Origin of the sequence: Sphingobacterium sp. UBA3549, from assembly GCF_002376635.1 — a bacterium.
Classification (GTDB): Bacteria; Bacteroidota; Bacteroidia; order Sphingobacteriales; family Sphingobacteriaceae; genus Sphingobacterium.
Genome location: NZ_DFOE01000032.1, coordinates 1 through 57,671, shown reverse-complemented (window position 1 = coordinate 57,671; position 57,671 = coordinate 1). Strand labels below are relative to the sequence as shown.

Annotated in this window: 48 protein-coding genes and 1 pseudogene (1 of these 49 running past the window's edge); 24 read left to right on the top strand and 25 right to left on the bottom strand. The window is 36.7% G+C overall.

Translation table 11 applies throughout. The features are described 5' to 3' along the window. From B2W36_RS15865 to B2W36_RS15850, 4 genes are all read right to left on the bottom strand, one after another. Window positions 1-732 carry the 5' portion of a helix-turn-helix domain-containing protein gene (locus B2W36_RS15865; RefSeq protein ID WP_293888647.1) on the bottom strand. 141 nt of this gene lie to the left of the window's left edge, so 732 of the gene's 873 nt are visible here — the first part of the coding sequence; its start codon is at window positions 730-732; its stop codon lies off the left edge, out of view. A gap of 103 nt (window positions 733-835) precedes the next feature. Continuing rightward, window positions 836-2,425 carry an MFS transporter gene (locus tag B2W36_RS15860; RefSeq protein ID WP_293888645.1) on the bottom strand — a complete coding sequence of 530 codons (1,590 nt, stop codon included), beginning with the start codon at window positions 2,423-2,425 and terminating at the stop codon, window positions 836-838. Next, a complete protein-coding gene (locus B2W36_RS15855; protein WP_293888643.1) occupies window positions 2,422-3,471 on the bottom strand; it encodes an HlyD family secretion protein in 1,050 nt (349 codons plus the stop codon). Before B2W36_RS15855 ends, B2W36_RS15860 begins: the two co-directional genes overlap by 4 nt. A gap of 9 nt (window positions 3,472-3,480) precedes the next feature. Continuing rightward, window positions 3,481-4,974, bottom strand: coding sequence for a TolC family protein (locus tag B2W36_RS15850; RefSeq protein ID WP_293888641.1), 1,494 nt, complete (start codon window positions 4,972-4,974; stop codon window positions 3,481-3,483). 92 nt (window positions 4,975-5,066) lie between these two features. On the opposite strand from B2W36_RS15850, the gene B2W36_RS15845 reads away from it, so the two are divergent. Continuing rightward, window positions 5,067-5,852 carry an AraC family transcriptional regulator gene (locus tag B2W36_RS15845; RefSeq protein WP_293888640.1) on the top strand — a complete coding sequence of 262 codons (786 nt, stop codon included), beginning with the start codon at window positions 5,067-5,069 and terminating at the stop codon, window positions 5,850-5,852. A gap of 254 nt (window positions 5,853-6,106) precedes the next feature. Here B2W36_RS15845 and B2W36_RS15840 read toward each other — a convergent pair whose 3' ends face one another. Both B2W36_RS15840 and B2W36_RS15835 read right to left on the bottom strand, forming a co-directional pair. Then, on the bottom strand, window positions 6,107-6,421 hold the full coding sequence (locus tag B2W36_RS15840) for a MerR family transcriptional regulator (protein ID WP_293888638.1): 315 nt from the start codon (window positions 6,419-6,421) through the stop codon (window positions 6,107-6,109). Window positions 6,422-6,467: 46 nt separating this feature from the next. After that, entirely contained in the window at window positions 6,468-7,163 is a 696-nt protein-coding gene (locus B2W36_RS15835; RefSeq protein ID WP_293888767.1) for a LytR/AlgR family response regulator transcription factor, read from the bottom strand. 653 nt (window positions 7,164-7,816) lie between these two features. Between B2W36_RS15835 and B2W36_RS15830 the strand changes: the two genes are divergently transcribed. Next, a complete protein-coding gene (locus B2W36_RS15830) occupies window positions 7,817-8,362 on the top strand; it encodes a hypothetical protein (RefSeq protein WP_293888636.1) in 546 nt (181 codons plus the stop codon). A gap of 203 nt (window positions 8,363-8,565) precedes the next feature. Here B2W36_RS15830 and B2W36_RS15825 read toward each other — a convergent pair whose 3' ends face one another. Beyond that, a complete protein-coding gene (locus B2W36_RS15825; protein ID WP_293888634.1) occupies window positions 8,566-10,203 on the bottom strand; it encodes an MAC/perforin domain-containing protein in 1,638 nt (545 codons plus the stop codon). 176 nt (window positions 10,204-10,379) lie between these two features. On the opposite strand from B2W36_RS15825, the gene B2W36_RS15820 reads away from it, so the two are divergent. Continuing rightward, window positions 10,380-10,685 (top strand): hypothetical protein, encoded by a 306-nt coding sequence (locus B2W36_RS15820; RefSeq protein ID WP_293888632.1) that lies wholly within the window; start codon window positions 10,380-10,382, stop codon window positions 10,683-10,685. 88 nt (window positions 10,686-10,773) lie between these two features. Here the strand turns inward: B2W36_RS15820 and B2W36_RS15815 are convergent, their stop codons facing one another. After that, window positions 10,774-12,132: a hypothetical protein gene (locus B2W36_RS15815; protein WP_293888630.1), complete on the bottom strand. Its 1,359-nt coding sequence runs from the start codon at window positions 12,130-12,132 to the stop codon at window positions 10,774-10,776. Between the two features lie 489 nt (window positions 12,133-12,621). Between B2W36_RS15815 and B2W36_RS15810 the strand changes: the two genes are divergently transcribed. Beyond that, complete coding sequence (locus tag B2W36_RS15810; RefSeq protein ID WP_293888628.1) at window positions 12,622-13,137, top strand: MauE/DoxX family redox-associated membrane protein; 516 nt, start codon at window positions 12,622-12,624, stop codon at window positions 13,135-13,137. 4 nt (window positions 13,138-13,141) lie between these two features. After that, window positions 13,142-13,510: a hypothetical protein gene (locus B2W36_RS15805; protein ID WP_293888626.1), complete on the top strand. Its 369-nt coding sequence runs from the start codon at window positions 13,142-13,144 to the stop codon at window positions 13,508-13,510. Window positions 13,511-13,560: 50 nt separating this feature from the next. Here B2W36_RS15805 and B2W36_RS15800 read toward each other — a convergent pair whose 3' ends face one another. Genes B2W36_RS15800 through B2W36_RS15785 form a run of 4 tightly spaced genes read right to left on the bottom strand, consistent with a single transcriptional unit; the run spans window position 13,561 to window position 20,231 of the window. Further along, on the bottom strand, window positions 13,561-15,060 hold the full coding sequence (locus B2W36_RS15800; RefSeq protein WP_293888624.1) for a TlpA family protein disulfide reductase: 1,500 nt from the start codon (window positions 15,058-15,060) through the stop codon (window positions 13,561-13,563). Between the two features lie 2 nt (window positions 15,061-15,062). Next, complete coding sequence (locus tag B2W36_RS15795) at window positions 15,063-16,454, bottom strand: RagB/SusD family nutrient uptake outer membrane protein (protein ID WP_293888622.1); 1,392 nt, start codon at window positions 16,452-16,454, stop codon at window positions 15,063-15,065. 4 nt (window positions 16,455-16,458) lie between these two features. Continuing rightward, complete coding sequence (locus B2W36_RS15790; protein ID WP_293888620.1) at window positions 16,459-19,839, bottom strand: SusC/RagA family TonB-linked outer membrane protein; 3,381 nt, start codon at window positions 19,837-19,839, stop codon at window positions 16,459-16,461. Window positions 19,840-19,856: 17 nt separating this feature from the next. Continuing rightward, window positions 19,857-20,231, bottom strand: a complete 375-nt coding sequence (locus tag B2W36_RS15785; protein ID WP_293888618.1) for a hypothetical protein — start codon at window positions 20,229-20,231, stop codon at window positions 19,857-19,859. A gap of 963 nt (window positions 20,232-21,194) precedes the next feature. Between B2W36_RS15785 and B2W36_RS15780 the strand changes: the two genes are divergently transcribed. The 7 genes from B2W36_RS15780 to B2W36_RS15750 all read left to right on the top strand — a co-directional run bounded on the left by B2W36_RS15780 (window position 21,195) and on the right by B2W36_RS15750 (window position 28,102). Continuing rightward, entirely contained in the window at window positions 21,195-21,824 is a 630-nt protein-coding gene (locus B2W36_RS15780) for a hypothetical protein (protein WP_293888616.1), read from the top strand. A 12-nt stretch (window positions 21,825-21,836) separates the two neighbouring features. Next, complete coding sequence (locus B2W36_RS15775; protein WP_293888614.1) at window positions 21,837-22,355, top strand: hypothetical protein; 519 nt, start codon at window positions 21,837-21,839, stop codon at window positions 22,353-22,355. A 41-nt stretch (window positions 22,356-22,396) separates the two neighbouring features. After that, a complete protein-coding gene (locus B2W36_RS15770; RefSeq protein WP_293888613.1) occupies window positions 22,397-22,612 on the top strand; it encodes a hypothetical protein in 216 nt (71 codons plus the stop codon). A gap of 109 nt (window positions 22,613-22,721) precedes the next feature. After that, the gene (locus B2W36_RS15765) at window positions 22,722-23,453 is read left to right on the top strand and encodes a hypothetical protein (protein ID WP_293888611.1); all 732 of its coding nucleotides are present in this window, start codon (window positions 22,722-22,724) and stop codon (window positions 23,451-23,453) included. 126 nt (window positions 23,454-23,579) lie between these two features. Next, the gene (locus B2W36_RS15760; protein WP_293888609.1) at window positions 23,580-24,800 is read left to right on the top strand and encodes an HNH endonuclease; all 1,221 of its coding nucleotides are present in this window, start codon (window positions 23,580-23,582) and stop codon (window positions 24,798-24,800) included. A 1-nt stretch (window position 24,801) separates the two neighbouring features. After that, window positions 24,802-26,424 (top strand): TIGR02391 family protein, encoded by a 1,623-nt coding sequence (locus B2W36_RS15755; RefSeq protein ID WP_293888608.1) that lies wholly within the window; start codon window positions 24,802-24,804, stop codon window positions 26,422-26,424. 13 nt (window positions 26,425-26,437) lie between these two features. After that, entirely contained in the window at window positions 26,438-28,102 is a 1,665-nt protein-coding gene (locus B2W36_RS15750; RefSeq protein ID WP_293888607.1) for a hypothetical protein, read from the top strand. Between the two features lie 101 nt (window positions 28,103-28,203). On the opposite strand, the gene B2W36_RS15745 is transcribed toward B2W36_RS15750, so the two are convergent. Genes B2W36_RS15745 through B2W36_RS15735 form a run of 3 tightly spaced genes read right to left on the bottom strand, consistent with a single transcriptional unit; the run spans window position 28,204 to window position 33,764 of the window. Then, window positions 28,204-29,808, bottom strand: coding sequence for a response regulator receiver domain (locus tag B2W36_RS15745; protein WP_293888606.1), 1,605 nt, complete (start codon window positions 29,806-29,808; stop codon window positions 28,204-28,206). A 1-nt stretch (window position 29,809) separates the two neighbouring features. Beyond that, complete coding sequence (locus B2W36_RS15740; RefSeq protein ID WP_293888604.1) at window positions 29,810-32,707, bottom strand: ATP-binding protein; 2,898 nt, start codon at window positions 32,705-32,707, stop codon at window positions 29,810-29,812. Beyond that, window positions 32,685-33,764, bottom strand: coding sequence for a DNA cytosine methyltransferase (locus tag B2W36_RS15735; protein WP_293888603.1), 1,080 nt, complete (start codon window positions 33,762-33,764; stop codon window positions 32,685-32,687). The genes B2W36_RS15740 and B2W36_RS15735 overlap by 23 nt, the downstream gene beginning before the upstream one ends. Window positions 33,765-33,928: 164 nt before the next feature. On the opposite strand from B2W36_RS15735, the gene B2W36_RS15730 reads away from it, so the two are divergent. Then, complete coding sequence (locus tag B2W36_RS15730; protein ID WP_293888602.1) at window positions 33,929-34,411, top strand: very short patch repair endonuclease; 483 nt, start codon at window positions 33,929-33,931, stop codon at window positions 34,409-34,411. A gap of 5 nt (window positions 34,412-34,416) precedes the next feature. Here the strand turns inward: B2W36_RS15730 and B2W36_RS15725 are convergent, their stop codons facing one another. The 3 genes from B2W36_RS15725 to B2W36_RS15715 all read right to left on the bottom strand — a co-directional run bounded on the left by B2W36_RS15725 (window position 34,417) and on the right by B2W36_RS15715 (window position 36,252). Beyond that, window positions 34,417-35,376, bottom strand: coding sequence for an HNH endonuclease (locus B2W36_RS15725; RefSeq protein ID WP_293888600.1), 960 nt, complete (start codon window positions 35,374-35,376; stop codon window positions 34,417-34,419). A 38-nt stretch (window positions 35,377-35,414) separates the two neighbouring features. After that, entirely contained in the window at window positions 35,415-35,657 is a 243-nt protein-coding gene (locus B2W36_RS15720; protein ID WP_293888598.1) for a hypothetical protein, read from the bottom strand. 313 nt (window positions 35,658-35,970) lie between these two features. After that, on the bottom strand, window positions 35,971-36,252 hold the full coding sequence (locus B2W36_RS15715) for a hypothetical protein (RefSeq protein ID WP_293888597.1): 282 nt from the start codon (window positions 36,250-36,252) through the stop codon (window positions 35,971-35,973). A 389-nt stretch (window positions 36,253-36,641) separates the two neighbouring features. Here B2W36_RS15715 and B2W36_RS15710 point away from each other — a divergent pair, with 389 nt between their 5' ends. Genes B2W36_RS15710 through B2W36_RS15675 form a run of 9 tightly spaced genes read left to right on the top strand, consistent with a single transcriptional unit; the run spans window position 36,642 to window position 48,496 of the window. After that, window positions 36,642-36,959, top strand: coding sequence for an HTH domain-containing protein (locus tag B2W36_RS15710; protein WP_293888595.1), 318 nt, complete (start codon window positions 36,642-36,644; stop codon window positions 36,957-36,959). Next, entirely contained in the window at window positions 36,949-38,190 is a 1,242-nt protein-coding gene (locus B2W36_RS15705; RefSeq protein WP_293888594.1) for an erythromycin esterase family protein, read from the top strand. The genes B2W36_RS15710 and B2W36_RS15705 overlap by 11 nt, the downstream gene beginning before the upstream one ends. Window positions 38,191-38,193: 3 nt before the next feature. Continuing rightward, window positions 38,194-39,042: an ABC transporter ATP-binding protein gene (locus tag B2W36_RS15700; protein WP_293888592.1), complete on the top strand. Its 849-nt coding sequence runs from the start codon at window positions 38,194-38,196 to the stop codon at window positions 39,040-39,042. Between the two features lie 3 nt (window positions 39,043-39,045). Beyond that, window positions 39,046-39,813, top strand: coding sequence for an ABC transporter permease (locus tag B2W36_RS22695; RefSeq protein ID WP_409530105.1), 768 nt, complete (start codon window positions 39,046-39,048; stop codon window positions 39,811-39,813). After that, complete coding sequence (locus tag B2W36_RS15695; RefSeq protein ID WP_293888590.1) at window positions 39,801-40,985, top strand: lanthionine synthetase LanC family protein; 1,185 nt, start codon at window positions 39,801-39,803, stop codon at window positions 40,983-40,985. Before B2W36_RS22695 ends, B2W36_RS15695 begins: the two co-directional genes overlap by 13 nt. After that, window positions 40,958-43,954, top strand: a complete 2,997-nt coding sequence (locus B2W36_RS15690; RefSeq protein WP_293888588.1) for a lantibiotic dehydratase — start codon at window positions 40,958-40,960, stop codon at window positions 43,952-43,954. Before B2W36_RS15695 ends, B2W36_RS15690 begins: the two co-directional genes overlap by 28 nt. After that, window positions 43,932-45,077, top strand: a complete 1,146-nt coding sequence (locus B2W36_RS15685) for a glycosyltransferase family 4 protein (RefSeq protein ID WP_293888586.1) — start codon at window positions 43,932-43,934, stop codon at window positions 45,075-45,077. Before B2W36_RS15690 ends, B2W36_RS15685 begins: the two co-directional genes overlap by 23 nt. Continuing rightward, window positions 45,061-47,235 (top strand): peptidase domain-containing ABC transporter, encoded by a 2,175-nt coding sequence (locus B2W36_RS15680; protein ID WP_288807923.1) that lies wholly within the window; start codon window positions 45,061-45,063, stop codon window positions 47,233-47,235. Before B2W36_RS15685 ends, B2W36_RS15680 begins: the two co-directional genes overlap by 17 nt. Next, window positions 47,222-48,496, top strand: a complete 1,275-nt coding sequence (locus tag B2W36_RS15675) for a hypothetical protein (RefSeq protein WP_293888583.1) — start codon at window positions 47,222-47,224, stop codon at window positions 48,494-48,496. The genes B2W36_RS15680 and B2W36_RS15675 overlap by 14 nt, the downstream gene beginning before the upstream one ends. Before the next feature lie 68 nt (window positions 48,497-48,564). On the opposite strand, the gene B2W36_RS15670 is transcribed toward B2W36_RS15675, so the two are convergent. Together B2W36_RS15670 and B2W36_RS15665 are read right to left on the bottom strand one after the other, a co-directional pair. Then, a complete protein-coding gene (locus tag B2W36_RS15670) occupies window positions 48,565-49,353 on the bottom strand; it encodes a beta-1,6-N-acetylglucosaminyltransferase (protein WP_293888581.1) in 789 nt (262 codons plus the stop codon). A 213-nt stretch (window positions 49,354-49,566) separates the two neighbouring features. Then, a pseudogene (locus B2W36_RS15665) lies at window positions 49,567-49,668 on the bottom strand (integrase core domain-containing protein); the annotation flags it as partial. A 250-nt stretch (window positions 49,669-49,918) separates the two neighbouring features. Between B2W36_RS15665 and B2W36_RS15660 the strand changes: the two are divergent. Continuing rightward, window positions 49,919-50,152: a hypothetical protein gene (locus B2W36_RS15660; RefSeq protein ID WP_293888579.1), complete on the top strand. Its 234-nt coding sequence runs from the start codon at window positions 49,919-49,921 to the stop codon at window positions 50,150-50,152. 279 nt (window positions 50,153-50,431) lie between these two features. Here B2W36_RS15660 and B2W36_RS15655 read toward each other — a convergent pair whose 3' ends face one another. The 5 genes from B2W36_RS15655 to B2W36_RS15635 all read right to left on the bottom strand — a co-directional run bounded on the left by B2W36_RS15655 (window position 50,432) and on the right by B2W36_RS15635 (window position 55,070). Beyond that, window positions 50,432-51,229 (bottom strand): SOS response-associated peptidase, encoded by a 798-nt coding sequence (locus tag B2W36_RS15655; RefSeq protein WP_293888577.1) that lies wholly within the window; start codon window positions 51,227-51,229, stop codon window positions 50,432-50,434. Window positions 51,230-51,339: 110 nt separating this feature from the next. Then, a complete protein-coding gene (locus tag B2W36_RS15650) occupies window positions 51,340-51,813 on the bottom strand; it encodes a hypothetical protein (protein ID WP_293888575.1) in 474 nt (157 codons plus the stop codon). 132 nt (window positions 51,814-51,945) lie between these two features. Beyond that, window positions 51,946-53,013: a DNA polymerase beta superfamily protein gene (locus B2W36_RS15645; protein WP_293888574.1), complete on the bottom strand. Its 1,068-nt coding sequence runs from the start codon at window positions 53,011-53,013 to the stop codon at window positions 51,946-51,948. Next, a complete protein-coding gene (locus B2W36_RS15640; RefSeq protein WP_293888573.1) occupies window positions 53,010-53,756 on the bottom strand; it encodes a nucleotidyltransferase domain-containing protein in 747 nt (248 codons plus the stop codon). Before B2W36_RS15640 ends, B2W36_RS15645 begins: the two co-directional genes overlap by 4 nt. A 330-nt stretch (window positions 53,757-54,086) precedes the next feature. After that, complete coding sequence (locus B2W36_RS15635; RefSeq protein ID WP_293888571.1) at window positions 54,087-55,070, bottom strand: tetratricopeptide repeat protein; 984 nt, start codon at window positions 55,068-55,070, stop codon at window positions 54,087-54,089. Window positions 55,071-55,317: 247 nt separating this feature from the next. Here B2W36_RS15635 and B2W36_RS15630 point away from each other — a divergent pair, with 247 nt between their 5' ends. Then, a complete protein-coding gene (locus B2W36_RS15630; protein ID WP_293888570.1) occupies window positions 55,318-56,229 on the top strand; it encodes a hypothetical protein in 912 nt (303 codons plus the stop codon). Window positions 56,230-57,671 lie beyond the last annotated feature (1,442 nt).

The window sequence follows — 57,671 nt, the reverse complement described above, 5'->3', positions numbered from 1 at the left end:
ATCCACCAGCATCCGGCTGGCGTGGCCCAGCCGAATATCGTTTAAGGTATCGACAAAAGTTCTGCCGGTCCGTTGTTTTAGAAATCTACTTAAAGAAACAGCGGTCATCCCGATCAGATCGGCGGCTTCACCTAGCGACACTTCCTGCTGATAATTTTTGGAGAGGTAGCGTAATACTTTTTCAACACGTCGGCTATCGTGCTGCCCGATACTGCTGTGAAAAGAACGACTGCAGAGTTCGCGCATGTGTACATCTTGTGATAAAATAAACAGGATATCATACAAACGTACCACAGAATGGAAGCCATCTTTTTCATAGGCGAGCTTTTTGATCGATTCCTGTACCGCTCGAATGGTTTGCAGACTGAACGTCACACCATACACTGCCTTTTCTACCAACTGTTTGATGGAACGGAATTGATTTTTGTTGAGTAGCGTTTCACCCAATAAATCCGGCTGAAACTGTATGGTGATTTCGGAAATATGTGTGGACTGGCATTTATGGTCAAACCAACCGTGCTCGAGGTTGGCATTGGCGATCAGTGTAAGTTCGAGGTCTCCGATTTCCTCTATACTATCTCCTACGATACGTTGTGCGCCAGCAGCATTTTCAATGAAATTGAGCTCAAATTCTGAATGGACATGAATTGGAAAATCAAAACATGACTTCTCTCGGGCAAATACCATGAAACAGTCTTTATCAGAAAGTGGTGTAACTTCGCGTAATATCATTCGTCTACTTGTTAGTCTATAAGGTTATTGTCGTCAATTATAAATGTCGTTTATTTTTTCGAATAAAAAAATAGCCAGTGCCGTTGCGATTTTATAGGCCGCTTTAAGGCACATTTCCTTTTGTTAACCGCAACACAACACGTTGAATTCGTGGTAAAAGCAGCAAAATAACAATGACGATCAGTACGCCTGTTAGCATCCAATCGTAATAATCGCGGGTAGCACGGGCCAATATTTGATGCCCTATCAGTTGATTAAAATAGCCTGTAGCTACTGCTTTTGCGGTATACATATCGCTGCCAGCATGCATATATTGATTCTGAATATCCAACATCGTAAGCGGTAATTGCGGGTTGGTTTCTGTCAGTGCCTCCCGCACCTTCTCCCGAACCCCAGATTTTGCAACTAATTGTAGTTCGTTATTTAATGCCAGGCTTAGGGTAAAACCTGTAAACCTGGCCAATATCCCCACAAGCGATGCATTAATGGCAATTTTGGGCGGTGCTGATGAAGTGGTAAAGGAAACAATCGGTACAAATAATACCCCTGTGGCTACACCATAGATCAATAGGGGGAGCAGAAAATCGACCGTCTCTCCCTGTACCGACACAAATAGGATCATATAGGCATAATAAATCGCCATGATTCCAAATCCAACAACAATCAGACGGATCAGATTATACCCCATCAGCACAAATCGGGAAGTAACAAACATACTCAGCGTGGTCCCCACAATGACAGCTGTCCATATCGGAATGGTGCTCAATGGATCATTGCCTAAAATTACCTCCAGGTAGCCATAAGCAAGCCCAGTGCTTCCTTTGAACAGGTAGAATGTAACAAGTAGGAATATCCCCAACACAAAATTCTTGGCCTTAAAGATCTGTAAATTGATCAAGGGTCTTTTGAGTTTTGATGCTCTGACGATCAAGAGCGAAAGAATAAATAAATCACCGATACTAAGCATCAAAATGAGCGAACTATCCAACCATCCCAATTGGCGCCCATAGACCAGGATGTATCCCAACAGCAGAATGAAGGATACATAAAACAGATAGCCGATCCAATCCACCTGATAAAGTGGAATCTTTTTGCTAAACCGGGCTTTACTGTTCATGGTTAACACCACCGCCCCTGCCAGGATCATGAGCAGGATAATAAACCCGTAGAATAGCCAGTTAAAATCAAAGAAATAGAGTATCACACTGTTGTAGATGGCATAGAAGGGCACAGCAATTTGTATACAGCCGTAGAGAAGACTATAAGCAATCACCCGGGCGCGCACAGCATGTAATCTTGGAAAGATAAGCTGTAACACAATCCCCGACATCAATGCGCAGGTGATCCCCTGCAAAAACTGGCAGATAACAAAAACGGTCCAATCTTTAAAATGAAAGCAGACCACGGAACATAATGCATTCATGGCCAGGGCAATCAGCAAGTATTTTCTCGGCGCAAAATATTTGACTATCCGGAAGTCGAGTGCGAGGAATGCTACGGTAGAACCATAGATAACGACCATGCCATATTGTACATCGGTAGGCTGTATGCCGTAAAATCCCATTGCTGCAACGGGGCTACCGTAGAAAGCGAAACTAAATAAGCAGGTCATCAGAATGGCAAATATGACAGATCGCGCCCCCCACTCCGACACCCAGGATCTGAAAATCGGTAGGTTATGTGCTTGCATCATTTCGCTTTTAAAACATAGACATTGGCATTCATTCCGGCAGAGAGTTTTCCTAACTTTTCAGCCGTATCGGTTAATTTAATCCGAACAGGAATACGTTGCGTGATTTTCACAAAATTGCCGGTAGCGTTATCCGGTGGAAGCAGCGAGTAGCGTGAACCCGTTGTTGGCGAAAGCGACTCGATGGTCCCCTTGAAGCGCTCATTCGGAAAGGCATCCACCTCAATAGCTACGGCTTGTCCGATGGTGAATTTGCCGATCTGTGTTTCCTTAAAATTGGCCATCACCCACTTTTCCTCGGCCTTGTTCACCAAAAAAGCCAAGGTTTGCCCGGGCTGTATCAGTTGACCTTCCTGAATCGTCTTTTTACCGATCTGCCCGTCAAAAGGTGCCGTAATAACTGTATATCGAATATCGAGCTGCTGCCTTTGTAGCAGGGTTTGCTTGATTTTTATCTCTGCCTGTATCGCCTGCTGCTGTGCGCTAAAATCAGTCAATTTGGATTCGGCTACCTGCAAAGCTGCATTCGCCTGATCATAATCAGCTTGTGCAATGGATAAAGCGGTAGTGACATTGTCAAATTTTTGCTGTGTGGTCGATTCATCTGCCAGTAGATTTTTATAGCGCCCAAATTCTCTCTGCTGCTGCTGCAATCTGGCTTTAGCGCCGGCCAACTGCGCTTTGATCACCGCAATACTTTTACGTTGCGTCTCTTCGCTTGCGGCCAATATGGGTAATTTGGCCTGTGAACTCTGCAGTTCTGCCGATGCAGCATCTTTTTTCAGTCCGTACTCGTCCACTTCAATGACGACGAGCGTATCCCCTTTTTTAACCAGCTGGTTGTCTTTATACGCTATCCTGCTGATGTATCCGCCCACTTTGGCGTTTATGGGCGAGAGATAAGCATCTACCTGGGCATCGTTGGTCTGCTCATAGCGATACCCTTTTAAAAAATAGGTAGCTGCCCAAACCAGGATGCCTACGAATAATGCAATGCCCAATCCTTGGGTTAGGCTGACCACAATTTTGTCTGTTTTATTTTTGTTCATGATCGTTGATTAAAGAATTCCTACAATAGCCAATAGTCTGATATGGCTTACTTTTACGTCTGTCTGTGCGGTTGTGCGGTTAAATTTTGCTTCCAATAGCGCATTTTCAGCCTCCATAAGATCGCTCAGCAATGATTCCTGATTTAAATAACTGCTCCTGATCACACGGACGGTTTCCGTCGTTTGGATGATTTGCTGTTCGGCCGTTTTGACACGCTCCAAAGCCTGCTGCTGTTGCAAATAAGCATCTTTAACCTGCAGATAGATTTCATCTTTTTGAATGGCTGCTTTTTCTTGCGCCTCCCAACTAACCACCTGGGCATGCGCGATTGCATGTTTACTTTTGAACAGGTTGTCAATGGCGTACTGCACTTTGATCCCTGTCTGGCCAAATCCCCACAGGTCATTTGAATACGGATAAAAGGAAATCTGTGGATAGGTGTAATTATAGTTCGCGTACAAAGAAACTTTGGGCAATACCATCGCTTTCATCTGCTTGACGTTCAGTTCGCTCCATGTGATGTCACTATGGGCTATTTTGTATGCCGGGGATTGGTTAAACGCCAGGTCTACATACGCGGTGTAGCGATCATCTTCAAAGACATTTAATGCAGCACTGTCTGTATGGGTGATTGCCAATGCGGCGTCGTTTGCACGCCCCATCAGTATATTGAGCCGTTGTTTGGCGATTTCAATCTTTTTTGTCAGATCGGAAAGATTGAGTTCCAATTGCGACAATTTCACCGAGGTTCTCAGCACATCACTCTTAAGCACAGTACCGTTGTTGTGCAGACTTTCTATTAATCGCTTTTGCTTTTTCTCTGCTTGGATCTCTGCGTCAAGAAAATCGTAGAAATGCAAAAACTTGTAGAGATCGAAATAAGCAACAGCGACATCATATTTTACGTGATGCTTTTGCTGCTCTGCTTCATACTGCTTTCGCGTCGTCTCTTCCTTTTTCAGGGCGATATTCCTTTTATCCTTCCCGCCGTTGTACAGATTAAAATTCAGGTTGTAGCCCACCCCATAGCCGTAGCCTTTTACAGGCACATCCTGTGGCGCAGCGAACAATCCATCGTCATAGATCAGAAATTTAGAATTGAGTTTTACATCGGCACCAACCGATAGTTCGGGCAACAAACGGTCTTTAGCTTCCAAAATTGCTAGTTTACTTTGCTGCAGATCGAGGTCGGATAGTTTGAGCTGCCGGTTATTTTTCTCGGCCACGGTCCACATTTCTTCCAAACTTAAGGGTTTGATTTTTTCTGTCTGCTGCGCGTAAATAGCGGGCGCAACCAGCAGCAACAGTATGCCGAAAATAGGCTTGGCTTTTAAGCCGTGTTTGAGCGTCTTTTTCAATGCATCAAAAACGAATGTTAAATCGCATAGGGGCATCAGCGGACTGGCATAGGCGCAAGCCAGCCAATACCGATACGATTTGTCAGTTTCTTCCGATGGAAGCGGCGAGATTTGTTTATCGGGTTTTATGATTTTTTGTTCCATGTTGATTGTATGAAGATTAACACCGCAAAATTATCCAACACCGCAGACCAAGTTTTTATATAATTAGCCTATTATTTACTAAATTTGGCCACATGGATAGGCTTAGCGAATTAATCAACCGTGTGGATCAACATCCCGATTCCATCCTTGTCATGCGACAGCAGACCGAACAGCGCCTGCCTGCGCACCAGCACGACAAGGCGCAGTTGCTGATGGTGTATGGGGGCATTGCTTATCTGCAGACCGACGAAAAGGATTTCTATATTCCTTCCAATCATTATATCTGGATTCCAGCACACTATCCGCACAACCTGATGTTTAATACGCAGGATCTGTACATTATCAATATTTACTTTCCTGCACAGAAATCGAGTGCTTTTTATGACGAGCTGGGTATTTATCCGGTGAGTAAGCTGCTTGCAGAAATGCTCTTATTTAGCGAGCAATGGCAGGGTGATTATGGCGTTGGGTCATGGGAATTTGAGTTTTTGACCACACTTAAAGGCGTACTATCACAAGAAAACCTCAAAAAATTCTCCATCCAACTGCCGACTACAGATGATCAACGGCTCAATGCTATTACGGACAACATTAGAAATCGGTTACATGAAGATCTCAGCCTGGATACCATTGCGCAGCAATCGGGCATGAGTGTACGCAGCCTGACCCGATTATTCCAGACCAAGCTGCATATCACTTTTGTTCAGTATTTAAAAATGCTGCGGATTATTCGGGCCATGGAACTGATCAAAGATAGCGATTTGAACATGACCCAGATTGCCTATGCCATTGGTTATTCCAATATCGCTGCATTTAGCAACAACTTTCAGCAACTCACCAATATGAGGCCGACAGAATTTAGACTAAAAAAGCGCTAATTCTACTGTTAACTCCCTATTCACTCGTTACCAACTCCCAGCATTGATCGGAATTTTATCGGGTTCGCCTCGGGTCTTGTTCGAATTTGGGCCGAGGGGCACCCGATGCCCGTACGATGAAAATTGCTGTAAAGGCAGGAATTGGTTGGGAAAAGGTCGGGAGAAAGTGGCCAATTGCCTAAAAACGCCGCCCCAGGCGGGGCGGCGCTCCAATCAGCTCCATTTCAATAGGTAAACATGTAGGGAAGACCGTACTACAGGCCGCGGTAATGTTGGCGCAGTCGCTCCACATCCACATCGCGGTAGTAGCGTTTGTTGTGTACGCGCCTGGCAATGCAGATATGCCCATCGCGCTGCAGCCGATAGAGCGTTTCTGTGGAGATGCCGACATGCGATTTGACATATTCGGCATCCCGCAGCAGCACATTTTCCTGTTCCAGCTGCTCCCGTAGGTCGAGGTATGTTGCGAGCTGACGCTTGACGGCCAGGAGTTCCAGCAAGATTAATTTTTGGGCATAGGCCTGCCCTGGACTTAATAGTAAGCCCCTGAGGTACTGTTTTTTGGGCATTGTTATTAATTTAAGGTTTATGAAAAGTGTATAACCCATACACCTTTCAGGCGTATTGGCGTAATCTTAGCAGCCCCATCATACTCACGCGAATATCTAGATCGGTACGTTCAGGGAATAAAATCTTACGATTGACAACTTTCTTGGCAAAGTTGACACTCACAATAAAACCGCGGTGTACGCGCACGAAAGTACTTTTTGGTAGCATCGTTTGCACCTCGTCCATCGTGATGCGGTAGTTAAAATCGTCCTCTGCCTGCCGCAGGTGAAAGATTGCATAATTTTTACTTGACGATACCGCCAGAATATCAGTGAACAGTACAAATCGATCCATCTTTTTGAAGGTAAACCATTTCCCGATGGGCTCAATCTGGAAAGGCATGTTGATGTTTACATTTTTCTGATAGAGCGCGCGCTCGAAAGCGACAAAGAGATCGGGAAACCGCACCGGTTTGATGAGGTAGTCGGCCACCGCGATTTTGATGGCCTTGTAAGCATATTGATCTGAATGGGTACATAGAATAACGGGAGGTCTCTTTGCCTGCGGCAGTGTCTGGTACAGATCCATCCCCGACATCTCGGGCATCTCCACATCCAAAAGCAATACATCCGGGGGATTGTCCATGATGCTGTTGAAACCATCAATCGGTTTTGTAAAACACCGCACTTCACCGACCTCATTGATTTGTCGGAATGCGCTCGCTGCGATACGGTTATCGTAGGGATCGTCGTCAATAATCATTACATCGTATTTTGCCATTACCTTCGTTTATAAAAGTTAGTTTAACATTAAAATAGGGTGAACTGTCGGTCACTTCCATTGGTTGTCTTCAATCGTATTAAAAATATTCCTAAGATCATCATATCACTAATATTTTAAGCTAAGATAATAATTAAACATAAACACATCAAGTTATAATTATTAAACAATTTTTTACTTTCGTCATTAACTAACATTTAAGCCAAAACGACACTACCATGGACAACTACCCACCGAAAGCCATAACAACCTGATTAACAATAAATTTAGCATCCTTTATTTGGTCATTTAAGTCCAATTTTTGCAGTCTATTAGCACCTTTTCTTTAGCAGCGAAAAATTTATCATTTAACTTATTTTTGTGCCCACTTGTTAGGCATTTCTTTGGACAATCGCTTGTCAATGCTACAAATATGTGCATTACATTTTATCTATAGAAGTAATGGGAAATAAAGTAATTTCCAGGGACGAATAGATTTATCGCATACTAGTTCAATTGCACGATTCCTACTTATCCCTGTATATACCCTTTTTAACCCTATTGAAAACCTTTATTTCCCAAAAATTGCTATCCCGGTATAAGTTTTATAAATTGCTGATTGATGATCCACAGGTAAAACGACCAAAAGCTAAATTATGAGGAGAAGTAAACATGCGCAGCTCAACCCTTTTTTTAAGGATATCCTTCCCCATTGGCAGGATGACATCCCCGAGCTATCATCGCTCTTGCAAGAGGAAAAATTCGTTAAGGGTGAGCACCTTGTAAACGACTGGGGCGATCTGTATCTGATTGCCGAGGGGCTTTTTGGCAAATATGAAAAGACCTGTCCGGTACGCTATGCCCTTGCTGGCGAATCGCTGATGATCCCCAATCAAAAGCACAATTATCGCTTTGTTGCACTGAGCGATTGCCTGACGTTCCGCACCTCGTTCCGTCAACTGGAAGAGATCAATGCACACAACCCAAAAGTTTTTTACCTGTACGCCCACCTTAAGGATCAGCAGCTGCGCTATCTCGACTACCGGCACAAGCTCCTTTCGCTGCATAATCAGGACAAATATGATTTTGTTTTTGATCATTATCCCGACCTCCTTGCTCACATTACACAGAAGGAGCTCGCCCATTTTATGGGCATCAGTATGGAGTTGCTGCGGCGGATGATGCGGGATAGGGAGTATTAAGCTTCATGCCGATGGAAATATTACGCCCCGGCAGGGGCGCAAGATACTTGAGTATGGAGTTTTGCGGGCGTGCTTTCGCATTCAATAGATTATTGCCTGAAATAAAGTAGCGCAATTCATTTTCTTTTAGCTCTCTATTTTGAGGCTGTAACCTTGAAATCAGAGAGCTAAAAGGAAAGCTGAACTAGTTCGCTTTGTAGTCACTACAATCCTACAATAACATATTCATCAAGCTGCCGATCTGTTATTTGCACTAAAGCCATTAAATCGACCCAACTTCTCATCAGATATGTGTCTAATAAGTAGTCTTCGGGTATGGAGTAGCCAATTTTGCTTGCCACATCAAGTATATATAAAATTCCACCTTTTGTGAACTTTACCATCCTATTTTCATCGATTTGACTAGTTCCATCATTTTTCATGATATATTGAAAATTTGTTGTAATGACATCTTGATTCAATTTTTCTATCGACGTCTGTGTAACTTTCACACCGTAAAATTTTCGCTTCTTACTAATATAAGCGTTAAAAAGTGCATTAAAATTAGCTGTTGATAAATTGCTTGCAAATCCTGCTGCATCCAGTAAAACTCTATCGCCATATCGAGTGGTCAAAAACGTAGCATAGTTACGGGTAGAACCTGATCCAGTCGTATTCAAATTTACAATGACTAGACTAGGCTCAGTAAGTTTAGCGCTCGGAGAGTTGGTCAAAATTTGTTTTTCGATATTTTTCCTAATATTTTCCTCGCGAATTAGCTGTGTTATAGGCAAAAGGCCCTCTGGCCCAAAATCTATCATAACATGTGTAGATTTATCATTCAGCGAATTTGTCCAATCAGCAAAATTAATGTTTATATCGTCGAGAGATTTAGCAGGAGTAAATGTATTGAAACCATACTTGCCTCCAAAGGTCCTAACAGAAGCCCAAAAATTACTTATATTATTCTGCTTAGCAATATAACTGCTGTTGGCCTTTCCTAAACTAAAATCAACACCTAATGAGTCAGGTTTACCTGTTGGTCGTTTATTAAATGAATATGAAGCTGATATTGATTTTTCCATATTTTTCTCATGACTTTCGACACTTAGATTATTGACATATTTTCCAGAATACAAAGCTGTCGCTTTCCCGCCTGTCTGAATGCTGGTTGTTACGAATCCACCATGTGAATTGACAAATTCAGTTGGATGATTATTATATAATTCGTCTAAAAATAATGGATGTAAATAAGTGCTTTTTATTCGGTTTATAATATTCTCACTTGTAGTAAGCGTATGTTGCTCATCGACAACTGTGATGTTTAACTCTCCAAAGACACTATTACTTTCATTGACCAATTCAGATCCAAACACAGTTGTTTGGCTTTTTTTTGCTCCAAACGAGAAAGGACCAACCCTTAACTGAAAACCTCCCTTTACAGTACTGGATTTGTTGGATTTTTCCTGGTAGCGATCAAAATTTGAATATGCAAAGTATTTCGCGTCAGTATTATGAATAGGTAAAGAGGGCTTATAAAGGCTGGGCTCGCTCGCTATAATTTTATCCAGATCAATAACAGGAATACCAAGTCCTCCAGCATCTCCAAAATTTCCTTTTGCTGTATTATATGACTGTCCAATATAACTTTGAGGAATTCTCGAAGTTACACTACTTGCCCGCATTGATCCCACATTCACTTTTTTCTTTGACAGTAAAAATGGTTCATCAGATAATCGCTTCATTAGTACTAGTTCTTTATCATAATTTTCATCTGAATTTGTAAACAAATTATTAGATTTATTACAACTAAATAACATTAATGTCAACAACGCGACATATAAAGTAACACAATTTTTCATATTGAAAGATTTAATAATTTAATAATGAGCGAAGTTAATAAAAAGAATAATAAATGCAATAAGGTTGCATTTGCTATTCTTATAAAAATTTAAAAAATTTCTGAAACGACATTCTCATTATTTAGAATTGAAAATTGGCAATTACTTACATATAATATTGAAGTGAAAACAAGATTATGAATAGCAAAATTTTACTGTTATTGTCAGCCACCATGACCATTGCAAACGGAACTTTGTTTTATTTTGCCTACTGGAATGATCTCATGACTTATGGCGTCTACCTGCTTTTATTCCTACTGATATCAACACTAACACTTACTTCGCTCTTCAAGATACAAAAAAAAAATTTTGTCTGGTGGCTCATACTCCTTCCGAACAGCTACATTATCTTGGCGCAGATAGCCTTTGTGATCCTATTTTTTTTACTTGGGGGACCTGAAATCGTATTCGAAAGAATGCGAGGAAATCTTTTGAGACACTAAAAAAGCTTACAATGGATCACATTTGCGGTATTTATTTGTCGTAAACTAAACGAGTGGCTACGCAGAAATAAAGAGCTATGTTTCCATTTTAGCTCATCAGTGCTTCGAGCATGGTATATGTTTTAAAAATACTTAGCAGAAGCGCAAACAAAAGACAGTACCAGAGCACATCGATTTCCTTGGCCAGTTTGATCGCAAAAACAATGATAAACATGAATGGGCAGACGGCTATAAAAATAAACATAGCTGTTGCTATAGCTTCAAAAATATCCTCATCGTAATTCATCAGCAAGAGCATGATGCCGACGTAAAACAGCCATACCACCAGTGGGGACAGAAAGCATATCAGCAGTTTCCAACGCAAACTGAGCTTTAGGTTTTTAGGTATTGTTGTGCGCTTATTCTTGTACAATAGGAAGCACATCGCGCCTACCGCTAAAGTCAGCATCGCCAATTGCACATAGGTATTGAAAATAGTATCGGCACGTGTGTTTACCTTGGAAGAGGACTTGAGTTTATCCCCGCTATACTGCTTTACCTGCGTTTTCTCGCCGTTGACAAATGTCTGTACCACCCTATCGTTACTGCTACTATCTTGGAGTGTCCAGGTAGCATCTTCCAGTCCCATCTTATAAAATCCTTCTATGACCCGCGTATTACCTTTTGTTCTTACCAATGGTCCATCGAGGCGTCCGCCGTTAAACCGCAACGAATCCGTCCCATCCTCCGTGTGGATGATGAGCTGGGTGATTGTTCCAACAGGAATACGCGTTGCACTGTCCCCGATAATGCTTAACACGTCCTGATCGAGCTGTTGGATATTTTTATTTTTATTGTAATCATCGCTCCGGGCAGGCCTGTTGGTATATAAATAATCTATTTTAACAACAAGCAGCGAATCTTTTTTATAAAATTGAAATCCATAGTAAGGTTCAAAATTCTTGAGCGTCGGATGCTTTAGTAAGACATACTGCGGTTGCTCAAAAGCTTGAATATATCGCGGCTGTGTGGTGGCACAAAAAGCGAACATAGCCACCATACCGATCAGGTAAGTACTTACGCGCAGCATGAACGCGGGCGGGATGGCAGGCCGTGATCCGCTCTTCGTATACAACCAGGCCAAGCCGATCATGGGCAATGCCATGAGATCGGACAGATCGACTGTCCGTCCTACAGCAAAATAAGGATTCAACCATTGGATGAGCCCCGTCGAATACTCACTTTTCCAAAAGGTAAATAGTACTGCTGTGGCTATAAAAATCAGGGCTTTCCGTTTGGGAAAGATTGCCGACCAGAAAATAGGGAATATAAAAAGCCCACTAAAATCGGAAATCTTTCCTGTCAGCACATTGTGAAATGCCGCTTTTAAATAGAAGTCGTTCACGAGCAGCAGGACCAGAAAAAGAATAAAAAGTGGCGAAGCGAGAATCCTTAAGCGTTCATACATAATTTACGTTAACTTTTGTATTGATACCCCATTATACCATTTGGTAACCTTCTTCGTCACGATATGGTTTAAGGGGCGGACCTCTTTTTTTACTGCTGCTGCTGGGAATACGCTAGCGAAGGCCGCATGCTAAGTCCAAGTTATGCCCAATTTTTTGGGTTTTCTATCGCAATAATTTGCGATAGCAAACCCAAAACATTGTGGTCAAAATCCCAACATTTACCAGAAATTGTACTGCAACTTTGTAATAGCAGGTCGGATAAAGCAGGTCAGCATCCTAAAGCTTGGTTGAAGCAAGTCAAAGTACAGCTAAAAAGCGTTATCCGAAATGCCCAATAAAAAACACGATTATGAGACAGTACAAAAGAAAATTTGCGCTATTCCGGCAATGTCGTTAAGCAGCAAGGCTACCCAGGAAATCCGTCTGTTGGGTACAGGTGGCTCCGTAGAACAACAAACAGAAGATACATCATCACGATATAAGCGCTTATGGAGAAGCACTTCAATACATACGAATATCAACAGGATCGGCCGGCAAGCTCCCCTAAACGCGGTAGTTCAATCCGCTCCGTTGCACGCTGGATCTATCGTCACTTACCTGATGTGATCATTTATGGCTATGCCTTTATCTACATGTACACGGGATGGGCTAAGTTTATGAACATGGCCGCTTTTATCAAGGGTAATAGCAAGATCCCCTATCTAGGTCAGTACGCGAAGTTGATCGGCTATGGCATCCCCTCCTTGGAGATTATGTTGGCGATCCTATTGGTTATCCCAGTGTATTGGATTAAGCGGGCTGCCCTGTGGGCTTCGACCGTACTGATGATTTTATTCACTGTTTACCTCAGCTTGATGGTCAAATTTGTGGAGAATAAGCTTTGTCACTGTGGTGGTGTAATCGAATCGATGGGCTGGAAAACGCATATCGCCTTTAATATCATCTGGGTGATAGCGGGAATTTTTGCCCTGGTAAAAACAAAAGTTACACATTCTAAAATTTAAACCCATGGAAAGAATTAAAAATTATGGGAAATTGCTACTGGGTGTAGCAACAATCGCAGCTGGTGCTGGAATGGCTCAGTATGCTCAAGCGCAAAAAGCTTCAAAGTTAGATAATCAACAAGCGCAAAAACTTGAAGCAATTACTACTGGAAAGGCTACGATGCGTTACTGGGTAAATGACCAGTCGACTGGTAAATATCTAGAAATTACGACTGCTCCAAATCCTAGTGAGAATTGTCAGGAGCCGAGTCCTAATGATTGTGTCATTCAATCTGAGAATGCTTCATTGCCTTCGACGTTGGACTACAGTCAAGCTACTCCGGCAAATGGTGTACAACCACACCCAGATTCAGATAAGGCTTTTTACCAATAGTCTTTTGGATCTAATACGACAGGCCGGCAATTATTTGCCGGCCTGTTGCATTAAAGATTCTTTTCCATTAACTCAATTAATGCTTTTCCACCATCTAACCTCGGATCTGGAGGCCCCGACGAAATAATGTTCCCTTTTTTATCAATCAGTAATAGCTGCGGCGCTCCCTTAAAATTGTAATGTTTATAGAATGGACTTTCATACCATGATGTTCCATATGTTGAAAGTTTCAGCTGCTCTGGCTGGCTATACTCCTTGGTCTTCAATCCATTTATCCAAGCCTTTCGGGTTTTATCAACACTGAGGCTAATAAAGACAATATTTTTTGTCTTTTTGGATTTAAAATGGTCTATGATCTTGCGCATTTCTTTGTTCATATATTTACAGCCGAAGCACCCGTTGAACCACAGATCAATAAGAATCATCTTACCTTTAAAGTCTTCTAGGCGATGTATGCGACCTGAAGTATCCGGCAAGCTAAAGGCATAGGCCGGTACATTATTACCTGTTTTCAACTGCCATCTTTCAAATAGATGCTTAATAGTGGGATCCTTTAACATCTTATAAATGCTTGCCGCAATGTCTTGTACTCCTGCTTTTCGCTCAGCGAGATTAATTGCAGTTGCAGTTAACAATGCTTCGCGTTGTTTGTTTGAAATACGGGAAGTAATCGCTTGCATTATATCCTTAAATTCAAAATCAGGGGCGATTTTATCAGGATATTTGGTATAAGCTGCACGGCTTCGCTCCCGTTCAAAAAGATATTTAATGTACAGTGGTGCATATGCGGCCAGATCATTATCATCTTTTGGAAGGTGAGATAGCCAATTTAGATATTCTTGCCTGAATACCGGGAAGTCAAACCCTGCTTTTCCTTTGTTCAACCACAATTGTGAACATATTGTTGAATAGGCACCTCCGATCGTATTGTATTTTATGATCTGGAATACGGAATCGGTCAAATCATTTTTGTAAAGGTCAAGTATGGCTAGCTTTGTTTGTAGATTTTTTTCTATCAACTCTATTAAAGACTTTATGTAATCACTACTATTTTCGCGTTCTTTCTGACGAAGCAAAGGTAAAATCGAATTTCTCGGAAATATCTGATTAGCATAGATAGCCTGCTGGCAGTTCATCCGATCCTCACCTCGTCCAGAAAAATTAATATTATCATCCGCTACATCCATCTGCAAGCTATCTCCGGCCTGCATCAGATAAAGTGTAAAATTATTATCCAAGCTATTTAGGTAATTATATTCCTGATGAGAGCCCTCAAGCTTAAAACTGACAAAAAGTTTGGAACTCTTAGGCTGAAAGCTAAGTTGAAAGGTGCCATCCGTACTGATTTCGCTTTTGTAAGATGTTGAAAATGCGTACCAATTCGGCAAAGCATATTCATCGAGCACAATCAGGTGCAACTTTGTACCCTTGGGTACTTCTTTTAAAAATCTCCCCGTAAGGGTTATATCGGACTGCGCATGCGCTACCGACACTATTGCCCAAATACAGGCTATAAAACATGAAATTATTTTAAATAAGATTTTTCTCATGATTACTTATTAAGTGTATAAAAAATAGATTCATTGGTCGGGATTGGGAATACAAATCGTGCAGAACCTGCTTCGAGTATATGCGTTTCGTTTCCAAGCTTCCTGCTTAGGGATATGTTCGCACCCTCTTTATTGAGCCGCCTTAAATCGTCCCAACGTAATCCTGCCCGCCATACCAATTCTTTCCGTCTTTCTATCAATACTTTATTTAGGGCTTCGGCCTTTGTAGAAAAATCATCCATTGTGAATGTCCCGGTTTTATATCTTTTGGAAAGCAGCTTGAATAAATAATCCTTACAGTTTTGAAGATCATTTTTTCTGGCTGCACATTCTGCTTTGATCAGATATATTTCATCCGTAGCCAATCCCGAATAAGGGAACCGGGAAGAACCGCTGTATCCCCGTTTTGTCTTGATGAGTCCGTTTGCAGCATTTTTTGAAAAGAAGATGGATTTGCGAAGATCATTATCAGCATATAAATTATAAAGGCCATTATCGATGCTCATATTTTGTATACTCGCATATAATACCAATGAATAATTTCGTCCCACTGTTGAATACAGCATTGACTCTTCATTATCTAGCGCAAAAGGTGTTGCTGCTGTTAAGCTAACGGTGTTGTAATCGATAAGCTTATCATACATAGCAAGACAGCTATCGGCATATCGCTCCGCCGACTCGTAATTGCGCATACTTAGATAGATGCGGGCAGCCAGAGCATAAGCAGAAGGCCTGTTCGCTCGGTTTCTATTGACTGTAATGGCTGCATCCAGTAATGAAGTAGCACGTTTCAAATCGGACAAGATCTGATCATAATTTTCTTGGATAGAAGAACGCTGTACTACTTCATCAATATTAGGAGAAAGCTTTAAGGCTATTCCTAGTTCCTGTCCTGCTGAAACGGCATCATAGGGTGCGACAAAGTTTTTGACCAGATCAAAACATGCAAAAGCGCGTGCAAAATAGGCATGCCCTAAAATATGGTTATATTTTTTTCGATCTACGGCAGCATCTTTAAGATCTTCCATTCCCCTGATAACCGAGTTTACATAAAATATGCCCTCATACGGGTAATTAAAATCTTCTATACTCGTCTGTCCACCATACCGATCGTCAGACCAGATATAAACATTTCGTTCCAAATTTGACTGCGTCAAAAAGTCTTTTTCCTCCGGTATACTATACTCGTCCGAGGATAGCAACGGGAGTGCTGATGTCTGGTTTACCCGGGGATAATCCAGCATTTGCTGAAAATCATCCAATGTCTTTGGAGACACAATGTCTGTAGACGGCTTCACATCAAGGAAACTATCTTTACATGCTGTAAGATGCAACAAAATGAACAGCAATAAGAAAACCTTTATTGAAGTCATGTTTTTATTTAAATTCATCATGTTATTAAAAGTTTGCATTTAATCCCACACTATAGGTACGAGGTATAGGCATTAAAGGTGAATCAGGATCCTGGCCCTTCTTATTGGCTTTCCAAATCAATCCTATGTTATTAGCATAGACAAAAAGCTGGAGTTCTCGTATACCGATCCTATTGATACCTTTGCGAAAAGCCAACCGGATATCCTTTAGGCGAACTGCACTGGCATCTTCAATTAGTGCTGTCCCATATTTGTAGAAGCTCTCCCGATTACTGTCAAAGGGATATACCATTGCCGGTACATTCGTCCAGTTTTCGTCACCAGTATGCTGCCAACGATATTCATAATCGGGCTGCATGTAGTTAGTTATTAATTCTGTGTAGTTGACTGATCCCCGCCTGTATTTATAGCCGGCTTTAAAAACGATATTAAAACTGAGATCAAAATCACGATATCGAAAGGTGTTCAATAAGCTCCCAAAGCACGTCGGTGTTGCCGAGCCTGAATACACTAAATTGGCACTATTGGAACTGTTCATCATCGCGCTATAATTTTGGCTATCCATTCCGTCGAACCGCCCTATCGGGTTTCCTTCACTATCGAGTCCTACATACGGAAAGCTAAATAAAGCGTATAACGGAAATCCTTCCAGCGGGTTTATATAGTTGCCTGTTACCACGTCAAAGTTATTACTCTGTTTGGCTTTATAATTTGTAATCTTGTCGCTCACCAAACTCAAGATTGCAGTCGTTTCCCACTTTAATGCACCAAGGAGATTGCGGCTATTGACCGTAATATCCCAACCTGTCGTCAGCATATCAGCCGCGTTGCCCTTTATGGTAAGCACACCCGCCTGCGGAGCAAGTGGACTGTTTGCAATCAGGTCGGTGCTTGCTTTACGATAATATTCTAGAGATCCCATCAGCCGCTTTTTGGCCGTTTCGAAATCCATTCCAAAATTCCATACACCGACCTTTTCCCAGCGTAGGGATGGATTCGGCGGATTGGAGATTTTTAAATAGTAGTTACCGAAGCTATTGATACCCGTACCTGCCAGTGTGGTGAGATAAGCCGATATTGATTTGTCCAGATTACCATTATACCCATAAGAAGCCCTTAGACGTAGCACAGGTAAAGCTTTGATACCATAAAAGTCTTCGTTCGCTAGTTGCCATAAGCCACCAATAGACCAAAGCGGCACCCCTTTTTGATTTGCTTTTACACCAAATAAATTAGATTCATCCCTACGGGCGCTCGCAGATAAGGTGTAGCGATTATTGTATGTATACGATCCATTAAAATACAGTGAGCGGTTGCGATCTATTGCTTTTCTATCAGCAACACGACCAGGTATACGCGAACTTCCATATCCATAATACTGCGGAAATTCTTTCGAGAAATCGATCGAATTATTAGCTGATATGCCAGTTTCAGGATCATAACCGTAGCGCCTATCGCTGGACGATTCAGTTTTATAATCCCTGATTTCAAATCCAGCCAGTGCGTGGATCTGATGATTACCATACTGTTTGTCAAAATTAAGCTGTGCTCTTCCAGCCTTATTGGTGTACCGACTATTGTCCTGATCTAGAATATCACCCAATGCAATGGGTCGGGTTAACTGACCTGTCGTTACATCTCGTTGCGTAAAAGTATTGATCAGATTCCGCACATAATATGAACTCGATAAATAATGCCGACTATTATCCTGTATTCCTTTTTGAAACAGGTAATCCGCTGAAAAATTAAGCCCCGACAAAATCTTCCCTTCAATACGATGATTTAATCGATAATCCGTTTCATTGATGAAGCGGTCTGCATTAAGCTCATGAGCAGGATAGTATGACCATGCTAACATTTGATCGGTATCGATACTTTCTACAAAACTTTCGCGTAGCTCTTTCACTGTGGGCAATGCACTGCCCATTTCGTCAAACATTCGCTCATAGGGATATCGCGGTGTCAAGTAAGGGGAACTTACGCCCTTCCTATCACTTTCAGTAAAAAAAATATCCGAAGAAATGGTCAATCGATCTTTCCAGATGTTAAATGAATTTTTTGCTGTAAGCGAATAACGTTGGTCTAACTGATTGATAATGGTACCGCGATTCCGATCATAGCCACCCGATAAAAAGTATCTATGTGCGGCACCACCACCGCGTATTGATACAGCATACTGTTGATTTACAGCCGACTGATAAATTGTATTGTAGATATCGTGCCGGCCGTCGTAATTTTTCAGTTGATCTATGAAAGCGGCAGAGTCGGCTGCAGAAATTGTTCCGTCTTTCCGTTGCTGCAGCATCGCTACTACTGGAGAAATGGCTGAAAACCCATCCGTTACATTCCAAAAATAACCTTTATTGAACAAGTCAGTTTCCAATGCAATATAAGCAGATGAAGAGAGTTGGGGTCGATAAAAAATATCCGGCTTTTGACCTAATGTTATGTTCGAAACAAAGTTTACTTGTGCTTTTTGAATTGCGCCTCTCTTGGTATTGATCACTATAACACCATTACCCGCCCGTACCCCCCATATTGATGCAGCAGCTGCATCTTTCAATAGTGTAATCGATTCGATATCATTGGGATTGATGCTTTCCAAGGAACCTTCGTACGGAAAATTATCTAGCACAATTAGTGGAACTTGATTTCCATATATGGTACTGTTACCACGTATAGTGATGGGGGAACTGCTTTCAGGATTTTTATTAAATACAAGGCCATTTGTCACTCCTTCTAGCCGATCGATGATATTGGTGCTTACGCGCCTATTCAATAGCGCGTTATCCACCTGCACAAAACTTCCTGTGGCTCGTTCTTTTGGAATCTTTTGGTAGCCGGTACTCACCACCTCCACTTCGTTCAATTGATTCTCCAATGGTATTAATTGAACAGCCATTGATACCCCTGCGACATAGGATAGCTCTAAGCGCTTGAATCCCATATGGGAAAACGAAACAGTACCTTTGGGATTAATGACGTGTAGTGAAAAGGAACCATCAACTTTAGTAGAACCTCTACCCTTTTCGCCTTCGACGCGGATGGAGACACCTTGAATCGGTTTACCGTCAATAGACGATACGACGGTACCGCTGATGGAGATCAACCCTTCCGCCCCGCTGTCCTTGCGGGGCGTTTGAGCTAATAAACTAAACATATGAACTATAAGGAACAGGATTAGAATTGCCCTTATATGAAACATTTCTTTTAAGGTCTTAGGCATCGGTATAAGGGTACATACCGACGTGATCTGCCGAAGACTATATACTATACAACTGAGGGAGTACTTTTTATCCCACGCGCGCTGCACTTTTTTTAAATTATTTTTTATTGCATCCTTTACGGATATTTGATGGGCTACCTTATCCAATAAGGCAGCCATCAGATTTGATCTGTTTGTCATCTGCTTATTGTTAAAGGTTAGTCGCCTAATCGTTTAAAAATGTCGTGAATCCGCTTTGTCATGGCGAGTTCTTGTCTCGTTATCTGGGTAGTGTCAGCGTCAGAAATATCAATGCTATCGATTCCAATGGCATTGGTATGTGCCATAAAATAGGCTACCACTAAACGAAACAGATCTGCTGTAAAAACATGTTTATGGCTGACTACATAAATTTCGTTCATGTAATTGGTATCGGCATGGTTCTTTAGCAATAGATCGAGTGTTCGCTGAATATTGATGAGGTCGTATTTGACCCAAAATTCTTCGATTTTTTGAACAGGGTCGTACCCTTCATCGTGTATTTCATATAAAGCGAGGTCTAGCGCTATTAAATTTGAATATTTTTGGTTCATTTTATTGGTTCAATCAAGATGACTTTAGGCTTACTCTTCAATTTTAAAAGAGCATACCTTTCCCCTTTGCATTTCTTTGCATTAAAAAAAGGGTTGTCATTTGCAGTTTATTTTAAAAACTACATGTATAACAAATAAAAAATTAACAAAATCCCGCAAAGCGCCGCGAGGCGGTTACAAAGCATTGATTAGGGGGACATTATGGCGCTTCCTGTCGGGAAAGATAAAAAACCGATCTGTAAGCATAATAAAATTATGCTTAATTTCCTCTTACTTTTTTGGAACAATAAAAATTAAATGCTAATTTTAAGTTATCGACGCTTAAATAGAGATTTTAGATTTATTATTAACCTGATCTAGAGGAAATGTTTTAAACACACAGATCGGAAAACCTTGAATAAGGGAGTACTTATTTGTAACTATCGGCATAATTAATATTGGCGATAGCAAGCCTCTCCTATATTGGTTTTTAATGATTTATTAAACTATTCAGGTGCGCGGATAGCGTTCTTTATGGGAATAGTGTCGGCTAACCGATGGTCTACGTCAAGGAGGTAAACTGTGGTTCTCTGATGGATTTTTACTTTTCGTTTTATCATAATTCAATTTTGTTTATAAAACGATTTGACCCGAAAAACTTAAGAAAAAAAGGTGGCTAAATAGACCAGTTGGCGCCTCATAACTTAAGTTCATGGTTCCGCCAGAAACCTCCTTCTTATCCGAAGATTCAAAGGTCGCCACAAAAGTTAACGAGGAACGCCATACTGGAATACTATGCTAATATAAACAATTCCAGCAATAGGCGATCACTCGGACAACTCGTGGCAATCTGGCGGATTTAGAACGAGTCGACATCGTTAGTGTTGGATCGCTCCTGCACTCAGTGTCGCTATAAATACAAAACAAAGATATATAAATAATTAGAAATATACAAATTAATCGAATTCTATTTTTCAAAATTTTATGGAAAACTCCAGCGAAGGTAAATTTAGGAAGAAAGCGAAGGAATTTAGGTTGCATTTTAACCTTTCTGAGGAAGATATTGATCAATTGCTTAAGGGGCAAGATTTAGTGTATTCGAAGGTAGAATCTGGAAAAAGGACAATTACTTTGGAACTGGCGGAAAGCTACCCATTTGTCGTATACGGCATTGAGTATTGCGTATTTAAGAGAGACGAGACGACGTTTCCTGAATATGAAAAACTTCCATTGGCAACACGAGAATTACTCGAAAGTAAGTCAAATTCTGGCAATAAAGTAGGTTCGAAAGGAACAAAAAACAAAGCGAGCTATGTCGTAATCGTGATTAAAGATTTTAAGAAAGGTCATAAATTCATTAAGTCGGAGATAATTTCCGTTCTACCCCCGCCCCTCAATCTTGAAAAATCAATTGACTGGAATAAAGGTTTATTGGCAGGGATCGTGAAGAATACAAACACATCAAAGCATTGGGTGGACGAGAATGGCAAAAAGTGCAGAGAAGCAATCTATGAAATAATTCGAGAAGTTGACTCTGAACTTTTAGAGAAAGCAAAAAAAAGTTTTGATCCAGAGGCATTAAAAGAATTCGAAGAAAAATTAAGGGAAAAATAAATAGAGGATGAAATGACAAAGAAAATATCTGACGTAAGAATTGGACAAATTCCTCTTGGAATTATACCAATAGAGGGATTTTCCGGTGGTATTTGGGAAACCGACGAAATAATAGTTGGCGGTAATGAAACTGACAACTTTTGCTATGTCCTTCTATTTCCTTCAGATGAAGACGGCTATTCTTCTGGATTCGGTGAACGCAAATTTCAACTTTGTTTTGCTTTTGCCGAACAGTTACATCAATGGAAATTCAAGGAAGATGTTATTGTCTATTATTTTAAAATTGACAATAGCATTGTTCCTAACATACCGGCTTTGTCTCATCCGTCAATTCATATCTTAAGACAGTTTCCATCTATAAATCTAACCAATTTTGAATTCGATAAAGTGAAATATGAATTTACTAGAATTCACGAAGAAATGAATAGGCTTGATATGCTTGAAGGAATTATTTTTTTACGAATAGATATCATTTTCGAAGAGACATACAGGTTTATTGAGAAAAGGTATGCGAATAATACAAATGCTTAACACATTAAAACAAAAATACATTAACAAATAAACTAAAAACTATGTTATCAATCGGATTATTAATGTACGTTATTTACGGAGGATTTATTGCCATCTGTCTTTTCGGGCTGCACCTTGTTCTATCAAATCTCCTCGGCAAATACCTTATAGCCAAACGCGATCACACCGCAGCACTGCGCGAACAAAATGAAATTTTAAGAGATATTGTGAAAGCTGTTAGACCTAGCGATATTAATACGCCTCCCTCTAATACCTAAGCAGTAATTATGAATAGATATTCGTGAATTCAAAGAGTCGACTAGAATTTATCCATTTTATTTGGACCCGAAAAAATTGTAGAGATCGCCTAAAAAGATTATAAAAAAAATGGATCAACTAAACAACTATGCTGATAATCGACTCATTGATGGATGTATCTATTGTGGTGGTTCTCCTGAAACACGTGACCATGTTCCATCCAAATGTCTTCTCGACCAGCCCTATCCAGCAAATCTGCCTGTAGTGGGGTGCTGTGAAGAATGTAATCAGGGTTTTTCAAAGGATGAGCAGTATTTTGTCTGCCTTCTAGAATGTGTTCTTTGTGGTTCCACAATTCCGGAACATTTTGCCCGCTCGTCTGTGGCTAAAATTATGAACAAACTACCTACTCTACGACAACGTATAGAAGATTCAAGAAGTGAAGTAAACGGGCAAATTGTGTTTACTCCAGAGCATAAACGGATTAATAATGTGATGTTAAAGCTGGCTCGAGGGCATGCAGCTTACGAGCTTAGTCAGCCCTGCCGAGAAGCGCCCAATCATTTTTGGTGTGGTCCCATTAATCTATTATCTGAAGAAGATAAAGAAAAGTTCAGCTCAGCTCATTTTCAGGAAATTTTGGGAGAGATAGGGTCTCGTAATTCACAACGTCTCCAAGTGACAGACATAATAATGCAGTCTGAAAATGGAAAGCAACAGAATATTAGAATGCTGATAAATGATTGGATTGATGTTCAGAATGATCAATATAGATATATCGCAATAGATGATATAGATGGTTTAGTTATTAGGATCGTTATTTCGGAATACTTCGGCTGTGAAGTTGCTTGGCTACATTAGGAGATACCTAATTAAAACACCGAAATCGCATGGTAACCGACACTCCTATCGCCGAAGCCCTCATGAATTCTTAATGCTTTGAAAAATTCCAATCAGATTGAAAAAACTGCTAAACATCATTGAGATATGATATATATACTACCACATATAATCGAGGTTTTAGAACAAGCAAAATCACCGTTAAGAGCCAAAGAGATAGTAGCCCAGTTAATATCAAATAATATTTCTCGGCCTATTGACGTTAATAATCACATCACTTCAGAACAAATAAGAAGAGCCATAAGAGATGATAAAAACAACAAAATTGAAACGATTAAATCATCACCTTTAACTTACAGTTTAAAAAAAAATGATAGTCAACTGTGGGTGTTAAAGACAGTACCTAAAGAAGATAAAGCTTCTCAAACGGATGATTATCAAGACAGTTTAAAAGAATATTACAACTATGACAACCTTGTTGCTAATTCTCAACAGATAAAGGGCGGGGATCTAGCTATTATCATTGATAGGAAGAATATACTTGGATTCGTCAGTATTAGCAGTATTGATAGCTCAATAGGAAGCAAAACTATCAGAAGATGTCCAGAATGTCCTAGCACAACTATAGATAAGAGAAAAACAAAAAGACCTATATATCGATGTAACAAGGGTCATGAATTTGATGAACCTATTAAAGAACTAAAATCTGTAACAAAATATAAAGCAAACTTTGATCATTTTGTTTACTCAATGCTGTCCAACAATGACTTATTGCAACTACGGCCTTTTTACAGCAGTGGTTATAACCAAAATATGTCTATACAAAAGCTCGATTATAAAGCTTTGGATTTATTCCCCAACCTTAAAATATCATCAAATAACGATAAAAAATATTATAACTCTATCCGCTTAATGCCCTATCAAAGCTATACAGAGGAGGACGAAGAAGAATATAAGGTTTCCGATGAGGATGAGAGAGAAATTGTAAAGCGTGGAATAAAGTTAAGAAGAGGGCAACAAAAATTCAGGGATTCCCTTTTGAAGAGATATAATAATACCTGCGTAATAACAGGATGCAAAATCGTAGATATCTTGGAAGCAGCACATATAAGACCATACAGAGGGAAAAATGATAACCAAACTTCAAATGGATTATTGTTAAGGGCAGATATACATACTCTTTTTGATCTAAACTTGATTGCTATTGATCCAAGTAAGATGTCTGTTCACTTTCATCCTAAAGTAAAAGATGAATACTCCCAGTTTGATGGTTTCATTTTATTTAATGACACATTAAATAAACCTAACAAAGAGGCTTTGGCTCTACATTTCAATATTTTTAAATCAATTATCCTTAAAAACCTTTAATATGGAAAACGAATTAAAGTTAAAATTTGAACCCAATACTATTGAACATTTAGGTGTGAAAATGTATTCTCACATTCCGCCAGCAATAGCTGAACTTGTGGCTAATTCCTATGATGCCTGCGCGACATTGGTTCACGTCAAGCTTTACAATAATCCTCAGAAGAGAATATTAATAGAAGACAATGGGATCGGCATGTCGTTTAATGAAATAAATAACAATTTTCTACGAATTGGAAGGAATAGAAGAAAAGAAAATCAAATTAATAATTGTAATAGAAATCCAACGGGGAAAAAAGGTTTAGGTAAACTCGCCCTATTTGGCTTGGGCAATACTGTCGAAATATCTACGACACAGAATCACGTCGAAGTATCCTTTACAATGAAGTATGATCAAATATTAAATTCTGATGGAGAATACAAACCAAACTTTGATATAAGAGAAATAGAAAAAGCTTTCGGCACAACAATCACACTCAAAGAACTCAAGCATAAATCAACCTTCTCATTAAGTTCTTATAGTTCAAGCTTAGCAAGGTTGTTCAACTTCAGAGCGAATGACTTCGAACTTCTAATTTCTCTTGACGACAAGGAAACCATAAAAATCGACAATAAACTCAAATATGAAAATATAACTCCAGAATTTGAATGGTCTAAAGAAGATATATTAAAAATATCTAATGAACCATATGAATACAAAGAAAGTATAAGGGGAAGTATCATAACGACAGAAAAACCGATTAAACCTGAGTTAAGAGGAGTAACCTTATTCGCTAATGGTAGAATGATCAACTCTCCGGAGTTTTTTGGTAAAGCAGAATCCAGTCACTTCTATTCTTATACAACTGGATGGCTAGATGTAGACTTCGTAGATGATTGGCCAGAAGATGTTATTTCAACTAACAGACAATCTATTGATTGGGAAAATGAAAAATCATTAGCATTAAAAAAGTTCCTTCACAATATTTTAACCGCCATCGAAAAGGACTGGAGAAACAAACGATCGCAGAAAAAAGAAAAGGAAGTACAGGAAAATACAGGAATCAATATAGTCAACTGGAAAAGGACTCTCCCAGTTTATATCTCAACGCAGGTTGACACAATAATAAGTAAGATGAATAATTCCGAATTAAGCAGTTCTGATCAAGAGTCTCTACTAAAAGCTGTACACAATATTGCTCCTGAATATCCTTTATTACATTGGAGACACTTACATTCGGAAATAAAGTCTGCTGCTAGAATAGATTATGAACGTCAAGACTATTATCGGGCATTTATTGAAGCGGTAAAAAGGTACATCAACAAAGTTCGTGAAAAATCAAGAAGCACCAATCAAACCGATGCGGGAATGATGGGAACAGAATTTGGGCATCAAAAAATTCTCCAAGTAGCAGCCACCTTCAATAAACCAAATGGTATTAAATTTCATGCAGATACCTACAAGTGTATTGAAGAAGGTCAAAAGTATTTATCTATGGGGATAGTATCTGGCGCTAGAAATCCTATTTCTCACGAAGAAATAGTAGACCTACGTGATTCTGGCCTTTTTTCAGAAAAAGATTGTCTAGATATGCTTAGTCTATTATCTCATTTGTTCAAGCGGCTGGAGGATGCTCCTACCCCTTAAAAAAAAATCTATCATGCCAGTAAACAAGTTACAAAGCCTTTTATTGCTTGAAGCAAAAAGAATCGAAAATAGTACAAATGCAGATCACCTAACGTCTGTCATCCAGATTATAAAAACGATTGATTACCAATATCAGTTTAATTTTGGCTTTGAATATCTTGGTGCAATTCAAAAATTAGGAAAGTACGAATACGGGTGGGGTTATGCCTTTTCATTATTTTACAAAAAATATGCTGGTGAGCTAAAATCGAAAAATGTCTTAAAGAAAAATATTATTGATTGGGCCGATTCTGTAGTTTATCTTGCTGGTGGTATTGAACTTTGTAATCAAGCATTGAATTTCGAGAAGGCTGGTTTAATGAGTATTTCGTTAGAAAATGACCATAGCTTTAGATTTACCAAATTATTCGAAAATGATCATGAAAAATATGAATTATTAAGTCTGCAATATAACCATTACAAAAAAAATATAAAATTTGAAGAGCGCTTGCAACTAGTGGAAAAAGAAACTCCCAAAGTTCGAAGCGAATTAATCAAGTATGTAAAAATATGTAAAAAAAATAGAATTACCTACGACTTACCAACTCGATTATCAGCATTCTACACAGAGTCAGCTTTTCTACTCGTAAATAGTACTTTTACACTTGATGACTTTGAAGAAGATGACAAGTTTGGTGACATCACATATAAAGATTTTATCGATTTTGTCTATTACGTGCAAAAAATAGGCATTTTACACAGGGACTGTTGTGTCGCATTAACCAACAACAACAGAACAATCTCAATGCGTAAAGTTCTGACGCAGATTTTAGATCAACGAGACATTATAAATCAATATTGTATAACAACAAGATTTCCTATTCAAAAAGTGATGAAAATAGTGGACTGTTTTACTCTTAATGAAAACAACATAGGAATACATTTAGGATATCCAAAACCAATCCCTGCTCCCTTTATCAAAATCAAAGGTGATAAATTAATCGTCTCTACTTATGGATGTTTAAAAAATCCAGTGTATTTTTTAAACCGGGAATTAAAGAGAAGATATCCAGAAGACTTTTTTAATGCTGTAAATAATAGAGAAATTAGATTTCGCAATCAACTATATGAAATATTTAAGCAGGATAATTTTATAAAAATATACGAGAATGTTATACTAAAAGCTCCAAATGGTAAAATTCTAACAGACATTGACGCTATCGTATATGACAAAAAATCAAATAGTTTAGGACTTTTTCAATTAAAATGGCAAGACAATTTTACCACGAACATTAAAGAACGACGAAGCAGAATATCAAACCTCATTGCCAAATCAATTGAATGGATTGACAAAGTGGATGGATGGATTAAAACTGAATCTCATAATAACATATTGAAGGTTTTAAAAATAAATGGTGAAAAATCCATCTCTAAAGTTCATTTATTTGTAATATCTAGAAACCATATGCATTTCACCAATACGGAACTTGATGATCGTGCTATATGGGCGTCCTGGTTTCAGGTAGAGGAAGCCGCAGATACCGTGTTTGTTGTACCTTCTGATGACCCAATTTTAGATTTCACCAATAAAATAGAAAAGCTGTCTCCCCAAAAAAGGCTTCTACCACCAGACAGTAAAGTCGTATACACTAATAATCAAACTATAGAACTGTCTAAATTTAAGGTAATAATTGGTTAACAATAGTGAAAAAATTAGAATAGTGCTTGTTCAGGACTAAGAACTATTCTAATCTTAGGTTAATTACCCAATGACAAAGTTTGAGTTACACTCCCCAAACTCTACATTTTAACAAAATCAACCCCAACTCGCAAAGGATAAGAAAATGCATGATTAGCAATCCTCTGAGCATAATTTTGTCGAATTGTAGAAATATAACGTACCAACCTATTTTTCCGCTCTCCTTCTTTATTTAAATAGTAAAGTTCAATTGTATTTTCTTTATTAATTAAATCTTTACCTTCAAGCACTTTATATTGCAGTGGTTTGATATAAATAGGAACATATTTAGATGCTTCTTGCGGAACATCTGTCCACCTCACAACCTTATTGTTTGGTAAAAAACTAATAAATGCAGTATCTCCTAATTTCAATGCTTCTTCCAATTTAATATGCTCACCTTCAGCAAAAAAATAATTTCTCTTTATTTTCTCCTGTGGTCTGAGACAATCACATAATGGTGTTAAACAGATCAAATATTTATCTTCATCTTCAAACTTAAACACGTCTCCAAAATTAATATAACCGCCAGCTTTATTAAGGGTAAATGAGTTGTAGAAAACATTCATTTTGTGACTGTCTTCCTTTTTAACTAGACTCGTTGAATCGTATAATTGATTATATACATCTTCTGATAAAAGAGGTGAACTAGTATCCCTCAATGACAAATTCATTTTTTCCAGAAGTAATTCCTTAATAAATTCTTCATAAAAACCATCTAGGCCATCTGCTTTTAACTTATTCCGATGCTCAAATAAGGCCTCTCTGCTGAAATTGACTTTATTGTCTTTGTTTATAATTCCTATTCTAAAAATCCTATTGAAGAAATCGATAGTCAAAAGCTGGTTGTAACTATCAATATCATTTATAATATGATCAAAAAAATTCTCTAATAAACTATCTGGGTTATTCTCTTTCTTTTTGAATATTGTAATAATGGTATTATTGATTTCCAATAAATATTTATCCTTATTTATGAAGCTTGGGCAAGGAAGTGGGTGTTCTAATTCTTCATGAAAGCTACTAAGATTTGAATTAGATATTTTATAAATAGCACATGTATTATCATCTATCGATGCGCTTTCTTTAAATCCCTGTATTTGAGTGAAATATTTTCTCAATAACAAGCCAATCCCTTTTTTAACATTAGGATTATCTCTTCCCAAACTAATTTCATGAAACTCACTAAAATCAAAACCTTCTTCAAAAAATGTCTCTGTATATTCTTTGTATTCCGTAAAAAGTTCTTGAGTTAAATTGGAATAATTGGTCAAAATCCGCTTAAATACATTGTCCAAATTATCTTCGCTGGTATAGATTACGCAAAAATGTACGTTTGGTTTATTAATTATTTTATCTAGAATTTTTAAACTTTCAACCTCGCCTGATTGCCCTTTTAAATTCCAATCCAATAAAATCAAATCCCTATTATCTAAACAATAGTCAATCCAATTTTCGTCAGTTTCGTTATTAGAATAATATTTTATCGATTCTAATGACACACCTGATTTTCTAAATTTGGTATACAACTCTGTAGACAATCGCTCCTCATCTGAGCCAGTCAATGATTCATTAGTTTGGTTAAACTCACGAGCATTGTCGTCAATATAAATTGCCGACTTGATGTTATCTTTTAAAATCCCTTTGGCGATATCTATATAAGGCATATTAGTCAACTTTGTTTTTGATTATAAAGCACGCTCCATTTAAGTAATTATACTTTTTATCGTTGGTAGCGTAAATATCTAAACCCGATTCATTTAAACTTTGCTTTGATAAATAGAGTCCTATCCCCCTCCCATTTGGCCGTTGTGAATAGAATAATTCAAAAATTTTATCAATTCGATAATCGGGTATTTTTTCACCTGAATTGGCTATAACTATCTCTTTGGTATCAGGTAGATAATCGAGTTTAATAACTTGCTGTTCTCTATTTCTCAACCAATATATAGCATTATTGATAATATTGAGAAATACAGTGTGTATTATGGGCTCTTTAATATTAATCCTATGATTTCTAAACGATTCTGTAACATCAATAACAATATTAGATTCAAGAATTTGGTTTTCAAAAAATCTAAACAAATGATTGTAGATATCAATACCACTAACATCCTTCTTTAGTGCCCCTGAGATCCTATACAAAGGTGATAATAAGGCATACTTATCCTCCAATTGTTTGAAATTTTTATGGAGGAATCCAAATTCTTTAACTGATCTAAAATTATCCTTAGCCGCTAATGCACTAAGTTGATTATTTATCGTTGAATACAATTGATTAAACTCATGATCTATAATTTCAACTGCAATTCCCAATTGAGCCGTATCCCTTGTTTGTTCCCATTGGTATTTCATTTGATCATATTGCGCTTTGTAAGCTCCTTGAACCTGTTCCTCATCGATATCAAATGATAAGCGATTGATGTGATCTACTAAGGGGAATAAGGTTCCTTGTGCCTGACTTAACAAAGAGGAATAGAGTTTTTCAATTTCAACACTAACTGTAGAAATCTGATCTTTAGATACTATTTCATCAATTATACTCTCCTTATTTTCCGAAATAGCATTAATGAATTTTTGAGATCTTTCGCTATACTCCTTGATTATAGCATTCGTTTTATCTTCTAAAATCCGCTTATTGAAATTTAGCTCTTTTTCCAAAGAAGAAATATACGAGTTATATCTTTTAGTAAAATCAATCTTAAGATCTCTTATTTCAAGTCTTTCTTGAGCTTTTCTATTTATTAATTCTCGTCTTGGAGTCGTTAATTCAATGTATTTACTTAAACTATCTTGAAATTTGTATAACCTTTCATTTTGAGTATCCGTTGGCTTATAGCGCTTAGGTACTTTAGGAATTAAACTTTTAAGATCTAAATCCATCTTCTGCAACTCATCTAAAATTCTCTCAACCTCGGAATATGTAACATTTATATGTGCAAAATTATCTTCAAGTTCATTCAACAAACTTTCATATCTACTTTGATGTGCTTCTAATTTCTTAGGGTACTCATTCAAAGATTTAGTAAATGCTATTTTCTCTGCTTTTTCTCTCACTTTATCAGCCTTCAGAGCTTCGTGCTGATCATTTAATTCTTTCTTTTTATCTAAGAATAAAGATTGTTTTGCTTCAGTAGCGAAATAATCGAGAGCAAGAGTCGTAAAAAAATGGATAGCGTCATGAGTAAAAGCTCGATATTGTGCATTATTGATTAATCCCTCTCTGCTTGATTTATCTTTAAGATCTTGATTCCGATCTCTTGTAAGATCTAAGTAACCATACATTCGTCTATATGAAAAATAATATGTACCTGCTCTTTTAGATCTCCTCTCTTCAAAACTTAAAAAATCTGCATTTTCTCGTCCATATGGCAAAACTCTAAAATCATCCCGAAAAATATAAAGTCCACCATACTCGGCCACTTTACTCTTCAAAGCAGCAAACTGACTTTCTGTCAAGGATGATGACTTTTCTTCACCTTGAGAATAACCTAATTCAATAGGAATTCTACCATAAAAACTTCTTCGGTCCTTTTTCCTTGGATTTGTATAAGTATATTTAATTATTTGATCATAAATTCTAACGTCACCTTTAAAAGATCCATTTCCATCAAATTCTCCTTTTATATAAACATCTGCTAAATCAAAATCAGCTCTATTAAAGAAATTACCTCTGGAGGTCAATAAATCAATAGGTCCTTCTCCCGAATTAATCAAAAAGGAACTATTTATATTAAAGTTAAGTTTTTTATAAGGATTTGTAAAAGCAGTTAAACTAGAAACAACAAATTTACGATCTTCCAGACCATCATCATCCCTTTCAAATAAATCAATGATTTGATCAATAGGATTAAAAGTTAAAAAAATAGTACCCGTATTGTACTTTGATTTTTCAAACCATTTGATAGCAAAATCTAATATAGGTTCCTCAATAAGAGTCTTAGTAGTTTCATTAATTATATGATCACGTAGTTCTTTTTGATTATTCTCCCATATTGGCTGTCTATCTAAATTAAACTCTTTGTCGAAATTCTTTAAAAACTCATCCTTTAAGGTTCTAAATACACGAGGAAGTTCCTCTAGATCATCCATCCCTCGAGTGGGAATAATCACATCGTCTAAAAATAGATTATAGTTCTCTAGCAAACGCCAATCAAAGTAAACAGCTTGCAATGGGTACCCAATTTTCTTTGTTAACATTAACATTGGATTCCCGACAAAAGCAATTGATAATCGACCTATCCCCTTTTCACCCGCCTTAATACGAGGGAGTTTCCAAAGTGTATCTTCCCCTTCAACATCCATCTCTGCTCTGGATTTTGAATCTGTTCCTAAAACCAGCCATTTATCTAAAATATCAGAGCTCGACATCCCCTTCCCATCATCCGCAATGACAAAATAGTCGCTTTCTAATCCTTGATATCCTTTTTTAAACAATTCTGCATTAAGATTGTCTGCATACGCGTCATAGCCATTTTTCCATAACTCAGTTATGGCAGTCGGCAAATCTGCAATCTGTCCCTTACCTAATAAATCTACGGCTCTAGCTTTTGTTCTGAACTGCATTGTGGTTATTTATAATTGATTCACCAACTGCTTTTGCATAAGTGGGCGGAACAGCATTACCAATCATTCTAGCAGTAGTAGCAATACTTTTCGTCATAAAGATATAATTTTTTGGGAAAGATTGCAACACTGCTCCTTCTCTCAAAGAAATTGCTCGATCCTCATATGGATGAACAAAGCGCCCATTAGAAATACTGAAAAATTTTGTAGTTATTGTTGGCGCTGGTCTGTCCCACCACATACGTCCATATATATCTTTAAACCCATCCACTTTACCATAATGACACGGGACAGCCAATTTCTTATCAAAGACATATGACAAACGAGTTCCGCCATTTTTGGGCGTTACAGCCAACCTTTCTAAATTTAATTTGTTTAGACCAGCCACAGTGTGCATAAATTTGGAAGAATCTTTATTTCCAGGTGATACTTTGGGAAATCCGTTATGCTCACCGATCACATCTTGCACTCTTAGTTTTTCTCCAACTCTCGGAAGTGGCTTAAGCTCGGCATCAGACACTCTATTAGCAATTAAAGTAAATCTCCTTCTATGCTGAGGCACACCATAATTACTAACTTCATGCACTTCTGCGTGAACATTATAATCATTTGCTTCTAACCAAATTATAAATTCATCCAAACCGCTCTCTCCCTTTCTACGTAATACACCAGGCACATTCTCAACGACAACATATCCAGGATTAAAATATTCGACAAAACGGCGAAATTCTTTTAATAAATCTTTCGACTTAGTAGATTTGCTCTTATCTGTTTTTATTATACTCCAGAATTGGCAAGGACTGCAACCTATTAATAGCAAATTGTCATCATTCTTTTTCAATTTGAGTGTTTCTTCAAGTTCCTTTTCTTTCAACTCGAATACATCCTTGTGCAGGAATTTTGAACCCTTGATATTTGCCTCATATGTCTCCTTACAGGTTATGTCAAAGTCAATACCCGCTATAACCTCTATACCAGCCTGTTGCATACCACAGCTCATACCTCCCCCCGAACAGAAGAAATCAACAGCTTTAATATGTTTCTCGTTTGTAGCCACTTACAAAAAATAATGTTAATATCCAAAAAAAATGTGTACCGCTAATATCCGGATTTTTTTTCGAACAAAAAAACGAGCATAATTTGAAAACAGTAAATTATATTTAATTGATTTCAGATCTGAATGTTTTAGTCACTAAATTTAATATTCTTTAACTTTAGGCAATGGCTAACTATGACAATATAAAAGATAGAATTCATGTTCCACGCTTTGAAGAATCGGCTGGTTTCTATACGACCTCAAAGCGCAGCTATAATATGTCTAAAATAAGAAGTCGTAATTCCAAACCTGAACTCATCCTTCGAAAGGCGCTCTGGTCAAATAATATCCGATTTCGCCTGCACGACAAGTCCCTACCCGGAACTCCGGATATTGTGATCAAAAAGTACAAATTGGCGATATTCGTCGACGGTGAATTCTGGCATGGATTTGACTGGAAAAAGAATAAGGAACGTATTAAGTCCAACCGACTTTTTTGGATTCCCAAGATTGAGCGCAACATGCAAAAGGATATTCGCGTCAATAGAGCCTTGCGAGATATGGATTATGTGGTATTCAGGTTTTGGACCCAAGATATTATTAAGAATCTTCCTACTGTGCTAAATCAGATAGAGCTATTTCTAGAAACTAGAAAGCTTTGGAAATAAGTAAATCATTCTTTAAATATATTCTCCCGATGCCAGGCTAAGTTTTCCTGCGATGGATAATAGGATTGTGTTATGGGAAGAGAAATTTGTCGTCCTTTCAATTTCGATAGGCTATAAGGATGATCGTCCAACTCGTCAATATGATCGGAAACCATAATGGTATAACTTTCATCAATACTGACCAGCCCCCTATCAAATGCACGGTGCAAGTTTGGGCACAGTGCTATTCCATTGGTCACCTTGTCGTCATGCGTAACTGCGAAAGGCACGATATGGCACGCATCAATAAAGTTGTACTTAAAGGTAGACCGCATCCGCATACCTGTCATAGCACAGGTGTCCTGATAAAGCTGCGGGATATAGCGTTTGAACAAACCGGATCTGACAAACACATCTTCCTCGGTCTCGATAGAAATATGTTTGTACTGTGCCTCGGGCTCATTCAGAACCAATGATTGTACTTCATGGTAAAAGCCGTCATTCAATTCCTTATGCCGATAGTATGCTACACGCTCATTTGCAAAGTAAGCTGAAAGTAGCTGATCACGGACTGCGGTGCGGTTCAATGGATTACTGAGCAACACGGCAAGCTTATAGTCGAATGCACCGTAGGCCACCATTTCAGATAGTGTCTTGACACTTTTGATATGCGCATTGATCTGAAAACCGGGATTTGGGTATAAAAACCAAAAGTTTTTCCCCACCGCCTTGTCAGACTGCAGATAATAGAATGGCTGTGTAAAGTCTGGCTGATGGCCAGTCCGCACCAGCAGGCGCCAGTTTTCCTGAAACAATCCCACAAGATCAACATTGACTTCGAAGCGATTGTCGATCACTATACCCTTTTCAATAAGTTCGACCAAAGTCAAGAGCAAGATCGGCTTATGTGGTGCCAATCCATATCTGGTGTTGGCCCTCTTGACATGGGTAAAGGCGCTGAGGTAAGTATCTAGTCCGACATTCATAATTGCAAAATAGGCAATCTTTTTAAAATACGAACAGATTAGGAGAGATGAAATCTGATCTCTAGGGCTGGATACCGACTTTTCATCGTTTGATCAGCGAATTCCCTATTCTCAAACTTCCCTTCATCCCATTTCCAATAAACTGGATATAGTTTTTCCTTAGGATCAATGAGCACCCGCCAGGCTTCAAACCTCGTACTGTAAGTTTCCCTAAAAATTTCGATATGTTCTTTAAATTCGGTCATATTGTTACAAAATTTGCTATCTTTTAGTGCAATCATACTATATATAAAGTTAGTAAATAAAAAATGCGAAGTCCTTTCAAACTCCGCATTTCTATAACTTACACACTTTATGAGACAGTGTCCTTAAATCTGAATACATAACAAACCCAGCATTATTCTGTATTTGTGGATGGCTATGCTAACCTGAGAAACGCAATAACTAATCGATAATTTTATATACGCAGTATATTTTGACGCTTTGTTCCACTTTCGTGTCCGAATTTCACTTCTAGTCACTGATTAGGATAAGAGTAGGCTTTAAGCTAAAAATCGTGCAGAAGGCATTAAATATATGCTCTTAATCCATTAATTACATTGGATTCTCTTCACTAGAGGTAAAGTTGTCAATATCCTCGCTCAAGGACACTGTTTTTGCTTTGCCTTTGACCATTGTCTCAGAAACAAAAATTATTTCCCCCTTTTTATTTGTAAAATAATCGGATTGAAGTAATCTAAAATGCCCTTTTCTAAAATGAGGAATTTTTGAGAGACTTGAGCTCTCAATATCCTTAACCCTTTCAGACACAGAGAATGAAGCCTTTAATGAGATTTGGAATTTCGTTGATCTATATAACGCTTGTCCATCTAGCATTTACTCTAGGTGCTTTTTTGAATTCCCAGATAACCTAGTAAATTAGGGCTATGTCATTATCTTTAAGCCACTACGCTATAAGTAACTTATGCGATCATTGAGCACGCCAACATGTACTTTCGCCAGAATATTTAATTTATTAGCGATAAATATATTTCAACATATTCTCCTTCATCAATTAGCAAAATATTTGAAAAATATATAAACATAATAATCAGTTGTTTGCATTTTTTTGAAATAAATTTCATTCATTTTCTATCTATAATTTATAGTATTTATTTAGTTTTTATTTCCGGCAAGTTTATAATTATAAATTTTTATTGTTATATTTACTTAGCAAGTGATCTAATGCTACAACCACATAGTTATAAACGAAAAATAATTTTATTATGGGAATTTCAACATATTTAATGCGCCTGAACCGTTTGCATTTTTTTATTAAAAGGCGGCAAACTGGAACACCTTGTGAATTTGCTCAGAAAATGAATCTTTCAAGAAGTGCACTACTTAAAGATCTTTCTGAAATGAAAAATTTGGGATTTCCAATTGAATATGACAAAACCCGTGGAACTTATAAGTACAATGTTGAAAAGCTGGGAGCTATCTCAGAAACAGATCTTTCTCCAGACTTTTTAAAAAAGATATTTGGAGGAAAAAAGAAGCAGAATATATCAGCGTTATCAATTCAGATATTTTATGACAACTAAAACCGTTTTGTTTACATTTTCGTTACTAATCATTTGTGTATTAATTTTTTATTATTACTGTAGGATTGAAAATGGGGATAAAATAAGTACGGAAAGATCGCGGATTATTAATCTTTCAAAAGATGTCACGTTAGTAAATCAAAATCTTAACGAAGGTTTCAGTTTTAGTGATTCTGTTTTCATTGATAAACAGATCATTATTTTAGGAGAGCAGCAGCATGGAGACGGTGTGACACAACAGATCTATGCTCAGCTAGTCATGCATCTCTATAATAAAGGTTTTAAATCATTGTATTTGGAAGCTCCCCTTTATCGAACCTTCCGATTTTACCAATCATTAGAGCATGGAGCTGGTCTTGACTTTGCAAATGCAGTCTATCCTTTTTGGAGCAGAGCTAAGGAAACACATGATTTAAGAGACTTTATTACATCCAAAGCAACAACAAACGACCCAATGTATCTAGGTGGTTTAGATTTTCAAATTCCTACAATATTTTCTCAAGACAAGATACGTGAAGACTTAATGTTGTATCTCAAGGGTCTAAATGGTTATAATTCCAGTGACTATAAGCACTTTTGGTTTTCGTTGAAAAATAGATTTGGTCCTGTACTTTTTTTTAATTCTAGAACGAAAGAAATGGAATCAAACCGCCAGAAGTGCCTTAAAGAGCTAAAAGGCATGTCTAAGCTAGTCTTATCACAGAATAAAATCAGCTTAAAAGACAGTATATATCATCGCTATATTGAGAATATATATCATTTTTATTATGCAAAAATGTATTTGAAATCGTTAGCTTATAATAACTATAGGGATTCGATTTTATTTGAAAATTTTCGATGGCAAATGGCATTTCAGAAAGATCGTAAAGCAATTGTGTGGATAGCAAATGAACACGCATCTAAAGAAAACCAAGCAAGAAAGACTTTTGGAGGTTTTGTAAAAGATTTTTATAAAAAGAAGGCTTACACAATTTTAACGACTTCCATTGAAGGGTATACGAGAAATATTGCTTCGGGTAATATTCAACGGGTAAATCCTGTGACTAAAAATAATTTGGAATTTGCCCTTAAAAATAAAATTGATTCAATAGCTTTTGTTATTCCTCCTAAAAACAGAGCTGCTGAACAAATGACAATGCGTTTTTATGGATATCACAATCTCGCTAATAACTGGTTTGATAAGCTTGATGCGTTTTTTTTGATAAATAAAATGAAGCCAAATAATTATTAAGATATGGATGTATATAATATTCAAAATTTATCATTTTCAATTAAGAAGAAGCTGATAATTGACAATATATCGTTTTTAATTAAATCACCAAGTATTGTTGGACTTTTAGGGCCTAATGGTGCTGGCAAATCAACATTAATAAATTTGTTAACAGGTGTACAGACTAGGTATAGCGGGAATATAAGTTTTCTAAATAGAAATATTAGAGGAAACGAAATCGAAACAAAATGTGAAATTGCAGCTATTCTAGATCATAGTTCTACCTACGATACGATAACTGTTAGGGAAAATATATGTTATTATATTAAACTGCTAAACGTAAAACCTAAAATTGGTGAAGATTTATTGGTAGAGTTTGAACTGGATAGTTATAAAAATCATAAAGTATCGGAATTGTCGTCTGGGTATAAGCAGCGTTTAAAGATTGTAATCTCTTTATTGCGATCACCAACTGTAATTTTTCTTGATGAACCGTGGTTAGCCTTAGACCCCATAAATGCATCATTTTTGTCTAAAAAGATTAATGAAATATGTTCTGTAAGGAAGATAACATTTGTTGTATCAGGCCATGACCTTTCGGAATTAGATGAACTATGTAATCACTTAATCTTTCTAAAAGAGGGACGAATAGTTTTAGATTTTTATAGAAAGCAAGGAAGTGAATTTATGGTGCATCATGTCAAAAAGACAACTTCTCTAGACGATAGATTTAAAAATAGATTTTTTATTGATACAAATAAGGACTTGGGTTTGATAATTAATGCTCGAACAGAGGAGTTAGATGGAATGGAAGTAATATGTACCGAAATGTATTCATTGAAAGAACTGTATTTTAATTTATTAACTAATTAATGTATGATGGGAATTACTCAAATATTATACGCGGATATATATAGAATTACGAAAAACAAAATCGTACTGCTGACTCTGTTTATTCCTCAGCTTTTGGTACTGTTATTATCTTATTTACAATTTGAAAATACAATCTCGGCAGCAGCAACGGGATATGACATTTGGGTAATTTATAGCAAAGATATCTTAATGGTGCTCAGTTTCGTCCTCCCATTATTTGCTATTGTTTATCCTTTTGTCATATTGGAGAATGAGCATAGGCACAATGGGTTACGCACTCATTCAATATTGCCACTCAAAATGGGTAATTACTTCGTTTCTAAGCTTTTATTAATCTGGATGTTTTTGGTTTACACTACGATTTTTTCTAGTTTGCTTTTGCTAATTATCGGGTATATAATAGGAGCTCTATTTGGCATTAAGGAGTTTGTGCTGTATAGCCCAACAATAATTGGGGGATTTACCGTGGGAATATTGCTTATCTCTTTGTTTGTTTCTTCAGTCCATTTAGTACTTAACATTTTTTTTAAAAATTTTTTAGTTAATACTCTCCCTTTTCTCTTGATCTTGTTTCCTTCTTTTTTTCTATATAACTGGAAGTATTATTTTTTGAATATCTACTCTTATCCATTTAGACTGATGAATTCTCTCCAACTGGATTACGTGATTATAAATGATTTAACTTCTATAATTTGTTTTATTGGATTAATGCTAAGCCTAATAATAATTAGATACCTAATTCCTAAATGTCAGTATATATGGATAAATTAGAAGAAGAAGTATTTGCAATTGAAAGAATTCTTAGTAAACAGAATGATTCCTTTGCATCACCATATCTATTTGGTGACCTAGGTGGTAAGACACTGTTTTATTTCTATTTGTGGAAATATTACGGACTGGATAAATATCATGACATTGCTTTCAAAACACTAGAAAAAATTTTATCTAAGGTTTCTATAAGTAAATTGGATTACAGCATTTGTAGTGGGATATCTGGTATAGCCTGGTTGATAGACATTTGTAACCGTGAGGGATTTATAGAGGAGTCTGCAGATGACATCCTTCCTAGTTTAGAAGACGAACTTAGTAAATGTATTAAACTCAGTTTCGCAGAAAAAAACATGGACTATTTACATGGAGGGACAGGAGCTTTAATATATCTATTGAATAAGGCTTCTCAGGGTCCTTATAACGTTGAAAATCTAACGCTTCTTTTAGATAATCTTCTTGCTAATTGTACATTGATCAGCGATACTATGGCATGCACGACTTACTTCTCTCGTTCAAAGAATAATGCTCATTATAATACAATAAATTTAGGAGTTTCTCATGGCATGATATCAGTGATGCACGCTTTAAATCTCTTTCTAAAACTCAAAATAAGAAGTGATGAGGTTAGATCCATGCTCGATAAGATGATAAATCTTATAATGTTTGTGACAAATAACACAGTAAACGAATATTATTTCCCTTACGATATCGATTTAAGAGATTTGACAAAAAAAAGTGGCTCAAGGATAGCTTGGTGCTATGGAGATCTTGGTAACAGTGCCGTGTTATACGATTTAAGCTATAAAGTTGGCCGATTAGATCTTGAATTAAAGCTACAAGAAATTATAAAAAGTGTTTGTAAACTATCTATTGAAAAGCAAAGCATAAAGGATGGGAGCCTTTGTCATGGTCTAATTGGAAATGCGCTACTTTGCAACTATCTGAACCGACACTTAGAAAACGACGATCTATATTCGCTAGTTTCTACAAATCTACATTTGTACATATCTAAATTTCCTGATCCAATCAACTATCGCAAACATTTTATAGTTAATGTAGGTTATCGCGATAACAACACATTGCTAGAAGGTTTGTCCGGAATAGGATTAGGTTTATTAACAATACTTAAAAACGACAAACCATTATGGACGGAAATCCTACTTCTAAACTAAGTTTCGAATTTGATGAAAGACTATTATTGCGAAAGCCAATCTTAAATCCTTGTGAAACATTCCCTGAAAATTTAGAGTTTTTCTTCAATGAAAGTGAAATATTTAGAGAAGCCATATATTTGGCATCTCGAGATTTATTTATTGAAATTAACAAACGCTTAATTAACAAAAAAAGCTTAACAGAAAGACAACTAACCGCATTAACTAAGTATTTTATCCGGATGCGTAGCCGATCTACACCGTTCGGTTTATTTGCAGGAATATCAATAACGAGTTGGGGGAAAACTGAATCCTATTCTTCTCATACTATCTCAAGGAAGGTTCGTTTGGACAGCTCCTGCTTAACTCAACTAGTTCATTATCTAAACAAACTGGAAAGCATTATTCAACGGACGCGTTATCGACCAAATAACTCTGCATATTCCATTTCAAATACCTTAAAATATGTAAACTATAGTAATCGCAATACCTCTTATAAAAAATTCTCATTACAGAAAATCAGATATAGCAAAATATTAAGAGATATAATCGCATTCTGTGGAATTACACCACGCAAGTACTACGAAATCATTGCTTTTTTGGTAGATAAAGAATATGATGAGGCTGATGCAATACTTTTTATAAATAAACTTATAGAAGAAGGTGTAATATTATCAAACCTACAGTTTCATTTGACTGACGATAACGATCAACTAGCCTCAATTACTAGCTTTTTAAAAGATTACTGTGATGATAAGGAGGTAAGTGAGATTAGAATTCAATTAGAACATATTCTGGATTTAATCAATATAGTTGAAAGTGAAAGAAATGATTTAGATTATATTGAACATTACGAATTGATAAGAGCTGCGCTCAATAATCTTCCTTTTATTGAGCTGCAGAAAAATTTTTTACAAGTAGATACATTTCTAAAAGAAACATATTTAGAAAAAAATAATACAGATATCTTAAAAAAAGAGATAGAATCTGGTTTGCATATGTTGTATAAAAGCTTCTATAATGACTCATCTGCTTTTGGATCTTTCAAAGCGAAGTTTTATGAAAGGTACGGATCAGAGCCTGTCGCAATAAATGAAGTTTTAGATCCGGAAGTTGGACTTGGATACCCCTCCCATCAATCGGTAACAAGTTTATCAAATAATATTGAAAGAATAAGTCAAAGAAGATTTAATCTCTCAAAAGTTGAACGTTTTTTACTTGATAAAATTATTGGAAACCAAGGCGAATTAAGAGAGATAGTTTTACAAGAGTCGGACCTTACATTAAATTCTGAAAATCCATCAGCACCGGCAACCTTTTCAGTCCTATTTTCTATTATTCCTCAAGGAGGTATATATTTAAAGGGCGTACATAGTAAATCTGCTTCAAATATAATTAGTCGTTTTTCACATTTAGATTTAGAAGTTGAGTCGTTGGCTACAAATATCTATCAACATGAACATTATGTGCACTCTAATAAAGTAGTAGCAGAAGTTGTACATTATCCCGGAATGGAACGGTTGGGAAATGTTATGTTTAGGAAACATACGAGAGAATATGAAATCCCATATATTGCTTCTTCCCAAGACAACAAAATTGAATTAGAATTATCTGATATATACCTTTGGTATCGAGGAAACGATTTGTTACTTTTTTCAAAAAAATTTAATAAAATTATTCAACCATACCATTCGTGTGCACATAACTATAATTTTGATAGTTTACCGCTTTATAAATTACTTTGTGATCTCAGCGATCAAGGAAGGAAATTTGGCTTTAGTTGGGGACAACTATCTAATTTTCTAAGCTATTTTCCAAGAATCTCCTATAGAAATATTATTTTATCACCTCGAACGTGGATTTTATATCCAAAAGACCTTGATAAAACGCAAATTGAAGCCGAATTAAAGAAACGAAATATACCAAGTACTTTCTTAATATGTGAAGGAGATAATGAACTATTAATTGATACTATGATAGCAAGTAATCGATTGATCCTAGACAGTGCTATAGCAAAGGGGACACCAGTAACAATTAAGGAATGCTTTTTCTCTCATCAAGACCCTGCAAATGAATACGTTGCAATAGCTTATAATAAAACAAAGGATAATAATATTATTCGCCCTAGGGTTAATAAAAGCCAACAACGTACTTTTCATATCGGAAGTGAATGGGTGTATTTTAAAATTTACTTAAATATTGTAAATGCGAATCAAATACTTATTAATATTTCTTCAATCCTAAAAAAACTTCTCAATAATGGTACAATAAAGAAATGGTTTTTTATTCGATATGCTGATCCTGAACCACATTTAAGAGTACGTATTCATACTGAAAGTCAGAACGAGGTCATTGAGAAATTAATTTCAGTTCTAGCTAGGTTATCGAGAGAAGGGCTAATAATTTCTTACAACTTGAATGTCTATGAAAGGGAATTAGAACGCTATGGTGCATCGAACATTGAGAATGCTGAAGAACAATTTTATTTGCAAAGTTTAACCGCCGCTGAATGGATTGCAAATGGAGCTGATGAAAGGGCATTATATATTTCCGCACTTTTATCAATACTTGAAGTTCTTAAAAATTTCAATTATGACCCAGAAATGGGTGAAATATTTTGTAAAATAAATAGAGACTCCTTAAAGAAAGAAATTGTATACGATAAGAGTACAAAAATTTTCATTGACAAATTATACAGAACACAGTTGAAAATGGCAATTCTCGTTCCAAAAGAAAATCTCAGTAAAAAACAATTATTATCGATACGGAGGCGATCCTCATCCGAGGAACTGCTCATTAAGAAAATAAAAATTCAGTTAAATAAGGATGGTTTATCAAAGGATGCCTACTGTAGTTCTATTATTCATATGTTCGTCAACAGATTATTCATAGAAAACAATAGAACACACGAATTTATTTTATATTATATCCTAACAAAATTTTATTCTGACTCTAAATATCTCAAAAATGGTAAGAGTTTTTTTAGTTAATGCTTCTGCTGCATCCAGACTATATGGTATTGGGAATTATGTTGATATAGTTTTTAATGCATTGTCAAAATCTACTCAAATCCATCCGATTTTAGTTGACTTTAATCAAACGAATAGTTCCGAAGAAGTTTGGATTAAAGATGGACAAAATTGGGGAAAATTTACATGTTATTTTAAAGCTTCTTCTTTGTATTCACTTCCAATTAAGAAATTATTAGATTTAATTCACGAGCATTATACTATAACTAGTCAAGATGTTTTCCACATAAATACACCAAACCATCTTGAGTTAATAAGGATGGTTAAGAAACGATACAATTGCAAAGCTGTATATACTATTCATTTTGATACAAGGAAGCTGCATAAAGATAGAGATGACACTCAGAAAAAAGAAAAAGAAATTTTGAAGTTAGCGGATCGTATTATTTGTTTATCCTTTGACATTAAAACTTATTGGTCAAGTGTTATAAATTCTTCAAAACTTAGCCTAATTTCAACGGGATTAAATCCTATTAGGAACTGGTGTAAAAACAAAAAAATTGGTTTCAGGCAAAAGCTTAATATTGGTGGTGAAGACATTGTAATTCTTTTTAATGGCAGAATCGATTATCAAAAAGGTTTTTACGAATTACTAAAAGTATTTCCACTTTTGTTAGAGAGTTTTCCTAACATACATTTGATTGTTGTAGGGGACGGAAATTTATCTGAGGCTTTAGAGAAATCCCGCAAAATCCTTGGGCGCATTTTATTTACGGGATATGTAAATCGTAAAGACAAAGCGTTTATAAAGCATATTTATCAAATATCTGATATTTTTGTACTACCGTCCTTTAACGAACAGTTAAGCCTATCCTTTCTTGAAGCTGCTAATAATTCTGTAGCCACAATAGTAAGTGATATTCCATCCTTCTCAAGATTTCCAAATAATCTAGTGTCAAAGGTTTCTATAAGTAATAAACAGACTATTGATCAAAAAGATTTATATGATAAATTAGCGATTTTAATTTCGTCTAAGAGTTATCGGAATAAGCTAGGACGCTCATTATGCAGTTATTGTCGCACTAATTTTAGTGGCAAAAAATTTCAATCAGATTTAATCGAAATATATGAAAAACAAGCGTAGGATTAAATTTGTTTCACAACTTAACGAGATGGACTGCGGGCGAGCCTGTCTTAAAATGATTTCGCTTTTTTATGGTATTGATAAATCAGAACAGATAGATAAATTTTTAGAGATTTCTGATCATGGAAGTTCACTCTTCGACATGTCATTTACTGCGGAAAAAATTGGATTCTTGAGTAAAGCTGTGAGTTTAACAATTGATGAACTTTCAAAAATTGATTCACCTGCTATTCTACATTGGGATTCTAACCATTATGTTGTAATTTTTAAAATTGATAAAAATTACGCATTAATAGGCAATCCTGCAAGCAAAATATTGAAATTATCATTAAAAGAGTTAACAGATCATTGGTATACAGCTAGCTTAAGTGGTTATGCCTTATTGCTCTTGCCAAGTGGGAATTTTTTTGAATCGTGTGAAGAACAAAAAAAGACTTATGTAATCCAGAATGTCTTTCGATATATTGCGAAATTCAAGTCGCTTTTTTTTCAATTATTTTGTGGATTTTTATTGGGAAGTATAATTCAATTATTGCTTCCTTTCTTGATGCAGAATGTTATCGATAAAGGAATATTATTAAATAATATATCATTTATTAAAATAGTGCTAATCGCTCAGATCACTCTGACCATTGGCCGTGTTGCTGTTGAGTTTTTACGCTCTTGGATACTGATGCATATAAGTATAAGAATTAATATTTTTATACTAACAGACTTCTTTGTTAAGATTTTTAGCCTTCCAATAAGATATTTTGAAACTAGAACAAAAGGAGATTTTTTGCAAAGATTAGATGACCAAAAAAGAATTGAATCTTTTCTGACTAATCAAACAATAAATATACTCTTTGCTTTCTTTAACTTGATAATATACAGTGGGGTAATTATCTATTATAATTCAAAAATTTTTTTCTTGTTTATCGGATTTTCAGTTGCACATACATTTTGGATATTTGTTTTCTTACCGTCAAGAAAAAAACTAGATAACATGAGATTCTCTATAGGATCTCAAATCCAAACGAACACAATTCAGCTAATCGATGGAATTAAGGATATAAAAATGTTCAACGTTGAGCGAAAGAAAAGGTGGGCATGGGAGGATTTACGTGCTGAACTTTTTAAATTCAACATTAAATCCCTTGAGTTAACCCAATGGCAAAATGGTGGAGCTACAATCATAAATGAATCGAAAAATATTTTTATAACTTTTTTCTGTGCAAAACTTGTAATTGATGGTGAGATTACCTTAGGTATGTTACTATCAATTCAATATATTATAGGGCAATTGAATAATCCAATTCAACAATTCACAGGCTTTTTACAATCGTACCAAGATGCTAAATTGAGTGTAGAACGATTAAATGAAATGTACGGCATAAAAGATGAAGTAGACTTGAAAACTAATTACGTTTCAGTACCTAAAGAGTTCAACAGTATAAAATACAATAATATTTCACTGAATATCGGAGGGCGAAGTATTCTACGGAGTCTTAACTTTGTTATAGAAAGAGGAAAAATGACTGCTATCGTAGGTGAAAGTGGAAGTGGAAAAACTAGTATTCTCAAATTGCTTATAGGTAACATAAATCCAACAGAGGGAAATATTGTTATTGGTGATATAATCTTGGAAAAAATAAATATAAATGACTGGAGAAATCAATTTAGTACAATGCTACAAGATAGCTACTTATTTGCTGGAACATTGATTGATAATATCTGTCTTTCTGAAAATTTGCCTGATTACTCTCGATTTAATAACGTCATAAAAATAGCAAAGATTTATGAAATGATCCAAACACTTCCAGGAAAGGAAGAGTTTGAGGTCGCGGAAAACGGTATTAATTTTAGTCAAGGACAAAGACAAAGAATTTTAATTGCGAGGGCCTTATACAAAGACTGTGATATAATTATTTTGGATGAAGCGACAAATGCATTGGATTCCAATACCGAATCTGACATACTTTTAGGATTATCAGAGGAACTAAAGAACAAAACGATAATAGTTGTAGCACATAGATTAAATACTATAAAAAATGCTGACAATATTATTGTCTTACAGGATGGGCAAATAATTAATCAAGGAAAGCATGAATATTTAATGGAAGCTTGTAATACTTATTCAGAATTTGTAAAAAATCAAACAGGGTATGATGGAGCCTAGTAGTAAATTTCGAAACATATTGTTTCAAGAACCTAATTGGTTTTTAAGATCTGGCAATTTAATTTTATTGCTTGTAGTTATTATGTTGTTAACGTTAACCGCGTATATCAAAGAACCTGATATTGTAAGAGCTAACGGTTTTTTTTTAAAAGAATCCTATATAGAAGAGGTGAGATCAAGAAATAATGGTGAAATCGTGGATTTATTTTATCAAGAAGACGATTGGGTAAAACCAAACGATGTAATTGCTACTTTACAGGGGAGTGCGGATTTTAAGAGTGTCAAAAGTCTTATTGAAGATTTAAAGCATGTTATTGAAGCTCTTCGAACAAAAGATTATAACCTAGATTCGATTCTTCTTTCCAAAAATTATGATAATCTTGGCGAATTACAAATACTATATGAAGAGTATTTAGCAAAGTATAGTACTTTTAAAGCCAACAAAAAAAGTGGAATTGAGTCAATAAAAGAAGATTTAAACAGAAGTCAGAGTGCAATAATTACTGAGGGGAGGGAATCTATAAAAAGACAGATTGGAATTATTGATGAAAAAATTCAGTTACAACAGTTAGACTATGACTCTTATAAAAAGTTATTTGAAAGAAAAATTATTTCCCCTATGGAATTTAGAGCTAGGACTAAGGATTTTTTAGATCTAAAAAATCAAAAGATTAATTTGGAAGTTCAATTACTAAATAACCAAGATTTAAGTGAGCGGAAAATATTTGATATATATCAAATAGCAGATAGCAAATTAGTAAATTTAAATTCATTTTTTAATTCGACATTGAGCTTAGAGAGCCAGTTGCAGTCTTATGTTAAAGATCACTCCCTTGTCTCCCATGGTGGTGGAAAATTGATTTTTGGTAAAGATGTTAGACCGGGATACCTAGCTAGCGTTCATGAGACCATTTTTTTTGTCGACCCATTTTCTGATAGTACGAATTTCCATCTTGAATTAAGACTAGGCACATCATCTTTTGGAAAAATCAAAAAAGGCCAGTCTGTAAGATTGTCAATGCCTGCCTATCCTTATCAGGAGTTTGGGTATCTTGAAGCTAAAATTACTTATCTCCCTGGCGTTACAATACATGATAGCACCTATCGCGCTAGGGCGGAATTAGTTGGCGACTGTAAGAATTGTACTTCATTTGGGAAATCAGTTGGTTTAAAACACGGATTATTCACTGAGGCTCAAATTATCACTAATGATAAAACTATTTTGGAGAAAATTTTTCAAAACTTTAGATCAGATTTCTGATGTTAAAAAAACATTCATATTACATTTTTTTACAATTTAATTAACAAAACCTAAAGATTAGATATAAATTACAAAATATTCGTAGAATCCAGGTGTTCCTGCAACGAAATTGAATGAGGGTACACAAATTTTCTGGCAAATAAACATTTAGATCTCTTTATTTGCTTCAAATCTATTAAACTTAGTATTCTTGGACTTTTGTAAGGCTTGTCCCATTTCATAAAGTGTAAGTTTAAATTCTTTAGATTTTTATATATTATAGGATGTTCACAATTTAAAAAAAGCGTTTGAAAAAAACTTTCATCCGGAATTAATACTTTTCTAAAATAAGACATAAACAGCGGATTTAAATCTAAAAAATCGAAAATTATTGGCGTTATATTGTTAGGAATTGAAAACCACTGTGAACCACCAAAAAAGGTTAAATCATTTTTAGCTATATCGTAAAATGGAAATCTATAAATTCCTCCATCATACCAAATTTTTCTAGGAATTGGATGATAATCAATAAATATAGTTTTGGTATGGCTTTTTAAAAATTTTGAAATATAATTTAATGGTTTTATTGGGTAACAAGCTCCGCTTAATAATACAATTCTTTCCGTAAGTAAAAAGTGATTCCTAATATAACGTAGACCAGAAAGCGTAGCCTCAATCAAACCAAATGTTCCCCAGCCAGAATGATATCGATCTTTTAAAAAGTAACAACTTTTTACATCTTTCAATAATTCAATAAAAGGTGCTATATCAACAGTTTTGTCAATATGTAAAACAAAACTATTTTCATCAGCAGTCAACCTTTCTATTAAATCTACTAGTGTAAACTCGACACGGTGTGCAATAATAAGAAATACCATATTTAGATGTAATTTATTCTCAAAATTAGTTACTACTCTTACTAACTAGCTATTGACATACTTCCAATCTTAGGAGCATTGTAAAGTAAAAAACTTGCTATTTAGAGGTAATTTTTAATAAACGTTTCAAGTGTTAAATCCCCTTAACAGCTATGGGGGTTATAGGTGTTATATTTTGTGTCTCCAGTCTTAAAATTTTCTGCTTTACATCTTTCAATGAAAGGAATCAATTGGTGTGAAACATTCGTTTTGAAAGCTTCCATCGAACGACTCAATATACGCATTATCTTTGGGTTTTCCAGGGCTTGAAAAGACAACTTCAACTTTTTTACTTCATGTCTCTAATTGCTTGATCGCATAAGCCATCTGAGCTTCTGTATACTTCGAACTTTTAATCATTTTTCTTTAATCTAACATAAGTAATTCAATCCCGATTTCTCCACTTATAGACACTCCTTTTTTTTCTGAAGGCCACCTCGTTAAAATATATAAAAAAATAATTAGAGTCTAGCAATAGTAGATTGGGTAACATTAAATTTGAGATAATCAAACAAAATATTCAATTATGAAAAAGACAAAAATGAAAAAATTAAGTTTCGAAAAAATTTCTGGACTTGATTTAACTACGAACCAAAGCAAAGACATTAAAGGCGGACAAGCGGCATGGACAGGCGGCTGCTCAGACGGATGCCCATCGTTTTTCGAGACTAGCTTCAATTGTACTTACGGAAATTGTACCGCAGATTGTTCTGGAGAGTGGAACTGTTTCACTACTGATGCTTGTACTGGCTATTTGTAGGCAATTAGTCGTTTGTCTAAAACTGACATGTTAATTAGAATAAATCCCCAATAATTCTTTTGAATGGGGATTTATTCTTTATATCCCCTGACCTTTCCCAAAATTTAGGAGTATTCTGCGCTGGAGTTGGAGCGCTATTATATAACCAAATATCTCCAACTATTCTTTTCTCATTCAATAAGTATGCTTAACAGACCTTATTGTCATCTTCGATAAATACCGCGAATTCTGGGCGATCATCTGACACATATTTTGTTAAACTTCCCATTGGACACTGATTTAAAACAACGAAGTCTGCGCCGTATCACTTCCTAATGGCGGCAATCCTTCCCAATCAAATTGCTCATAACGATGCTTACCGTCGGGGCGGTTTGGGTACCCTCTCAAGGTATACACTGGATAATGCTTCAACTTTTCAGTGGGCATTTCAAATAAGAAAATCGGTGGCATATCTTCTTCGTTTATTTCCTCGATCCACTGACGCTCGAGATCCTCAGGCAAGAACAAAGGCATACGATGTTTATTGGGGCCGTCATTATGGATATTGGCCATCACTTCATTGGCTGCACGCGTAAGCATACCAAAAGATCCCACACATTCAACCACATCATCCTCGTCCACCGTCTCATGCCACTGGTACAAACCTGGTAAATAGAATAGCTCTCTCCCCTCCGCACCGATAAAATAAGGCACTTTCTTTTTCCAGCCCTTTACAGCTCTATGCTCAAAGGTACCACTCACAGGGATAAGGCAACGCTGCTTGCGCAAACGGTACCAATAGGACTTTTTATCTTCCAGGATACGTTCGCTACGCACATTGATCATATTGCGCCTGCGATCGGCCTGCAGCTTCGGATCGTCAATATAGGTAGGTAATACCCCCCACTCCATCTCGGTCAAGGCCAGCAGGCTTGAGTCCTTGTCCTTATACAGGATCGGATATTTGGGGAAGGTAATGGCCTGCACGTTTTCCAGATAGTCATAATTGTAATCCAATTGACGACGCTCGTCCCGCAATTGCGGAAAGGTCTTTTTGATAATCTCAATATCGGTATGGAGGCTAATATCCCAGCACATAATGGTATCCTTTCTTGTTTGGCTTTGATACGAATATACGCAATTTGTACTTTAAATACGGATTGCCCTACGATAAGAAAATTGTGCTTTTCAGTTCGGAAAGGATCTGATTACCGAAGGATCTCAATAGCAAATACTTTCTTTTGGGTCTGTCCATCGGTAATGGTCGCTACTACCCGACCATACTCAAAGGAGAATAGAATGCCAATGGGATTTTTGCGCTGAAACCTAGTCTTAGTGCGCAGGTAATTGACAATATTTTTCTCATAAAGCTTGAGCATGCGCTTGTCCCAGTTCTCTTCCTTGATACTATTGAGAAAAATCCGATAGCCTGATCCTGTTGCCAGCAGACTTTCGATCTTATCGGCATCTTGCGGCAGCTGCAGGGCTCTTCCCTCCTTTGCCCCAAGTTGATGGGCATGCTGATTGGCGCTTTCCTTATCATCATAGGGCGTGAGCAGAAAGCCTGTTTTCTCCTTAACATCGGGCCACTCAAAACGCTGCAGCACAAAGTCGGCATAGCCTGATTCGACGAGCTCGCGAAACGAACTTTTGGTGACTTGTTCAAAGGGATTGTACAGCATAAGACTAAGATAGGAAAGTCATGCATTAATGCAATGGTTTTAGAATTTCAAAATGATAATAAAATTGTATCTTAAGCCTATTAAAATCTATTGACATATTATGAAGCAGAACGTCCTTCACGAAATAAGGTATCAACGTTTGATCTGATAAAGGCGCTTACGCATGTCTACCAATTGCTGTCTTAGCTTATCCTGATCTGGCGCTACGCGAAGTAAACTCTGTAAGCAGAGTTCTTGAACTTCCTCGAAGAGCTTGTGCGACCAAATGAAAAGCTCATCATAGTTATAATTGCCATTCTTGATACCTAGCAGTTCTTCCCTATTGGGACGTTTTATCTGTAATTCACTTTTGGACACAATCTCTTTTGCCTGTTGCAATAGACGGATGGTATGCATCATATTTTTGGCATCATAACCCTGCCCATGATTCATTGTCCCCTCAAAGCGCGCCTCATTGCGCGCGGAAACCCAACTAAAATATTCATTATAGGCCTTGCAATAAGATGAATAAGCTTCGTGATTAACAAAGAGGTACGCACAAAGTGTCTGACCTTTTGGGATAGAACTGCAAGACACCTCATTGCTATCCAGGCTAGCCACGACACCTTTGTAACCCAAAGTCTGAGTCTGATCATAATATAGGGTATACATTCCCTTTGCATGTTCGATCTTTGCTAAACCACAGTTTTCCTGTTTCCAATGCCGCTTGCTTAGCCACGCGCTTAACGGTAAACTACCATGACCAGCTATGATAAAGCAGAAATCCAGCAAACTTTTACGTTCGCGGTCCACCGGATTGTTGATTTTCTTATTCAATCCTTTTGCCTTCCGCACCTGTACCATAGCGTATTGCGCAAAAGTCATAACAGCCTCTCGTGTGATAAAATCCTGAATTTTGAATTGCTCCATGATTGGATCTTGGTATACGATGCAATCGGCAGGACTAGCCAAAAGTTCCAATACAGTCGGATTACTCTTTGACAGGAGTTCTACGAAACGTCCTAACTCATAATAAACTTCATCATTGCTGATATTAGCCACTTGGCCAATATATTGACCGCCCAAGTAATATTCCAGAGGCAGATAAAATACCCCCCTGATATCGGTATCGGAAGATGCAGTGGCCAAGCCATATGCCCGGCTACCGACAACGGCCTCAAACAGGATCAGCCCGTTCTTTCGAAGTTCGTCTATAGTCATTTTAATATAGTTTTAAAATAATTCTCTAGTCCTTCCTTATCCGATACGGATACGGGAACCTGCCCTACTTGGCTCTCTAAATATATTAACTTTGTTTCGATATAACTCCTTATGGTAGCTGAACAGCTGAATACAAAACCTTCATCGACTTGGCTTTTCAACTTCTGTAACTGCATAACTTCGACTTTAACAACATTGGGCAATAATACGGATAGTTCGGCCAATGTCATCGGCGCATAACTGCGATAGGTCATACTCCAGTCTGCCGCTAGTAAAGATCTGAGGATATAGAATAAGCTCTTGAGATTCATCGTTTCTCGCCGAAGATCTTCTACTTTGCTACGGACAATCCCAAGATAATGATGGGCGTGCCTACGTGCGTCAAAATAATTTTCGATCATTGCCCTAAAACTTGCTTTGAATCCGTTAAACTCGTGATAGACTACCGGTGACTGAATCCATTCAAATGGGCTCACATTACTTTTATAAAGTAAGGTGAGTACTTTAAACAGATCCCAGCCTGCGATATCAAGGTCATCGGTTATCGGAAACCGCATTTCGGTAGGAAGCGGAAACAAACGGCTATAGTCCTCCCCTTTTCTTATATAAATAAACCGAACGTCGTAGTCACTGTCGAGCGACGGAAATCCCCAACCTCGACTTCCTGATTCACAGGCGAAAAGTATACGTACTCCTTCGCTCGCTTCTATTTCCATGAGCTTCTTGATGATATGTGCTTTCATTTCTTCATGCTTTTTTAAATTTTCATTAACACAAAGATCGATTGCGCTACTGAAGCCTTTTTGCGCATTAAAAAAAGAGCATAAAAACAATGGAAGACCTCTTATTATCAGGCAGATAATTTTCTTGAAAAAATTGAAGCTTACATAGGATTATAAAAGTACGCAGATAGAATGCGTAGGATAAGTAATCAAAAGCTAAGATTTCCTTGGAAAAAATCCTTGATATCAATTTGATAACTTCTAATAATTCAGAATAAAGCGATAAATTATCTGACTTTGATCCAAACGGAATAGTATACCTTCATTTGCCATCAAATGTGAGGGCACCTATCAGTTAGAACAATAGAAACGTAAAAAATTTCGAATCTTAAAATTCGTTTCATCGCCCAACTTTCGAAAGGTTGATGCAGCTTTTTCCTTTTGATCGGTCGCTAAATATGCAATTCCGAGATGGATAATGTAATCCTCGTAAAATACACTTCCATATCGCTCCAAGTCAATTTTCGTAGCAATACCTTTTTCATATTCAAAGATTGCTTTTTCAAATTCTGAAGTTTTAAACCACTCTTCTCCCTGTTGATAGGCCCTATAAACTCTCTTGACTTCAGGGGTAAAAAACTCATACATTTTAAAAAAATTGAAAGGAAGTGTGATCAATAAATCTCTTCCTGTATAATTTTTATAAAACTTGCCGCAACGCTTTATCGATTGTATAACTTGCTGCCTAATGTCATCCTCCTCAATGTCTGAAACGACAATATTTGAAATCTGATTACTCTGGTCAAGTATAAACTCCACTTTTAGATAGTAGTTTTTGGATGTCCTCTTTTTCAATAGTGGTGCCCCATTAGTAATACACGAATTGGGGTCTATTGTTCCATTATCAAATACTAATTTGGAAAGATTATTAGCTATATAAAATTCTCTTCCGTCACGAAGTATTCGTTTCTCTTCAAATTCCGGATATTTTTTAACAAAATCGTCTGTTTTTAAAAAATAGAGTTTAATTTTAGTACCCTTCTCGACAACTGTCAAATACTCTTCAATGAACGCGTAGTTTAGCTTCATGTGCCCCAGATCTATCTCATTATCCCCAATATATTTTGCGTCAAACATATAAGCAGATATTTTCATTTTATTCGGACTTATCTCATAGATAACTTCATTGGAAAAATAAGGATTATCTACAGGAACAAGTGAATTTTCTTCAGTCAATGCAAAGTCTAAAACCCATTTACCCAGCAGTTTGTTACTTTGAGCAAACAATGGACAGGCAAATAGTAGGGAGGCGAAAAAAGCAAAGATGTTCTTCATTTAAATTAAAATGGTATACGGCCTATGGCGTAATAAATTTACGTAATGATACCGAAACAGACAACTTTAAATTGACAATATAATATAAGGGGTATTCTACGCTACGTAAAAGAATATAAATGAGCAGAAACGATGAAAAAACACACAGTGGGAATAGCGTACTATAAAAGGCCACTATTTTTATTTCTTCAAACGCAAATTAATTAAATATATTTAGTATATTAGGCTATTGAACCAATTGATTTAAATGATGCGCTATTACCTTATTTTAATTGCCGCCCTGCTGCTGACTGGTTGTAAGAAAGATATCGATCCTACCAAAGGTAAGGAGGTATTAAAAGCGGGGTTTGTGTATGTAAACCCTGAAGGTCAACAGCTAAAAGACCCGATTATTATTGTTCCTCCCAAACTATCTGCTATGCCCGCCAATATAAGTTACACCCATTATGAAGGAGCAACTTTCAAAAGTAATATAAAAGTGGTAAAAGATAACATAGAACGGGATTTTACGGAAACTCCCTTTGTAAAATGGGTATTATATGATTTGGAGAATAAGAAGATTGTAAAAACGGAATCGAAGGCAGATATTAATCTTGATATCGCAAGCGTGGGTAAATACCGCCTAACCCAATATATTTTCAAAAATGAGGTAGAAAGTGAAACAATGGATATGGCAGTTGACTCAGCGTCCAAAACGGTAGAAGTCACAGCCTTAAAGTCCATTAACTCAATTGTGGTTGATAAGCTCTCATCGCATAGTCCATATCTGACTTATTCTTTTAAAGAAGACGAAACCTTTGATGCTGTTGTCTCGTTATATAATTCTTTGGAAGACGCTGAGAATGACAAAAAACCAATTGCAGAGACAGAAATAAATAAAGCGTTGAAATTGGGTGCATCTCAGATAGCATTCAACCATACCGATCCTATCTTTATCCCAACATTTGATTTCCCAGAAAAGGATGATTTTTACCTGCAATTGACCTACATGCAGAATGGCAAAAAATTCAGAATACTCGATAATCACTTTGGCACAATTTTCAAATATTACAAAACAGGGTATCTAACAGCGGATAAATCAGCCCTTCAGGAAGAAAGAAAATTAAAATTTGGGGATATGACACTTACAATTAGCTCTTCATTCACGTTTCAACGATAGCGGGGCGCTAAAATCAAATTTTCAAATTCATAATGGGGTATATTTATAGAAACAGAGCGACAAATTTTAAGAGAGTTAGAATACGCAGACCAAAATGATCCGGTTGAAATGGACTCTGACCCAGAAGTTAACTTTTGCTATAGAGCTAAATGCTATATTGAATTATAGTGGCTCCTATGCTACTGAGGGCAATGAAATATATCAGATCTAACAATTAAATTGTCGGTTGATCCTCCGAGCCCATTTTGTAAAGAAATGCATAGAAATTGAAAACTGGAATTGCAACAATAAATTAATCGCATTGCGCGGCACCTTTGTAAAAGGAAGTTTGGCGTAATATTTAAAAATAGCTAACCTATTATGGAAATGAATACCGAAACGATCTTCATATTAATGCCCTTGCTTCCGTGTGTAATCGTATATTTAATAATGATGTACGGTGGAATACGTGGACTGACAGGTGAAGACTTTGGATTGGAAAAATATCTGAAGAGATCTGGTAATGCGACTAAAAAAAACACCGTCCGAGAAAGGGGCTTATTTTTGTGTTTAGTTGTTAGCTCAATACTTTTCACAGTAACGGATATAGTGATATTGAATAATATTGGTTCACTACAAGATAGCCAACTGACAAAAGTTCTATTAAGGATTTGCATAATTCCGCAATCTATTTTTACCCTAGCATTCGGTTTACACTAAAAAAATTACCTTACTCAAATTATTTTAATTGGAATTGATTTAAAGCCCCTTAGCCCTTTAACGATAGTTGGAATTTGATGTCTCCATATAACGCTTGTTCATCTAGCTTTTTTTCTTAGCGCTACGGGGTTTCCAGATGGTCTAGGATATTAAGGGCTTTGCCTGTCATGAAATAAACAATACTGAATAACTTTGTCCATTTGTTTAAAAAATGTTGTTCAAAAATTGACTTTGACGCTAATATAATCTCTCCGGTACAGCATTTGTTGCATTCGCACCAAATGACTGTCATGAAAAATTTAAATGAAAAGTTCACACACTTCAGGTATAAGGAACATCCTGGAGATCTATTCCGTGGTACTGTGATTGTACCTCTACCCGATCCTTATAAAGACCAAGAAAATTTTTGGATTTGGTTTCATCCTTGTTTTCAAACAAGTTAGGATGTAGCGGACTTAAATGATCTTTACAAGTATCTGGATGATGAATGGTTTGATGACGATGTAATGGAAACTGACGACTATACGTACTACAGCACAATGCCCAAAGATCAAATCCGAGATGAAATAAAATCTCTCGAACAGATAATCTATCAGGATTGCTTCGAAAACTTTTATCACCTTGTTTTGGAAGGGAAAATCGAATTGCTAACCAGCCGCCTCAAAAAGATTTATGTAGGATAGCTTATAATAAGATAGGACCGCCCATTGTTAAGAAAAGTAAAAAGAAGCTGTCCGACAAGG

Coding starts and splice junctions, on each gene's coding strand:
- B2W36_RS15860 (WP_293888645.1), bottom strand. CDS start 2,425: ATGATGCAAGCACATAACCTACCGATTTTCAGATCCTGGGTGTCGGAG.
- B2W36_RS15855 (WP_293888643.1), bottom strand. CDS start 3,471: ATGAACAAAAATAAAACAGACAAAATTGTGGTCAGCCTAACCCAAGGA.
- B2W36_RS15850 (WP_293888641.1), bottom strand. CDS start 4,974: ATGGAACAAAAAATCATAAAACCCGATAAACAAATCTCGCCGCTTCCA.
- B2W36_RS15845 (WP_293888640.1), top strand. CDS start 5,067: ATGGATAGGCTTAGCGAATTAATCAACCGTGTGGATCAACATCCCGAT.
- B2W36_RS15840 (WP_293888638.1), bottom strand. CDS start 6,421: ATGCCCAAAAAACAGTACCTCAGGGGCTTACTATTAAGTCCAGGGCAG.
- B2W36_RS15835 (WP_293888767.1), bottom strand. CDS start 7,163: ATGATTATTGACGACGATCCCTACGATAACCGTATCGCAGCGAGCGCA.
- B2W36_RS15830 (WP_293888636.1), top strand. CDS start 7,817: ATGAGGAGAAGTAAACATGCGCAGCTCAACCCTTTTTTTAAGGATATC.
- B2W36_RS15825 (WP_293888634.1), bottom strand. CDS start 10,203: ATGAAAAATTGTGTTACTTTATATGTCGCGTTGTTGACATTAATGTTA.
- B2W36_RS15820 (WP_293888632.1), top strand. CDS start 10,380: ATGAATAGCAAAATTTTACTGTTATTGTCAGCCACCATGACCATTGCA.
- B2W36_RS15815 (WP_293888630.1), bottom strand. CDS start 12,132: ATGTATGAACGCTTAAGGATTCTCGCTTCGCCACTTTTTATTCTTTTT.
- B2W36_RS15810 (WP_293888628.1), top strand. CDS start 12,622: ATGGAGAAGCACTTCAATACATACGAATATCAACAGGATCGGCCGGCA.
- B2W36_RS15805 (WP_293888626.1), top strand. CDS start 13,142: ATGGAAAGAATTAAAAATTATGGGAAATTGCTACTGGGTGTAGCAACA.
- B2W36_RS15800 (WP_293888624.1), bottom strand. CDS start 15,060: ATGAGAAAAATCTTATTTAAAATAATTTCATGTTTTATAGCCTGTATT.
- B2W36_RS15795 (WP_293888622.1), bottom strand. CDS start 16,454: ATGATGAATTTAAATAAAAACATGACTTCAATAAAGGTTTTCTTATTG.
- B2W36_RS15790 (WP_293888620.1), bottom strand. CDS start 19,839: ATGACAAACAGATCAAATCTGATGGCTGCCTTATTGGATAAGGTAGCC.
- B2W36_RS15785 (WP_293888618.1), bottom strand. CDS start 20,231: ATGAACCAAAAATATTCAAATTTAATAGCGCTAGACCTCGCTTTATAT.
- B2W36_RS15780 (WP_293888616.1), top strand. CDS start 21,195: ATGGAAAACTCCAGCGAAGGTAAATTTAGGAAGAAAGCGAAGGAATTT.
- B2W36_RS15775 (WP_293888614.1), top strand. CDS start 21,837: ATGACAAAGAAAATATCTGACGTAAGAATTGGACAAATTCCTCTTGGA.
- B2W36_RS15770 (WP_293888613.1), top strand. CDS start 22,397: ATGTTATCAATCGGATTATTAATGTACGTTATTTACGGAGGATTTATT.
- B2W36_RS15765 (WP_293888611.1), top strand. CDS start 22,722: ATGGATCAACTAAACAACTATGCTGATAATCGACTCATTGATGGATGT.
- B2W36_RS15760 (WP_293888609.1), top strand. CDS start 23,580: ATGATATATATACTACCACATATAATCGAGGTTTTAGAACAAGCAAAA.
- B2W36_RS15755 (WP_293888608.1), top strand. CDS start 24,802: ATGGAAAACGAATTAAAGTTAAAATTTGAACCCAATACTATTGAACAT.
- B2W36_RS15750 (WP_293888607.1), top strand. CDS start 26,438: ATGCCAGTAAACAAGTTACAAAGCCTTTTATTGCTTGAAGCAAAAAGA.
- B2W36_RS15745 (WP_293888606.1), bottom strand. CDS start 29,808: ATGCCTTATATAGATATCGCCAAAGGGATTTTAAAAGATAACATCAAG.
- B2W36_RS15740 (WP_293888604.1), bottom strand. CDS start 32,707: ATGCAGTTCAGAACAAAAGCTAGAGCCGTAGATTTATTAGGTAAGGGA.
- B2W36_RS15730 (WP_293888602.1), top strand. CDS start 33,929: ATGGCTAACTATGACAATATAAAAGATAGAATTCATGTTCCACGCTTT.
- B2W36_RS15725 (WP_293888600.1), bottom strand. CDS start 35,376: ATGAATGTCGGACTAGATACTTACCTCAGCGCCTTTACCCATGTCAAG.
- B2W36_RS15720 (WP_293888598.1), bottom strand. CDS start 35,657: ATGATTGCACTAAAAGATAGCAAATTTTGTAACAATATGACCGAATTT.
- B2W36_RS15715 (WP_293888597.1), bottom strand. CDS start 36,252: ATGCTAGATGGACAAGCGTTATATAGATCAACGAAATTCCAAATCTCA.
- B2W36_RS15710 (WP_293888595.1), top strand. CDS start 36,642: ATGGGAATTTCAACATATTTAATGCGCCTGAACCGTTTGCATTTTTTT.
- B2W36_RS15705 (WP_293888594.1), top strand. CDS start 36,949: ATGACAACTAAAACCGTTTTGTTTACATTTTCGTTACTAATCATTTGT.
- B2W36_RS15700 (WP_293888592.1), top strand. CDS start 38,194: ATGGATGTATATAATATTCAAAATTTATCATTTTCAATTAAGAAGAAG.
- B2W36_RS22695 (WP_409530105.1), top strand. CDS start 39,046: ATGATGGGAATTACTCAAATATTATACGCGGATATATATAGAATTACG.
- B2W36_RS15695 (WP_293888590.1), top strand. CDS start 39,801: ATGGATAAATTAGAAGAAGAAGTATTTGCAATTGAAAGAATTCTTAGT.
- B2W36_RS15690 (WP_293888588.1), top strand. CDS start 40,958: ATGGACGGAAATCCTACTTCTAAACTAAGTTTCGAATTTGATGAAAGA.
- B2W36_RS15685 (WP_293888586.1), top strand. CDS start 43,932: ATGGTAAGAGTTTTTTTAGTTAATGCTTCTGCTGCATCCAGACTATAT.
- B2W36_RS15680 (WP_288807923.1), top strand. CDS start 45,061: ATGAAAAACAAGCGTAGGATTAAATTTGTTTCACAACTTAACGAGATG.
- B2W36_RS15675 (WP_293888583.1), top strand. CDS start 47,222: ATGATGGAGCCTAGTAGTAAATTTCGAAACATATTGTTTCAAGAACCT.
- B2W36_RS15670 (WP_293888581.1), bottom strand. CDS start 49,353: ATGGTATTTCTTATTATTGCACACCGTGTCGAGTTTACACTAGTAGAT.
- B2W36_RS15660 (WP_293888579.1), top strand. CDS start 49,919: ATGAAAAAGACAAAAATGAAAAAATTAAGTTTCGAAAAAATTTCTGGA.
- B2W36_RS15655 (WP_293888577.1), bottom strand. CDS start 51,229: ATGTGCTGGGATATTAGCCTCCATACCGATATTGAGATTATCAAAAAG.
- B2W36_RS15650 (WP_293888575.1), bottom strand. CDS start 51,813: ATGCTGTACAATCCCTTTGAACAAGTCACCAAAAGTTCGTTTCGCGAG.
- B2W36_RS15645 (WP_293888574.1), bottom strand. CDS start 53,013: ATGACTATAGACGAACTTCGAAAGAACGGGCTGATCCTGTTTGAGGCC.
- B2W36_RS15640 (WP_293888573.1), bottom strand. CDS start 53,756: ATGAAAGCACATATCATCAAGAAGCTCATGGAAATAGAAGCGAGCGAA.
- B2W36_RS15635 (WP_293888571.1), bottom strand. CDS start 55,070: ATGAAGAACATCTTTGCTTTTTTCGCCTCCCTACTATTTGCCTGTCCA.
- B2W36_RS15630 (WP_293888570.1), top strand. CDS start 55,318: ATGATGCGCTATTACCTTATTTTAATTGCCGCCCTGCTGCTGACTGGT.